The organism is Serratia sp. NPDC078593 (assembly GCF_050268245.1).
Lineage (GTDB): Bacteria > Pseudomonadota > Gammaproteobacteria > Enterobacterales > Enterobacteriaceae > JBNNGK01.
This window is the reverse complement of record NZ_JBNNGK010000007.1, coordinates 57,672-114,683: the sequence shown is the minus strand read 5'-3', so window position 1 is coordinate 114,683 and position 57,012 is coordinate 57,672. Positions and strand designations below refer to the sequence as shown.

The 57,012-nt window shown below is 53.3% G+C and carries 56 protein-coding genes (2 of these 56 running past the window's edge); 42 read left to right on the top strand and 14 right to left on the bottom strand.

Annotated features, from left to right (window positions below; all coding sequences use genetic code 11):
- Together fabB and ACQKDS_RS10125 are read left to right on the top strand one after the other, a co-directional pair.
- Positions 1-823, top strand: partial view of a beta-ketoacyl-ACP synthase I gene (fabB, locus tag ACQKDS_RS10130; protein ID WP_399669502.1) — the 3' portion only. It extends 392 nt beyond the left edge of the window; only the last 823 of its 1,215 coding nucleotides appear in the window; its start codon lies off the left edge, out of view; it ends in the stop codon at positions 821-823.
- Between the two features lie 211 nt (positions 824-1,034).
- Positions 1,035-1,256, top strand: coding sequence for a hypothetical protein (locus ACQKDS_RS10125; protein WP_399669505.1), 222 nt, complete (start codon positions 1,035-1,037; stop codon positions 1,254-1,256).
- A 999-nt stretch (positions 1,257-2,255) separates the two neighbouring features.
- Here the strand turns inward: ACQKDS_RS10125 and apbE are convergent.
- Complete coding sequence (apbE, locus tag ACQKDS_RS10120; protein ID WP_399669508.1) at positions 2,256-3,287, bottom strand: FAD:protein FMN transferase ApbE; 1,032 nt, start codon at positions 3,285-3,287, stop codon at positions 2,256-2,258.
- A 112-nt stretch (positions 3,288-3,399) separates the two neighbouring features.
- Here apbE and ACQKDS_RS10115 point away from each other — a divergent pair, with 112 nt between their 5' ends.
- Positions 3,400-3,558 (top strand): hypothetical protein, encoded by a 159-nt coding sequence (locus ACQKDS_RS10115; RefSeq protein WP_399669511.1) that lies wholly within the window; start codon positions 3,400-3,402, stop codon positions 3,556-3,558.
- 2 nt (positions 3,559-3,560) lie between these two features.
- Here the strand turns inward: ACQKDS_RS10115 and flk are convergent, their stop codons facing one another.
- Positions 3,561-4,598, bottom strand: a complete 1,038-nt coding sequence (gene flk, locus ACQKDS_RS10110; RefSeq protein WP_399669514.1) for a flagella biosynthesis regulator Flk — start codon at positions 4,596-4,598, stop codon at positions 3,561-3,563.
- A gap of 192 nt (positions 4,599-4,790) precedes the next feature.
- Between flk and ACQKDS_RS10105 the strand changes: the two genes are divergently transcribed.
- From ACQKDS_RS10105 to ACQKDS_RS10085, 5 genes are all read left to right on the top strand, one after another.
- A complete protein-coding gene (locus tag ACQKDS_RS10105) occupies positions 4,791-5,156 on the top strand; it encodes a copper resistance protein (RefSeq protein WP_399669517.1) in 366 nt (121 codons plus the stop codon).
- Between the two features lie 48 nt (positions 5,157-5,204).
- A complete protein-coding gene (locus ACQKDS_RS10100) occupies positions 5,205-7,238 on the top strand; it encodes a protein-disulfide reductase DsbD family protein (RefSeq protein WP_399669520.1) in 2,034 nt (677 codons plus the stop codon).
- Positions 7,238-7,954, top strand: a complete 717-nt coding sequence (locus tag ACQKDS_RS10095; RefSeq protein WP_399669523.1) for a DsbA family protein — start codon at positions 7,238-7,240, stop codon at positions 7,952-7,954. The genes ACQKDS_RS10100 and ACQKDS_RS10095 overlap by 1 nt, the downstream gene beginning before the upstream one ends.
- Complete coding sequence (locus ACQKDS_RS10090) at positions 7,947-8,456, top strand: protein disulfide oxidoreductase (protein WP_399669526.1); 510 nt, start codon at positions 7,947-7,949, stop codon at positions 8,454-8,456. Before ACQKDS_RS10095 ends, ACQKDS_RS10090 begins: the two co-directional genes overlap by 8 nt.
- Before the next feature lie 267 nt (positions 8,457-8,723).
- Entirely contained in the window at positions 8,724-9,356 is a 633-nt protein-coding gene (locus ACQKDS_RS10085; RefSeq protein ID WP_399669528.1) for a CatB-related O-acetyltransferase, read from the top strand.
- An 894-nt stretch (positions 9,357-10,250) separates the two neighbouring features.
- Here ACQKDS_RS10085 and ACQKDS_RS10080 read toward each other — a convergent pair.
- From ACQKDS_RS10080 to ACQKDS_RS10070, 3 genes are read right to left on the bottom strand one after another with little or no spacing between them, the layout of a single operon-like run.
- A complete protein-coding gene (locus ACQKDS_RS10080; protein ID WP_399669768.1) occupies positions 10,251-11,774 on the bottom strand; it encodes a tripartite tricarboxylate transporter permease in 1,524 nt (507 codons plus the stop codon).
- Between the two features lie 11 nt (positions 11,775-11,785).
- Positions 11,786-12,217, bottom strand: a complete 432-nt coding sequence (locus ACQKDS_RS10075; RefSeq protein WP_399669531.1) for a tripartite tricarboxylate transporter TctB family protein — start codon at positions 12,215-12,217, stop codon at positions 11,786-11,788.
- A 15-nt stretch (positions 12,218-12,232) separates the two neighbouring features.
- Positions 12,233-13,213, bottom strand: coding sequence for a Bug family tripartite tricarboxylate transporter substrate binding protein (locus tag ACQKDS_RS10070; RefSeq protein WP_399669534.1), 981 nt, complete (start codon positions 13,211-13,213; stop codon positions 12,233-12,235).
- Positions 13,214-13,336: 123 nt separating this feature from the next.
- Here ACQKDS_RS10070 and tctD point away from each other — a divergent pair, with 123 nt between their 5' ends.
- Both tctD and ACQKDS_RS10060 read left to right on the top strand, forming a co-directional pair.
- Positions 13,337-14,011 carry a transcriptional regulator TctD gene (gene tctD, locus ACQKDS_RS10065; protein ID WP_399669537.1) on the top strand — a complete coding sequence of 225 codons (675 nt, stop codon included), beginning with the start codon at positions 13,337-13,339 and terminating at the stop codon, positions 14,009-14,011.
- A complete protein-coding gene (locus ACQKDS_RS10060; RefSeq protein WP_399669540.1) occupies positions 13,998-15,416 on the top strand; it encodes a sensor histidine kinase in 1,419 nt (472 codons plus the stop codon). Before tctD ends, ACQKDS_RS10060 begins: the two co-directional genes overlap by 14 nt.
- A gap of 67 nt (positions 15,417-15,483) precedes the next feature.
- On the opposite strand, the gene ACQKDS_RS10055 is transcribed toward ACQKDS_RS10060, so the two are convergent.
- A complete protein-coding gene (locus ACQKDS_RS10055) occupies positions 15,484-16,401 on the bottom strand; it encodes a DMT family transporter (RefSeq protein ID WP_399669542.1) in 918 nt (305 codons plus the stop codon).
- A 109-nt stretch (positions 16,402-16,510) separates the two neighbouring features.
- Between ACQKDS_RS10055 and ACQKDS_RS10050 the strand changes: the two genes are divergently transcribed.
- From ACQKDS_RS10050 to hisP, 15 genes are all read left to right on the top strand, one after another.
- Positions 16,511-17,284, top strand: a complete 774-nt coding sequence (locus ACQKDS_RS10050; protein WP_399669545.1) for an AraC family transcriptional regulator — start codon at positions 16,511-16,513, stop codon at positions 17,282-17,284.
- Between the two features lie 89 nt (positions 17,285-17,373).
- Positions 17,374-18,495 carry a 4-phosphoerythronate dehydrogenase PdxB gene (gene pdxB, locus ACQKDS_RS10045; protein ID WP_399669548.1) on the top strand — a complete coding sequence of 374 codons (1,122 nt, stop codon included), beginning with the start codon at positions 17,374-17,376 and terminating at the stop codon, positions 18,493-18,495.
- 151 nt (positions 18,496-18,646) lie between these two features.
- Positions 18,647-19,657: an aspartate-semialdehyde dehydrogenase gene (locus tag ACQKDS_RS10040; RefSeq protein WP_399669551.1), complete on the top strand. Its 1,011-nt coding sequence runs from the start codon at positions 18,647-18,649 to the stop codon at positions 19,655-19,657.
- Positions 19,657-20,469: a tRNA pseudouridine(38-40) synthase TruA gene (gene truA / locus ACQKDS_RS10035; protein WP_399669554.1), complete on the top strand. Its 813-nt coding sequence runs from the start codon at positions 19,657-19,659 to the stop codon at positions 20,467-20,469. The genes ACQKDS_RS10040 and truA overlap by 1 nt, the downstream gene beginning before the upstream one ends.
- A 63-nt stretch (positions 20,470-20,532) precedes the next feature.
- On the top strand, positions 20,533-21,195 hold the full coding sequence (locus ACQKDS_RS10030; RefSeq protein WP_399669557.1) for a DedA family protein: 663 nt from the start codon (positions 20,533-20,535) through the stop codon (positions 21,193-21,195).
- 235 nt (positions 21,196-21,430) lie between these two features.
- A complete protein-coding gene (gene accD, locus ACQKDS_RS10025) occupies positions 21,431-22,339 on the top strand; it encodes an acetyl-CoA carboxylase, carboxyltransferase subunit beta (protein ID WP_399669560.1) in 909 nt (302 codons plus the stop codon).
- 154 nt (positions 22,340-22,493) lie between these two features.
- Positions 22,494-23,759 (top strand): bifunctional tetrahydrofolate synthase/dihydrofolate synthase, encoded by a 1,266-nt coding sequence (gene folC / locus ACQKDS_RS10020; protein ID WP_399669563.1) that lies wholly within the window; start codon positions 22,494-22,496, stop codon positions 23,757-23,759.
- Positions 23,760-24,434, top strand: coding sequence for a cell division protein DedD (gene dedD, locus ACQKDS_RS10015; protein ID WP_399669566.1), 675 nt, complete (start codon positions 23,760-23,762; stop codon positions 24,432-24,434).
- Positions 24,435-24,635: 201 nt separating this feature from the next.
- Positions 24,636-25,136, top strand: coding sequence for a colicin V production protein (gene cvpA / locus ACQKDS_RS10010; protein ID WP_399669568.1), 501 nt, complete (start codon positions 24,636-24,638; stop codon positions 25,134-25,136).
- A 21-nt stretch (positions 25,137-25,157) separates the two neighbouring features.
- A complete protein-coding gene (purF, locus tag ACQKDS_RS10005) occupies positions 25,158-26,675 on the top strand; it encodes an amidophosphoribosyltransferase (RefSeq protein WP_399669570.1) in 1,518 nt (505 codons plus the stop codon).
- Between the two features lie 123 nt (positions 26,676-26,798).
- A complete protein-coding gene (locus ACQKDS_RS10000; protein ID WP_399669573.1) occupies positions 26,799-27,371 on the top strand; it encodes a UbiX family flavin prenyltransferase in 573 nt (190 codons plus the stop codon).
- Between the two features lie 302 nt (positions 27,372-27,673).
- Complete coding sequence (gene hisJ, locus ACQKDS_RS09995) at positions 27,674-28,456, top strand: histidine ABC transporter substrate-binding protein HisJ (protein WP_399669576.1); 783 nt, start codon at positions 27,674-27,676, stop codon at positions 28,454-28,456.
- 72 nt (positions 28,457-28,528) lie between these two features.
- Positions 28,529-29,215 (top strand): histidine ABC transporter permease HisQ, encoded by a 687-nt coding sequence (locus ACQKDS_RS09990; protein WP_399669579.1) that lies wholly within the window; start codon positions 28,529-28,531, stop codon positions 29,213-29,215.
- Positions 29,212-29,919, top strand: a complete 708-nt coding sequence (locus ACQKDS_RS09985) for an ABC transporter permease (RefSeq protein WP_399669581.1) — start codon at positions 29,212-29,214, stop codon at positions 29,917-29,919. The genes ACQKDS_RS09990 and ACQKDS_RS09985 overlap by 4 nt, the downstream gene beginning before the upstream one ends.
- A 17-nt stretch (positions 29,920-29,936) precedes the next feature.
- Positions 29,937-30,710: a histidine ABC transporter ATP-binding protein HisP gene (gene hisP / locus ACQKDS_RS09980; protein WP_399669584.1), complete on the top strand. Its 774-nt coding sequence runs from the start codon at positions 29,937-29,939 to the stop codon at positions 30,708-30,710.
- 34 nt (positions 30,711-30,744) lie between these two features.
- On the opposite strand, the gene ACQKDS_RS09975 is transcribed toward hisP, so the two are convergent.
- The 3 genes from ACQKDS_RS09975 to yfcG form a co-directional block, all read right to left on the bottom strand.
- Positions 30,745-31,653, bottom strand: coding sequence for a TIGR01777 family oxidoreductase (locus ACQKDS_RS09975; protein ID WP_399669586.1), 909 nt, complete (start codon positions 31,651-31,653; stop codon positions 30,745-30,747).
- Positions 31,654-31,689: 36 nt separating this feature from the next.
- Entirely contained in the window at positions 31,690-32,061 is a 372-nt protein-coding gene (gene folX / locus ACQKDS_RS09970) for a dihydroneopterin triphosphate 2'-epimerase (RefSeq protein ID WP_399669589.1), read from the bottom strand.
- 116 nt (positions 32,062-32,177) lie between these two features.
- On the bottom strand, positions 32,178-32,807 hold the full coding sequence (gene yfcG / locus ACQKDS_RS09965) for a GSH-dependent disulfide bond oxidoreductase (RefSeq protein ID WP_399669592.1): 630 nt from the start codon (positions 32,805-32,807) through the stop codon (positions 32,178-32,180).
- Positions 32,808-33,050: 243 nt separating this feature from the next.
- Here yfcG and yfcE point away from each other — a divergent pair, with 243 nt between their 5' ends.
- Positions 33,051-33,602 (top strand): phosphodiesterase, encoded by a 552-nt coding sequence (gene yfcE / locus ACQKDS_RS09960; protein ID WP_399669594.1) that lies wholly within the window; start codon positions 33,051-33,053, stop codon positions 33,600-33,602.
- 87 nt (positions 33,603-33,689) lie between these two features.
- Positions 33,690-34,265 carry an NUDIX hydrolase YfcD gene (yfcD, locus tag ACQKDS_RS09955; protein ID WP_399669597.1) on the top strand — a complete coding sequence of 192 codons (576 nt, stop codon included), beginning with the start codon at positions 33,690-33,692 and terminating at the stop codon, positions 34,263-34,265.
- Between the two features lie 54 nt (positions 34,266-34,319).
- Here the strand turns inward: yfcD and ACQKDS_RS09950 are convergent, their stop codons facing one another.
- Complete coding sequence (locus ACQKDS_RS09950) at positions 34,320-35,339, bottom strand: LacI family DNA-binding transcriptional regulator (protein WP_399669600.1); 1,020 nt, start codon at positions 35,337-35,339, stop codon at positions 34,320-34,322.
- Positions 35,340-35,821: 482 nt separating this feature from the next.
- On the opposite strand from ACQKDS_RS09950, the gene ACQKDS_RS09945 reads away from it, so the two are divergent.
- The 5 genes from ACQKDS_RS09945 (at position 35,822) to ACQKDS_RS09925 (ending at position 39,847) form a co-directional block, all read left to right on the top strand.
- Positions 35,822-36,265, top strand: coding sequence for a PTS sugar transporter subunit IIA (locus ACQKDS_RS09945; RefSeq protein WP_399669603.1), 444 nt, complete (start codon positions 35,822-35,824; stop codon positions 36,263-36,265).
- 94 nt (positions 36,266-36,359) lie between these two features.
- The gene (locus ACQKDS_RS09940; protein WP_399669606.1) at positions 36,360-36,641 is read left to right on the top strand and encodes a PTS sugar transporter subunit IIB; all 282 of its coding nucleotides are present in this window, start codon (positions 36,360-36,362) and stop codon (positions 36,639-36,641) included.
- Positions 36,642-36,664: 23 nt separating this feature from the next.
- Positions 36,665-38,044, top strand: a complete 1,380-nt coding sequence (locus ACQKDS_RS09935) for a PTS ascorbate transporter subunit IIC (RefSeq protein WP_399669771.1) — start codon at positions 36,665-36,667, stop codon at positions 38,042-38,044.
- Positions 38,045-38,058: 14 nt separating this feature from the next.
- Entirely contained in the window at positions 38,059-38,898 is an 840-nt protein-coding gene (locus tag ACQKDS_RS09930) for a transketolase (RefSeq protein ID WP_399669609.1), read from the top strand.
- Positions 38,891-39,847, top strand: coding sequence for a transketolase family protein (locus ACQKDS_RS09925; RefSeq protein ID WP_399669611.1), 957 nt, complete (start codon positions 38,891-38,893; stop codon positions 39,845-39,847). Before ACQKDS_RS09930 ends, ACQKDS_RS09925 begins: the two co-directional genes overlap by 8 nt.
- A 214-nt stretch (positions 39,848-40,061) precedes the next feature.
- On the opposite strand, the gene pta is transcribed toward ACQKDS_RS09925, so the two are convergent.
- Complete coding sequence (gene pta / locus ACQKDS_RS09920) at positions 40,062-42,203, bottom strand: phosphate acetyltransferase (protein WP_399669773.1); 2,142 nt, start codon at positions 42,201-42,203, stop codon at positions 40,062-40,064.
- A gap of 213 nt (positions 42,204-42,416) precedes the next feature.
- Positions 42,417-43,619 (bottom strand): acetate kinase, encoded by a 1,203-nt coding sequence (ackA, locus tag ACQKDS_RS09915; protein ID WP_399669614.1) that lies wholly within the window; start codon positions 43,617-43,619, stop codon positions 42,417-42,419.
- A gap of 349 nt (positions 43,620-43,968) precedes the next feature.
- Here ackA and yfbV point away from each other — a divergent pair, with 349 nt between their 5' ends.
- The 4 genes from yfbV (at position 43,969) to ACQKDS_RS09895 (ending at position 47,669) form a co-directional block, all read left to right on the top strand.
- Positions 43,969-44,424, top strand: a complete 456-nt coding sequence (yfbV, locus tag ACQKDS_RS09910) for a terminus macrodomain insulation protein YfbV (RefSeq protein ID WP_399669616.1) — start codon at positions 43,969-43,971, stop codon at positions 44,422-44,424.
- A 145-nt stretch (positions 44,425-44,569) separates the two neighbouring features.
- On the top strand, positions 44,570-45,064 hold the full coding sequence (locus ACQKDS_RS09905) for a YfbU family protein (protein WP_399669619.1): 495 nt from the start codon (positions 44,570-44,572) through the stop codon (positions 45,062-45,064).
- A gap of 17 nt (positions 45,065-45,081) precedes the next feature.
- Complete coding sequence (locus ACQKDS_RS09900; RefSeq protein WP_399669622.1) at positions 45,082-45,738, top strand: sugar phosphatase; 657 nt, start codon at positions 45,082-45,084, stop codon at positions 45,736-45,738.
- 98 nt (positions 45,739-45,836) lie between these two features.
- Positions 45,837-47,669: an SLC13 family permease gene (locus ACQKDS_RS09895; RefSeq protein WP_399669776.1), complete on the top strand. Its 1,833-nt coding sequence runs from the start codon at positions 45,837-45,839 to the stop codon at positions 47,667-47,669.
- Positions 47,670-47,702: 33 nt separating this feature from the next.
- Here the strand turns inward: ACQKDS_RS09895 and yfbR are convergent, their stop codons facing one another.
- The gene (gene yfbR / locus ACQKDS_RS09890; protein WP_399669625.1) at positions 47,703-48,302 is read right to left on the bottom strand and encodes a 5'-deoxynucleotidase; all 600 of its coding nucleotides are present in this window, start codon (positions 48,300-48,302) and stop codon (positions 47,703-47,705) included.
- Between the two features lie 278 nt (positions 48,303-48,580).
- Positions 48,581-49,795 (bottom strand): pyridoxal phosphate-dependent aminotransferase, encoded by a 1,215-nt coding sequence (locus tag ACQKDS_RS09885; protein ID WP_399669628.1) that lies wholly within the window; start codon positions 49,793-49,795, stop codon positions 48,581-48,583.
- Positions 49,796-50,628: 833 nt separating this feature from the next.
- Between ACQKDS_RS09885 and lrhA the strand changes: the two genes are divergently transcribed.
- The 6 genes from lrhA to nuoF all read left to right on the top strand — a co-directional run.
- Positions 50,629-51,564 (top strand): transcriptional regulator LrhA, encoded by a 936-nt coding sequence (gene lrhA / locus ACQKDS_RS09880; RefSeq protein ID WP_399669630.1) that lies wholly within the window; start codon positions 50,629-50,631, stop codon positions 51,562-51,564.
- 1,671 nt (positions 51,565-53,235) lie between these two features.
- Positions 53,236-53,676 carry an NADH-quinone oxidoreductase subunit A gene (locus ACQKDS_RS09875; protein WP_399669633.1) on the top strand — a complete coding sequence of 147 codons (441 nt, stop codon included), beginning with the start codon at positions 53,236-53,238 and terminating at the stop codon, positions 53,674-53,676.
- Between the two features lie 30 nt (positions 53,677-53,706).
- Positions 53,707-54,381 (top strand): NuoB/complex I 20 kDa subunit family protein, encoded by a 675-nt coding sequence (locus ACQKDS_RS09870; RefSeq protein WP_399669636.1) that lies wholly within the window; start codon positions 53,707-53,709, stop codon positions 54,379-54,381.
- A gap of 95 nt (positions 54,382-54,476) precedes the next feature.
- A complete protein-coding gene (gene nuoC, locus ACQKDS_RS09865; protein WP_399669639.1) occupies positions 54,477-56,273 on the top strand; it encodes an NADH-quinone oxidoreductase subunit C/D in 1,797 nt (598 codons plus the stop codon).
- Between the two features lie 2 nt (positions 56,274-56,275).
- Positions 56,276-56,827, top strand: coding sequence for an NADH-quinone oxidoreductase subunit NuoE (gene nuoE / locus ACQKDS_RS09860; RefSeq protein ID WP_399669642.1), 552 nt, complete (start codon positions 56,276-56,278; stop codon positions 56,825-56,827).
- A protein-coding gene (nuoF, locus tag ACQKDS_RS09855; RefSeq protein ID WP_399669645.1) for an NADH-quinone oxidoreductase subunit NuoF crosses the window boundary here: on the top strand, positions 56,824-57,012 show its 5' portion. The gene runs 1,164 nt beyond the window's last position; 189 of the gene's 1,353 nt are visible here — the first part of the coding sequence; its start codon is at positions 56,824-56,826; the stop codon falls past the right edge of the window. Before nuoE ends, nuoF begins: the two co-directional genes overlap by 4 nt.

The window sequence follows — 57,012 nt, the reverse complement described above, 5'->3', positions numbered from 1 at the left end:
GGTCACCAAAGCCATGGCATCTGGCGTTTCCGCCTGTCTGGCAACCCCGTTTAAAATCCGCGGTGTTAACTACTCGATCAGCTCTGCCTGTGCGACTTCCGCACACTGCATTGGTCATGCGGTTGAACTGATTCAACTGGGCAAACAGGATGTGGTATTTGCTGGCGGCGGTGAAGAACTGTGCTGGGAAATGGCCTGTGAATTCGATGCCATGGGCGCACTGTCAACCAGCTACAATGACACACCAGAAAAAGCATCCCGTACTTATGATCAAGCGCGCGACGGCTTTGTTATCGCTGGCGGCGGTGGCATGGTGGTAGTCGAGGAGTTGGAACACGCGTTGGCGCGCGGCGCGCACATTTATGCTGAGATCATTGGCTACGGTGCAACTTCTGACGGAGCTGACATGGTGGCGCCATCGGGCGAAGGCGCGGTGCGCTGCATGAAGATGGCGATGCAGGATCTGGATACCCCAATCGATTACATCAACGTGCACGGCACCTCTACGCCGGTGGGCGATGTGAAAGAGCTGGGCGCAATCCGTGAAGTGTTCGGTGACACGACGCCGGCTATTTCGTCGACTAAGGCGATGACCGGGCACTCGTTGGGCGCGGCCGGTGTGCAAGAAGCTATTTATAGCCTGCTGATGGTTGAACACGGTTTTATCGCCCCGAGCATCAATATCGACAATCTCGATGAGAAAGCGGCGGGTATGGATATCGTGACCGAACCGACCCAGCGCGAACTGACCACGGTGATGTCGAATAGTTTCGGCTTCGGCGGCACTAACGCCACGCTGGTTATGCGTAAATTGCAGAAATAATTTGTTTTAACGCCTAACGAGATCAAGCCCGCGATTATGCGGGCTTTTTACTGCCCGTTATCCGCCTAATGCCCGTTCAGAGTTATCCCAAATGATCGCCGTCGGGAGATCATTGACTGTTCATTCAGATGATTGTGCATACAATAGCCGCGAAACGGTGATCACCGCTCAACGTTGCGTTGAAGCGTGATCGAACATTGAGGCAATAAATATGAAAAAAATAATTGTGGTTGGATTACTTGCAGCCGTATTGGCTGGCTGTGCGACCAATTCTCCTTGCGTACCGGTTTATGATGACCAGGGGCGATTGGTACATACCAACACCTGTATGAAAGGCACCACACAGGATAACTGGGAAACAGCAGGCGCAATCGCCGGTGGCGCCGCGGCGGTTGCTGGTTTGACGCTGGGGATTATTGCGCTGACTAAGTAACAGCAATCGGTTGTGCCGTGTGCATTACAGCAGGCCGGGCATGCCCGGCCACTACGGTGAACATTGTATGGTGCGGGTTGTACGAGCACGGTATGGATGTAGCGTAGGGGCGTGGCACGCCGCGCCCGTGTTACGGATGTTGAATACGCATGACAGGCCGGGCATGCCCGGCCCCTACGTTGAACATTGTATGATGCGGGCGGTGTGAGCATGGCTTAGATGTAGCGTAGGCGTGGCATGCCGCGCCCGTGTTACGGATGTGGGATGCGCATGACAGGCCGGCATACCAGGCCACTACGCTGAACATTGTATCGTGCGGGCGGTGTCAGCACGGTGTTGATGTAGCGTAGGGGCGTGGCACGCCGCGCCCGTGTTACGTATGTGGGATGCGCATTACAGGCCGGGCATGCCCGGCCACTACGGTGAACATTGTATCGTGCAGGTTGTACGAGCACGGTATGGATGTAGCGTAGGGGCGTGGCATGCCGCGCCCGTGTTACGGATGTTGAATACGCATGACAGGCCGGGCTTGCCCGGCCACTACGGTGAACATTGTATCGTGCGGGTTGTAAGAGCACGGTATGGATGTAGCGTAGGGGCGTGGCACGCCGCGCCCGTGTTACGGATGTTGAATACGCATTACAGGCCGGGCATACCCGGCCACTACGCTGAACATTGTATCGTGCGGGCGGTGTCAGCACGGTGTTGATGTAGCGTAGGGGCGTGGCATGCCGCGCCCGTGTTACGGATGTTGAATACGCATGACAGGCCGGGCTTGCCCGGCCACTACGCTGAACATTGTATCGTGCGGGTTGTAAGAGCACGGTATGGATGTAGCGTAGGGGCGTGGCACGCCGCGCCCGTGTTACGGATGTTGAATACGCATGACAGGCCGGGCATGCCCGGCCACTACGGTGAACATTGTATCGTGCGGGCGGTGTCAGCACGGTGTTGATGTAGCGTAGGGGCGTGGCACGCCGCGCCCGTTTTATCCCTTATTTATTGCACTAAAAAAGCTTTGAATTGTGGTGTCATCACCGCGCTAAAACCTGTATCGGTTTTACTGATTAAATACACCGCCAAACCTTTTTCCTCGGCTAGCTTTAGCGCTTTTTCCGTTCCTAACACCATCAGCCCGGTATCCCAGCCGTCAGCTTCCAGCGTTGTGGGTGCAATCACCGTGGCGGAAACCAGCTTATGGGTAATCGGCCGGCCCGTTGTGGGATCGATTACGTGCGAATAACGTTGTCCGTCTTGCTCGATGTAGTTACGGTAACTGCCAGCGGTGCTGATCCCGTACCCTTGCAAATCCACCAGCGCTTGCACCGCATTTTCACGATCGGTTGGTTTTTGAATCGCGACGCGCCACGGTTTTCCCTGGCCATTTACTCCGCGCGATGACACCGCGCCACCGACCGATACCAGATAATTGGTGATGCCTTTACGTGCCATCAGTTTTACCAACTGATCGACGCCGTAACCTTCACCGAGCGTTGAAAGGTCAACATACAGACTCGGCAAATCCTTTTGCAGCCTCTCGCCGTGTTGGTCGCTGATTAATTTCAGATGTTGCAAACCAACGTTGCTTTTAGCTGCATCAATTTGCTGCGGATTAGGTATCTTTACCGGGTGTTTATCCGGGCCAAACCCCCACAGATTAACTAACGGGCCGACGGTAATATCCATGGCGCCATGGGTGTCGCGGCCAATACGTAGCGCGGTCAGGATAATGTCGGCCATCCCGCGCGGGACAGGCTGCGGTTCAGCGCTGCGCGACTGGTTAAAACGCGACAGTACCGAGTGGGGGCGATAGGTCGAAATATCGTCGTTTGCCTGTTCGAGTAGTGCGTCGATGTCTTGTTGTAATTGCTGACGGCTTTCGGCCACTGCGCCACTGATTTTTACGCTGTAAAACGTACCCATTGTTTTACCTTCAATATCGATCTGTGGGCGTGTTTCGGTGTCATTACAGGCGGTCAGCAGGCTAACTATCATGCTTAACAACAGCCCGTTGGCGAAAATTCTGGCCATGGGGAAAATCCTTTAAAACGAAGAAGGGCGTTACAAATAGAGCAAACTGAACGAAATGAAAAGAGGCGGGGGCGAAAAAGCACATTTTGGGCGGGTAGGGAGCGCCTGAGAGTTGACTAAAGTCGCCTTCAAATTAGCACTGCAAGGTTTCAAGGTGAAAGAGCCGAACGGTGGATTGGACTTTTGGTTACGCGACGGCCATCCGTTGGCTATCGGGGAATCTCGCGGCTCGCTGGTCGGGCAAACGCTAGCGGATTGCGGCTGTAGCTAGGGTTAAAACACCAGCGCTAACACTATGACTAGCACCATCACCAGGACGATAAATGCCACGGCGGGTTTGCTGAGTGCTTTTTGCACCGGCAGTGGCAGTGCGGCGATCAGCGGGTTGAGCAATGGTTGTGGCGGTGCGTCGTGGTGAATCAACGGCGTAACACCGACCTTTTCCAAACGCTGAGCGAACAACTGGTTGATGACATCATTGAGTTGAGCATGGGTCAGTGGCGCGTTGGCAGCACAGTGAAAGCGTGTCTGGCAGTAATCATTCAATTGTTGCTGCTCTTGCCGATCGGCCGGTTGCTTCAATACCGCCAGCAAATTGTTCAAGGTTGGCGCACTTTGCGGGCTGAGCGCTATTTTGGCCTGCAAATACTGGCTTAACAGTTGGAAATGACGTGCTGGCAGCGGATCGTTAGTTTTCACTCCGACCAAATCAAACAGCCTTTGCCAGATTTTGGTCGGAGATTCACCGGTAGCGGCGCTGAGCTTGGTGACCTGTTGTTGCAGGTTTTGATGCTCGGCGGGTAACAACGGACGATCGCTGGTCGCGGTCTGCTGCGGTTGGGGAATCGCTAGGCTGCCGGTTTGTAGCAGATTGAAGACTTGCTGCAACTGTTCGTGGCTAAGTTGGCTCAGCACGGTATGGCCGAATTGCTGACGAATAAAATCGCTAACGGCCTGACGGTTATTTCCCTGCGGTAGTAGCTCGGTTAACTGTTGCAGCAACTGGCGGTTGGCGTGGCTTTGCTGTGCCTGGCTCAACCGGCTTTGCAACAGCTGTTCGGCGGGTTCAAAATGGCGCGCCAGCAACTCACTGTGCTGTTCGCCCAGTTGATTGACGCCAAGGTCATGCCGCAGCGTAACCCATATCTCGGCTGATTTCGTCGGGCTAAGCGCCATAATTTTGACAATCAGTTTCTCTAGCCGCGTACGCTGTGCTGGCGAGAGAGGCTGATCGTCAGAGACGGTGGATTTCCCCCCGGCCGGAGAGCGTTCGGAAACGTTGTGGGTACCGGGGCCACTCAAAGGTTGCATATCACCAGTCCTTCGCTGTGCAGAAAAAAGTCATACCCGGCGAAAAGCACAGGTTTAAGGAAACATAAGCGGTCTATGATACCTGTTAATTGATGCTATCAATACTGCCAGGCAGACATTTCTTTACAGGCAAAATGTTGCCAATTACTTTGGTGCCGCTAAGATAAGCGCAGAATCAGAACAGAGGATGTCATGGTTAAACGGCAGCGAAGTGCAAAATGGTTTTTATGTCTGGCTTGTCTGGTGGTGCTGACCTGCATCACGCAGCGCATGGCGGGCTTGCATGCGTTGCAAATGGTCGTCGGCATCCCAGTAATCAGTAGCGCAATAACGGCCGGTGATGATAGCACTGACGCTCCTGTCACGCCGTGTGAACTCAGTGCAAAATCCTTATTAGCCGCGCCTCCGCTGATGTTTGAAGGCATGTTGCTTGGATTGGCACTATTGCTAGAGCTGTTGGCACCGACCATGGCTGCGCGTCTGCGCATTCCCCCTCTGCGAGCCATTTCCCCGCCGACCCTCAGGGTACATCTACGATTATGCGTCTTCCGTGAATGAGTTAATCGTCTGATTTGGACGATGACACATTCATTTACGGAGAAAACTATGTTGAAGATTTTTAGGTTGGCACTTGCCAGCCTGCTATTGCTCTGGCTGCCGATGGTGCAGGCGGCGGATAGCGGCTGGCTGCAAAGCCCAACTAACGAACACGCGCAAGTTCGGCTGCGCGCCGATACTTCCCAGGCTGGCGAAACCCGCCTGTTATTGTCAGTCGAGCTACAAGACGGCTGGAAAACTTACTGGCGCTCCCCAGGCGAAGGGGGCATTGCGCCAGAAATTACCTGGCAGGGCAGTCCGCCACCGGCGCGTTGGTACTGGCCTACGCCGCAGCGCTTTGAGGTCGCGGGTATTTCTACCCAGGGTTATCACCATCGGGTCACGCTGCCTATTGTGATGAAAGGACAACCGCCGAGCACGTTGGCGGGAACCTTAACGCTGTCTACCTGTAGCAATGTCTGCGTGTTGACCGACTATCCCTTTAGCCTCGATCTGAGTTCGCCTGATGATGCGCAGTTTAACCACGACTTTGCTCAGGCAATGGGGCAAGTGCCGATAGAGCGGGGCGTGGCGGAAAACCTTCGCGCAGGTTATCAGCATGGAGAGCTTCAAATCAGCGCCGAACGCCGTGGTGGTTGGCAGCAGCCGGCGCTATTTTTCGATAACCTCGACGGTGTGGATATCGGTACACCGCATATCAGCAGCGACGGCCAGCAATTACTGGCGCGGATACCGGTGAGCGATGGTTGGGGCGACAGCGCCCCCGATCTGCGAGGCAAAACCTTGACGCTGGTGATCGGCGATGGCGATGTGGCGCAGGAGACAACGCTAACCATCGGTGAGCCTATTGCAGGGCAGAGCCACGCCGCGTTTCCGCTGTGGCAAGCGGTGCTGATGGCGTTAGCCGGTGGATTGATCCTCAATCTGATGCCGTGCGTGCTACCGGTATTGGGCATGAAGTTAGGTTCAATTTTACAAGTGGAACAGCGCGATCGGCGCAGCGTACGCATGCAGTTTCTGGCTTCCAGCGCGGGAATCGTCGCGTCATTCATGGCCTTAGCCTTGCTGATGACGTTACTGCGATTGGGCAATCACGCACTCGGTTGGGGTATCCAGTTCCAGAATCCGTGGTTTATCGGTTTTATGGTGCTGATCACCTTACTGTTTAGCGCCAACCTGTTTGGTTTGTTCCACCTGCAACTCTCTTCCGATCTTAATACGCGTTTGGCGACCCAAGGGGGGCACGGGCTTAGCGGGCACTTTTGGCAGGGGGCATTTGCCACGCTACTGGCGACGCCATGTTCTGCACCTTTCCTCGGTACGGCAGTGGCGTTTGCCTTGGCTGCACCATTACCCGTGCTGTGGGGCATGTTTGTAGCGCTGGGGATCGGTATGAGCCTGCCGTGGCTGTTAATTGCTGCGTGGCCTGCATTGGCCCTGAAGCTACCGCGGCCGGGGCGTTGGATGAATAGGCTACGGCTGGTGCTGGGCCTGCTGATGCTCGCGTCTTCACTGTGGTTGCTTAGCTTAATGGTTAACCACATTGGCGCTACGCTAACCGTGGTCGTTGCGGTGCTGCTGCTGTTAGGCCTGTTGCTGGCCGTTTGGCGTCAGCACGGCGCGCGCTTAGCAGGGATGGTTGCTGCCAGTGCGCTACTGTTGGTGGGTGTGATGGTACTCGGCGGGGCATTGAGCGCCAAACTGTGGCATCAACCACTGGAGGATCGCATTAATTGGCAGCCTTTATCTGAACAGGCGATTACCCAGGCATTAGCGCAGCACAAACGGGTGTTTGTTGATGTGACCGCTGACTGGTGTGTGACCTGTAAAGCCAACAAATTCAACGTACTGCTACGGGATGATGTGCAACAAGCGCTGATGGCGAAGGATGTGGTCGCGTTGCGTGGCGACTGGAGCCGTCCTTCGGCCGAGATTACTGCTTTTCTGCAACGCCGTGGCAGTGTCGCCGTCCCCTTTAACCAAATTTATGGCCCTAACAGCCCAAACGGCGAGGTGTTATCACCGTTATTAACCCGTGATGCTGTCTTGCAAACGCTGTCTGCTGCCAAAGGAACCGAATAATGAGAATGTTACTGATTGTATTGATGATGATGGTTTCCCCCGCTTGGGCGTCGGCGCCGTTTACCCCGGAGCAAGAAACGCGCATCAAAGAAATTATGCGTGAAACCTTGGTTTCCAACCCGGATATTCTGGCGCAGGCGGTAGATGCCTGGCAGCAGCAAACGGCTGAACAGCAGGTCAGTCAGGCGATTGAGCAGAACGCCAAAAAACTGTATGACGATCCGGCCAGTCCACGTTTGGGGGTGAAAAATGCCAAACTGACGCTGGTGACCTTCACCGATTACAACTGCCCGTATTGCAAGCAGTTTGATCCCATGCTGGAAAAAATCGTCAAACAGTATCCTGAGGTCGCATTGGTTGTGAAACTGCTGCCATTTAAAGGTGAAACGTCGATCAGTTCGGCGCGTATTGCACTGACCACATGGCAGCAACATCCAGCGCAATTTTGGGCTTTGCATCAACGCCTGATGGCGAAAAAGGGTTTTCACGATAAGGCCAGTATTGCTGCCGCACAGCAAAAAACGGGGGTTAAAGCGGTTACGCCCAGTGAGCAAAGTATGAAAACACTACGCACTAATATGCAATTGGCGGAACAACTTGGCGTGCAGGGGACTCCGGCGACACTGATCGGCGATCGGATGCTGCCGGGCGCGGTGTCGTATGCCGATCTGGAAAGTCTGGTGAAGCAGCAGTTGGCGAAGGCCAGCAATGGGTAGGTTGAAGCGCTGGGCGCGTGAGATTTTTATCCTGTTATGCATCGTAACGGTCATCGTTTTCGTAATGGATGTGCTGCGTGCACCGCAGGCACCTAGCGCGTTTGAAACGCACCAGCTAGAAACCCTTGATGGCGAGCCGATTTCGCTGGCAGAACGTAGCCAACACAAGCCGCTGCTGCTCTATTTCTGGGCCAGTTGGTGTGGCGTGTGTCGTTACACTACCCCTAGCGTTGCTTCATTAAGCGCAGAGGGGGGCAATGTGCTGAGTGTGGCGTTGCGCTCCGGCGATGATGGGCGAGTGGCGGACTGGTTGGCGGCAAAACGGCTGACGATGCCGGTTATCAACGATCCGCGCGGCTCCTTAGCTGAACAGTGGCAGGTAGGCGTAACGCCAACATTTGTCGTTATTTCTCATGGCAAGGTGGTGCAGAGCACCACCGGTTGGACCAGCTATTGGGGCATGAAATTACGTCTGTGGTGGGCCGGCCTGCGCCATCAGTGACGGTAGACTCTACGTGGCATGCTGAGGTTCTTCGCGCTCGTCCGGTAGAAATGGGCGAGTGCGAACGTGGCGTTGAAGCGGCATCATAGGGCGGATAACCAGCCAACATGTTTCGTTATCCTTGCTAATAAGGTGGATTGAATGAATCCTGATATCAGATTAAAAAGAGCAATAATTACTCGACTCGGCTGTATTTTTTGAACGGAAAATACAGCCACCGATCTTACGTTCCGTGGCGCGGTTTTATTTTGATGAAGAGAAAACGCCATGTCAGAAAAGCACTGGTCTAAAACGGAATTATTGCACCAAACTGTCACCAACCCGAATATCATCATTAAGGGAACGCACAGTTATTACAGCGACTGTTGGGATGAAGGTTTTGAACGGTCGGTCGTGCGTTATTTACACGGCGATGCCGTTAGCCAGAGTTGGCAGCCGTTAGGGGTTATCGATCAATTAATCATTGGTGATTATGTCTGCATTGGTGCAGAAGCCGTCATTTTGATGGGGGGAAACCATACGCATCGTATCGACTGGTTTAGCCTTTACCCCTTTATGGAAACTATTGCGCAATCGTATTTACCCAAAGGGAATACCGTCTTAGGTGATGGTTGTTGGTTGGGAATGCGAGCGATGCTGATGCCAGGGGTAACGATTGGCGAAGGTGCGGTAGTGGCGGCCGGCAGTGTGGTGACCACGGATGTAGCGCCCTATACCATTGTGGGCGGTAATCCGGCAAAGGTCATTCGTACTCGCTTTGACGAAAAGACGATTGAAAGGCTGTTGGCGCTGCGGCTTTATACGCTGCCAGAGGCGCAATTTGCTACTCTTCAGCCGTTGTTGACAGGTAATGATATGACATCATTGACGTTAGCCGTTGAGTCTTTGCGCCAGCCGTAACACCCATTTTTCGCAGATGCTGAATACGCAATACAGGCCGGGCATGCCCGGCCACTACGATGATTGTTGTCTCGGCTGGGCTGTGCGAGCACGGTGTGGTTTTATGGTAGGGGCGTGGCACGCCGCGCCCGTTTTACGGCTGTTGAAGATGCAATACAGGCCGGGCATGCCCGGCCACTACGGTGAATGTTGTCTCGGCTGGGCTGTGCGAGCACGGTGTGGTTTTATGGTAGGGGCGTGGCACGCCGCGCCCGTTTTACGGCTGTTGAAGATGCATGACAGCCGGGCATGCCCGGCCACTACGGTGAATGTTGTATCGGGTAGGGTGTGCGAGCCCGGTGTGGATTTATGGTAGGGGCGTGGCACGCCGCGCCCGTTTTACGGCTGTTGAATATACATGACAGGCCGGGCATGCCCGGCCACTACGGTGAATGTTGTCTCGGCTGGGGTGGGCGAGCACGGTGCGGATTTATGGTAGGGGCGTGGCACGCTGCGTCCATTTTACGGATGTTGAAGATGTAATACAGGCCGGGCATGCCCGGCCACTACGGTGAATGTTGTATCGGGTAGGGTGTGCGAGCACGGGTGTGGATTTATGGTAGGGGCGTGGCACGCCGCGCCCTGTTTATGGATGTTGAAGATGCAATACAGGCCGGGCATGCCCGGCCACTACGGTGCATGTTGTCTCGGCTGGGCTGTGCGAGCCCGGTGTGGTTTTATGGTAGGGGCGTGGCACGCTGCGTCCATTTTACGGCTGTTGAAGATGTAATACAGGCCGGGCATGCCCGGCCACTACGGTGAATGTTGTATCGGGTAGGGTGTGCGAGCACGGTGCGGATTTATGGTAGGGGCGCGGCACGCCGCGCCCGTCAATTAACCACTGTTGCCCCAGAATTATGGCTTGGCTTTGGCCGCTTCTACCGTGCGGCTACGGTGTTTACGCAGCTTGCGCAGTATCGGCGGTAAAATCAGTATCGCGACTGCCAGCACCAATAAGCTTTGCGCAATACTGCTGCTCCACAGAATGCCAAAATTACCATTGCTGATTGACAAAGCGCGCCGCAGGTTTTGCTCCAATAACTCCCCCAAAACGAAGCCGAGAATCAGCGGCGACATCGGGAAGTGCATCTTGCGCAATATATAGCCGAATACCCCTAACCCGACCATCAACAGTAAGTCGAATGTGGTGCTGTGAACGGCATACACGCCCACCGCGGATACGGCGGCAATCGCCGGAACCAGGAACCAGAGTGGAATGGTCAGCATACGGGTGAACAACCCAATCAGCGGAATGTTCATGATCAACAGCATGACGTTAGCGATCAACAGTGCCGCAATCAGCCCCCAAACGATATCTGGCTGCTCGGTAAACATCGCAGGCCCTGGCGTGATGTTATAGAGCGTCAATGCCCCCATCATCACCGCTGTGGTGCCGGAACCCGGTACACCCAGCGTTAGCATGGGAATAAACGAACCACAGGCTGACGCATTGTTGGCCGCCTCGGGTGCGGCGACGCCACGGATGTCACCTTTACCGAAAGTCTCGCTGTTGCCGCTGATTTTCTTCTCGGTCATGTAGGTCAGTGCGCTGGCAATCGTTGCCCCGGCTCCGGGCAAAATACCGACGAAGAATCCTACCACCGATGAACGCAGCGTCGGGCCAACACACTCGGCGGCTTCTTTGCGATTGAACAGCAGACGGCCGGTTTTACGCACCAGTTTTTGACCGCCGCTAGTGCCTTCCAACATCAGCAATATTTCGCTGACCGAGAACAGGCCAATGACTACCACGATAAACTGAATGCCGTCGGAAAGGTGTACGCTGTCGAAGGTGAAACGGTAAACGCCGGTGTTAGCATCAACCCCCACCGTTGCCAGCCCAAGGCCGATCAGCGCGGCCAGCAGCGACTTCAGTGGGTTTTGGCTCATCATGCTGCCTAAACAGGCGATAGCAAAGACCATCAGCGCGAAGTATTCCGCCGGACCAAACGCCAGTGACCAGCGCGCCAGCAGGGGGGCAAACAGGATAATACCGCTGATGGCAATGATTGAACCAATAAATGAACTGACCGCCGACATCGACAAAGCGACACCTGCGCGGCCTTGCTGTGCCATTGGGTAACCGTCCATCGCGGTCATAATGGCGGCAGCATCTCCTGGCACATTGAGCAGTATTGAGGAAATTCGTCCCCCATACTCGCAGCCGATATAGACCGTTGCCAGTAAAATTAATGCGGACTCTGCCGGCAATTTCAGCGCAAATGCCAGCGGGAGCAAAATCGCCACGCCGTTAATCGGCCCTAAACCCGGCAGTAAGCCGACGATGGTGCCAATAAAACAGCCGATGAGGGCAATCATCAGGTTCTGTGGAATTAACGCCACCTCAAACCCTTGAGATAAATACATCCAGGTTTCCATCATCGTCCCCGTTAGCTCAGCCAAATGCCGAGCGGCAGTGTGACATCAAGTAAGCGGTCAAAGGCGAAATACAGCGCAACGCCCAACACCGCACCAGAAATACCGGCAGCCAACCCGCTTGCGTTAAACAGCAACGCGATACTGAAAGTCAGCAGGGCGGTCGCCAGAGGAAACCCCAGCCATTCGAACCCCCAGGCATACAACACCAGCGTAATTACCAGCACTAACAGCCGCCGCAACACGGTGTGATGTGGCCATGTAATCCGCTGCGGACGGCGAAATAGCAACAGCACGGCACACACGATCATCAAGCTGAGAATAACCAATGGGAAAGGGCGTGGCCCCAACGGTTCATAGCTGTATTCGCTTTGGATCCCCCAACCGATAAACAGGCCGCCGATGCACAGCAGCAGCCACAGTACGGCAAAAATACGATCGCTCATGGTATGCCCCCGAGATTATTTGGCCAGGCCGAAGGCTTTCGCCTGTTCGCGATATTGATTGACCTGATTCTTCACGTAGGCATCCAGTTCTTTACCGGTTAGGTTGAATTCGAACAAACCGCGCATATCACGCTGCTTTTTAAATTCCTCGGTTTGGGCCAGTTTGGTGAAGGTGTCGCTCCACCATTGATACTCCTCATCACTGACTTTGGGCCCAAGGTAGAAGCCGCGAATCACCGGCCACACCAGATTGTACCCCTGCTCTTTGGCGGTAGGGACGCCAGACAGTTGACCCGGCAGACGCTGCTCGGCATATACCGCTAACACACGGATTTTATCGCCTTGCAGGTAGGGCACCATTTCGCTCAGATCGCCGGAGACGGCTTGGATATGATTGCCCAGCAGCGCCGTGACGGGTTCGCCGCCGCCTTCAAACGCCACATAACGCATTTTGTGGGGATCGATGCCCACCTCGCGTGCCAACAGCGCTGTTTTCATCCAATCTTGGCTACCGATTGACGCACCGGCACCGAATACCACGCTGTTCGGATCTTTTTTAAACGCCTCCATCAGATCCTTAAGGGAGTGATACGGTGAGTCGGCGCGAACTGCAATCATGCCGTAGTCGGTGCCTACGGCCGCCAGCCATTTCACATCATCCACGCCGTAGCGGCCAAATTTACCTTGTGACAGGTTTAACAATGAGCCGCCAGAGAACGCGACCACCGTGCCAAACTCAGCCGGGCGCTGTGCCACGATGGCATTATAGGCGACGGCGCCGACGCCACCGGGCATGTAAGTTACGCGCATTGGCTTGTCGATGGCTTTGGTTTCCTGTAGTGAAACCTGAATCAATTTACAGGTCAGATCGAAACCGCCGCCGGGTTTAGCTGGTGCGATACATTCGGTACGATTGGGTGCATCGAGGGCAAATGCCTGGTTAGCTGCCAGCAGCAGCGCGGTGGCGGTCAGAGTACGGGTAATTATTTTTTTCATTGCCTTCCCCTAGGTATTTTCTTTCAGACTGTGAGAATCCCCGCTGACACGGGGTTGCTAAATTGTTAAAACATCAACCTTTCATTTACCTTTCAGCACGCGGAAAAGTTTACAGGATGTGATATGCGTCTCTTGTTAGTCGAGGATCACCCCGAGTTATCGCATTGGTTGCAAAAGGCGCTGACCGGCGCCGGGTTTGCCGTCGATGTCGCGGCCGATGGGCTGGCCGCTGACCATCTGCTATTAAACGAGCGTTACGCGCTGGTGGTGTTGGATGTCGCACTGCCGCGTTTGAATGGGCTGGATTTGCTGGCGCGGCTGCGTAAACGCGGGCAAGGGTTGCCGGTTTTGCTGTTGACGGCCAGAACGGACGTCGCCGATCGGGTCAAAGGATTAAATCTGGGGGCTGACGATTATCTCACCAAACCGTTCGAACTGGACGAACTGGAGGCACGCATCCGTGCGTTGTTACGTCGCAGCGTGGGGGTAACCCAACAAGCGTTGCAATTTGGTGCATTGACCTATCATGATGAAGGCTACTTTTTGCTGGATGATAAACCGCTGGCGTTGACGCCGCGTGAGCTCGCGGTGCTCACCACCTTGATCCATCGACGTGGCCGGCCGGTCGCCAAGCAGCAACTGTTTGAGCAGGTGTTCACCCTCTCCGATGAGGCAAATCCTGAGAGTATCGAGCTGTATGTCCATCGGGTGCGCAAAAAATTACACGGTAGCAACGTGGCAATTGTGACGCTGCGCGGCTTGGGTTACAGCCTGGAGCTGATGAATGAAGTGGTTTAACCCGCCGCGTTCGCTATTTTACCAATTGCTACTGTTCTTTGGTCTGCCGCTGACGGTATTGGGCGGCATCTCGATTTATACCCATTATTTCAGCGCCATGAGCGCCGCCACGCTGGCCTACGATCGCACACTGCTTGCATCGGCGCGCACCGTCGCCGAGCGGCTGGTGGTAAGAGAGGGGCGGCTGGTGGTGGACGTGCCCTATGTGGTGCTCGACAGCTTCGAGCGCAACATGAATGATCGGCTGTATTACGAGGTGATCTCGCCCGAGGGAAAAACCCTCTCGGGATATAACGATCTCCCCTTACCACCGAAAAATATTCCGCGTTCCACGCTGTATCCTGCATTAGTGCATTTTTACGATGCCGATTATTTGGGGCAGCCTCTTCGCGTTGCGGCGTTTTATCAGCCGATTAACGAATCGGGTGTCATGGGAATGGCGATGATTCTGGTGGCGGAAACGTTGGAGTCGCGTAAATACCTGGCGCGTCAAATGATGCTGGCCGCATTGATAAGCCAGGGAGCGGTGGTGGTATTAACGCTGCTATTAGCTTTCGTATTGTTGAAAAAGCTGCTGAAACCGTTGCGTAAATTATCAGGCATTATGCTGCGCCGCGATCCCGGAGAGTTGACGCCGCTACCCAATGTGTTGCCGTGGTCAGAGATGCAACCCCTGTTATTAGCCTTCAACCGATATATCGAACGGCTGCGGCTGATGGTGGCGCGTCAGGAGCGCTTTAGCGCAGATGCTTCGCATCAGTTGCGTACACCGCTGGCAGTATTGAAAACGCAGGTCGGTGTGGCGTTGGCCAGTGAACGGCCAGAGCAGTGGCGCGAAAGTCTGTTGGCGATGCGCCAAACGCTGGATAACACCGTGGCGCTGACCGATCGCCTGTTACATCTGTCACGGCTGAAAGCGCATGAACACCAGACCGAACGCCGATTCCCGCCGGTGGATTTAGCGCAATTGCTACGTGATGCCTGCTTCTCGCGTTTACCGCAGGCACGCAGCAAACAGATTGATTTGGGCTACGAAGGCGAGGCGATATGTCGCATCGGCGGTGAGGCGGTGTTGCTGACGGAAATGTGCGCGAATCTGCTGGACAACGCGTTGAAATATACGCCGGACAATGGCGTCGTCACTGCGCGATTGCGGATGAGTCAACTACAGGGCACATGCGTGTTGGAAATCGAAGATAGCGGCCCGGGTATTGCCAAGGAAGATAGGTTACAGGCGTTGCAACCGTTCTATCGATTGGATAACGCGGGCGCGCAGCCGGGGGCCGGGTTGGGGTTGGCGTTGGTTAAAGATATTTCGTCTTATCATGGTACCCGCCCGGAACTGTTGGTTTCGGAGGCGTTAGGCGGTTTACTGGTGCGGATACGCTTTGCTTTATTATCTTGAACGCTCACACAGGCCAAACTGACTTGGCCTGTGTGAGCTGACTGGCGCTGATAAAAGGCGCTGAGTTCTAGCGCTCGTTTACGCGCTCTACGGAGGGCGATGTCAGCGGTTTTTTCCCCCCAAGCGGGGTGCGCAAGCGTTGCGACAGAATCACTCCGAGCAACGTAATACCGCCACCGATCAGGTGATAACTGTGCAAATGCTCATGCAGGAACAGTACGGCAATAATCGCGGTAAATACCGGAGCCAGATTCATAAATATTGACGCAGTATTGGCACCCAGACGCATCACGCCTTGGATCCACAAAAATGGCGCGATGATGGAAGCGGGAATACCGGCAAACAACACCAGCGGTATGTTTTGTCCGTTGAGTTCAACATTGGGTGCCAGTAGGAAGTTAGGCAGCAATAACAGTACGCCGAACAGAATTTGCACATACAAAGATTGCCAGTTCGGCAGGGCGATAGCCCAACGTTTGGTCAATACGCCATAGAGCGCATAGGATGCCGACGCGGCGAACATCATCAATTCACCTTTCCCGATGCCGTGTTGCAGCAGTTGCCCCGGCTGCCCACTACTGACTAACCAGATAAGCCCGACCAGCGACAGTATACCGCCGATGGCAATGCCCACCGTTGGCACCACGCGTAATAGCCAGATGCTGATCAGCACTGTGAGCAACGGAATCAATGAGTTGAGGATGCCCATAAACAGCGCACTGACGCTGTGGGCGGCGTAATAGGCCAGGCTTTGATACAGCACCATACCGAGCAGGCCGAGGATCAATAGTTTCCCGCAATTGGCACGAATCGCTTGCCAGTTGCGGATGACACCCGGTAAGACAAACGGCGTTAGGGTGATTAACGCCAGTAACCAACGGTAGAAGGAAATAGCGGCCGGATCGATGGCGGACGCAGAGGCTTTGCTAACCACGGCGTTGATCGACCAGATCAACACCGCCATTAACGGAAAAAGTACGTTCATGATAATCATTCTCAACAACAAGCAAGATATTGGCTAGTTTACGCGTGTCTGGTTTGTTATATATAGTGATAATCAGACATTATTTACCGAAATTAAGACAACTTTTGCCATGGCCGAAACACGTAATTATCCGACTTCCGGCGTGGATGCGCCGCGCACTCTGTTTTTCCGCTGTGAAGAAACCAACGCCGATACCGAATACGCGCCGCATAGCCACGCGTGGGGGCAGGTGATTTGCGTGAAAAATGGCGTGATCGCGTTAAACATTACCGGGCAACGTTTTTTGGCACCGCCCGAGTTTGCCGTTTGGCTGCCGCCGGGGGTAGAACACTCCAGCTATAATCGTAAACCGGTGCTATTTCGTACCGTCAATATTGCTCAACGCTTGTGCGGCACGCTGCCTTCGCAGGCGTGCTTGCTGCACGTGTCGCCAGTGTTCAGCGCGATTGTTGACGACTGTTTGCTGCGTAAGATGCTGGTGCCACAAACCAAAGCCGATTTGCGGCTGTGCCGGGTGTTGATCGATCAACTGCATCAGTCACCGGTGCAACAAACTTATTTGCCTACCTCGCAGGATAAGTTCCTAGGCCCGGTGCTACAGGCGCTAGAGCGCTGCCCGTCGGACAACGCTTCGCTCGCGGCTTGGGCGCGCCGGGTCTATACCACCGAGCGCACGTTATCGCGCCGTTGTCAGCAAGAATTGGGCATGTCATTCAGCGAATGGCGGCAGCGGCTGCGATTTTTGCATGCCATCTCGCTGCTGGAAAAAGGCCATACCGTGCAAGAAGTGGCGTTGGAGGTGGGTTACAGTTCGGCTTCGGCGTTTATTGTCATGTTCCAGCAAATTGCCGGAACCACGCCTGAACGTTTTCGCCGCGCCTAGCATCGTTGTGGCGAACAACGTTGGGTTTCTGGGTTATTCGATGGCAAACTGTGCCGTAGTGAAATCGCCGTATTCTGTCGGAGAAACAAGTGAAAATACTGGTTGATGAAAATATGCCGTATGCGGTTGATCTGTTCAGCCGTTTGGGGCAAGTGCAAGCGGTACCTGGCCGCCCAATCCCCAAGGCCGCGTTAGCTGACGCCGACGCGCTGATGGTGCGTTCGGTCACTCAGGTTAATGCTGAGCTGCTTAACGGCACGCCTGTCGGTTTTGTCGGCACCGCGACGGCGGGCACCGATCACGTTGACGAAGCGTGGTTGCAGCAGGCAGGCATCGGTTTCTCTGCGGCACCGGGCTGTAATGCCATTGCGGTCGTGGAGTATGTTTTCTCTGCGCTGATGCTGTTGGCTGAGCGGGAAGGGTTCCAGTTACGTGATAAAACCGTTGGGATTATTGGCGTGGGGAATGTGGGTTCCCGTCTCGACGCTCGCTTAACCGCCTTGGGGGTACGCACCTTGCTGTGCGATCCGCCGCGTGCCGATCGTGGCGACGCGGGTGAGTTCCACTCTTTGGAAAAATTGGTCGCGGAAGCGGACGTGCTGACCTTCCATACCCCACTTAACAAGAGCGGTCCTTATGCTTCGTGGCATATGGCCGATGCGCAACTGTTGGCTGCGTTGCCGGATAACCGCATTCTGATTAATGCCTGCCGTGGTGCCGTGGTGGATAATGCCGCACTATTACAAGCGCTGGAAAAGGGCAAAAAAATCAGCACGGTGCTGGACGTTTGGGAACCGGAACCGGCGCTGTCATTGCCGCTGCTCGAACGCGTCGATATTGGCACTGCGCACATTGCCGGTTATACGCTCGAGGGCAAGGCGCGTGGCACCACCCAGGTGTTTGAGGCATATAGCCAACATTTGGGTGCGCCGCAATCTATTGAATTGGCGTCGCTGCTGCCGACGCCTGAGTTCAGTGAGGTTCGCCTTAACGGCGCGCTGGATGAAGGCAAATTAAAACGATTGATGCACTTAGTGTATGATGTGCGCCGCGATGATGCGCCGTTGCGTCAGGTGGCGGGGCAGCCGGGCGAGTTTGATCGTCTGCGTAAGCATTATCAGGAACGCCGTGAATGGTCGTCGTTGCGCGTGTTGTGTGATGACAGCGCCAGTGCGGCGTTACTCCATAAACTGGGGTTTAACGTGCGATAAGCGGTGATGCACCGTTTAGTGTTTCGAACGGTGGCGCTTTGCATACCGGCGCTGGCCTTAAACCCTCGTCGCGCCAATGCGCGGCAAAAGATTATCGGGCGGTGGTGACACTGCCCGTCTGCTTTTAAATGAAATACTCGGGAGAAACCCAATGTCAGACGGCTGGAATATTGCTCTGCTCGGCGCTACAGGCGCGGTAGGGGAAGCGTTGCTGGAGCTTTTGCAGGAACGCCAGTTCCCAGTGGGCGAACTCTATCCTTTAGCCAGTGAACGCGGCGCTGGCGAATCGGTCCGCTTCAATGGTAAGTCCCTGTTGGTGGAGAATGCCGAAGAGTTTGACTGGTCGCAGGCACAGTTGGCATTTTTTGTCGCTGGCAGCGACGCCGCTGCCCGCTATGCCGAAGAGGCGGGTAACATGGGGTGCTTGGTGATCGACACCAGTGGGCTGTTTGCGCTGGAGCCGGATGTCCCACTGGTGGTGCCGGGCGTTAACCCGCAGGTGCTGGCCGATTATCGCAATCGTAATATTGTCGCGGTCGCCGACAGTATGGTGAGCCAACTGCTGACCGCCATCAAACCGTTGACCGAACAGGCGGGATTGTCTCGTATACACGTGACTACGCTGATGTCTGTTTCTTCCCGTGGCAAAGCGGCGGTAGACGATTTGGCCGGCCAAAGTGCCCGCTTGCTTAACGGTATCCCGGCCGAGGCTGGCGTGTTTGCCAAACAGTTGGCATTCAACCTGTTACCGCTGATGGCTGATGAGCAAGGCAGCGTGCGCGAAGAGCGTTTGATCGTCGATCAGGTGCGTAAAGTGCTGCAAGATGAAGGTCTGCCGATTTCCGTGAGCTGTGTCCAATCTCCGGTATTTTACGGCCATGCACAGGTGGTGCATTTGGAAGCGCTGCGTCCGATCGCGGCCGAAGAGGCGCGGGCCGAACTGGAGCAGACCGACGATATCCAGTTAAGCGAAGAAGATGATTACCCGACTCAGGTGACTGATGCATCCGGCAGTGATGCCTTGAGCATTGGCTGCCTGCGTAATGATTATGGTATTCCCGAGATTTTACAGTTCTGGTCAGTGGCGGATAACGTGCGCTTCGGTGGTGCATTGATGGCGATTGAAACCGCAGAACGTTTGTTGCAGGAGCAACTGAACTGATGTCCGACGCTGTAGCACCGGTGCTGAAAATAGCGCTGGGGATTGAATACGACGGCAGTCGTTATTATGGCTGGCAACGCCAGCAGGAAGTGGCTAGCGTACAGGCTTGCCTAGAGCAGGCGTTGAGCAAAGTGGCCGATGCACCGATCGTGGTGTTCTGCGCTGGGCGTACCGATGCCGGGGTGCATGCGACAGGGCAGGTGGTGCATTTTGAAACCACCGCCCGCCGCAAGGATGCCGCGTGGACGATGGGAGTAAATACCCATTTACCGCCGGATATTGCCGTGCGTTGGGTGAGCGAAGTGAGTGACGATTTCCACGCGCGTTTTAGCGCTACCGCACGCCGCTATCGCTATGTCATCTTCAACCATCGCTATCGCCCGGCGGTATTACAGCAAGGGATGACCCACTTTTATCACCCGCTGGATGCCGATCGTATGCAGCGGGCGGCGCAGGCATTATTGGGTGAAAACGATTTCACCTCTTTCCGTGCTGTGCAGTGTCAGTCGCGTACGCCGTGGCGTAATGTAAAACACGTTAAGGTTACGCGCCACGGGCAATATATCGTGGTAGACATTAAGGCGAATGCGTTTGTACATCATATGGTTCGCAACATTGTTGGCAGTTTGATGGAAATTGGCTGTGGCAATCAGGATGAAAACTGGATGGCTGAACTGCTGGCGCTAAAAGATCGCAATCTGGCCGCCGCGACGGCAAAAGCAGAAGGGCTGTATCTGGTGGCGGTGGATTACCCCGAGCGTTTCGGCTTGCCGCGGCCATCGATGGGGCCGCTGTTTTTGGCTGATGACTAAATGTTTGACTGAACTCCCTGAATAATCTGCTGGGCAGAGATACCCGGCGTCAAGAGAACACCTATGGACATCATTACGTTTATTATTGATTTTATTCTGCATATCGACGTGCATCTGGCGGAGCTGGTGGCGCAATACGGCATGTGGGTTTACGCTATTTTGTTCCTGATTCTGTTTTGCGAAACTGGGTTGGTCGTTACACCGTTCCTGCCAGGGGACTCTCTGCTGTTTGTTGCAGGTGCGTTGGCGTCGCTGCCGACCAACGACTTGAACGTACACACGATGGTGGCGTTGATGGTCACTGCGGCGATATTGGGCGATGCGGTCAATTACACCATTGGTCGGTTGTTCGGTGAAAAGTTATTCAGCAATCCTAACTCAAAAATTTTCCGCCGCAGCTATTTGGATAAAACCCATCAGTTCTATGAAAAGCACGGTGGTAAAACCATTATTTTAGCGCGATTTGTGCCGATCGTACGCACTTTTGCCCCATTCGTTGCCGGTATGGGGCACATGTCCTATCGCCACTTTGCAGCTTATAACGTGATCGGCGCGTTTGTTTGGGTGTTGTTGTTCACCTATGCGGGTTATCTGTTTGGTAACGTCCCGGTGGTGCAGGAAAACCTGAAACTGCTGATTGTTGCTATTATCGTGGTGTCAATTTTGCCGGGCATCATTGAAATATGGCGTCATAAACGCGCGGCGGCCCGTCAGCAAAAACAGTAAAAACATCGCTCAACCTATCGGTTCGACCAGTTTTTTGTCCACAGCGTCGAGCCAATATGGTTTAATGAGCGGCATTTATGGTCTGTTCCTGCGAACGCCCTAAAAGCTAATGGCTCAACCGTGCGTCTGTCGCACTGGGCTCAGCGGCTTTTGTATTGGCGGTTATTGCAGGAGGATTGTTAAAGCATGAACTGCGAACTGGCGTCTCTGCCAGGTTCAAACAGAAAGGTCATCGATGAGCTGGATTGAACGAATTCTAAACAAGAGCAATATCACCCAAACCCGTAAGGCGAGCATTCCTGAAGGGGTTTGGACTAAGTGTGACAGTTGCGGTCAGGTTCTCTACCGCGCCGAGCTGGAACGTAACCTGGAAGTCTGCCCGAAATGCGACCACCACATGCGCATGTCTGCGCGTATGCGTTTGCATACGCTGCTGGATGAAGGCAGTGAAGTGGAACTGGGCAGTGAACTGGAGCCGAAAGACGCGCTGAAGTTTAAAGACTCCAAAAAATATAAAGACCGTTTGGTGGCCGCTCAGAAAGCGACGGGCGAGAAAGATGCGCTGGTCGTGATGAAAGGGACGCTTTACGGTATGCCGGTGGTAGCGGCATCCTTTGAATTCGCCTTTATCGGCGGTTCAATGTCTTCGGTCGTTGGTGCGCGCTTTGTGCGAGCGGTCGAGCAGGCGTTGGAAGATAACTGCCCACTGGTTTGCTTCTCTGCCAGCGGCGGCGCACGTATGCAAGAAGCGCTGATGTCGCTGATGCAGATGGCGAAAACCAGCGCAGCGTTGGCGAAGATGCAAGAGCGCGGTCTGCCGTATATCTCGGTGCTGACGGATCCGACCATGGGCGGCGTTTCTGCTAGCCTGGCAATGCTGGGGGATATCAATATCGCGGAACCGAAAGCCTTGATAGGCTTTGCGGGTCCACGCGTGATTGAACAGACGGTGCGTGAGAAATTACCGGCTGGCTTCCAACGCAGTGAATTCCTGATCGAAAAAGGCGCGATTGACATGATTGTTCGTCGCCCTGAGATGCGTCAGACATTGGCCAGTATCCTGTCTAAGCTGACCAACCAGCCGCAGCCGGTATTTGATGATGCGCAACCGACTCTCGCACCGGAGAATCCGGCTGAGGGATAAGTGGTTGCACCCGCCGCAGCGGGCATGGGTTTTCGCTGCGGCGCGCAACGGTTGCTTTGTGGCTAAGCGGCGGCTGTAACGTAGTGCATCGCCTTTACCGCGGTGAGGGTGGTGCCCTGATGGATTAATGAACCCAAGTTCAGTGATGGGACTCATGCAAAACCACCAAATTCCCCAAGCCACGTCGCCTTTGAGCTCGTGGCTTCATTATCTGGAACGTCTGCATAGCCAGGCGATCGAACTCGGCCTGGAACGCGTACAGCGTGTTGCGGCGCATCTTGATTTACTTACCCCGGCTCCGACGGTATTCACCGTTGCTGGCACCAATGGTAAAGGAACCACCTGTCGTACGCTGGAGGCGATTCTGCTGGCGGCCGGGTTGCGAGTTGGCGTCTACAGTTCGCCGCATCTGGTGCGTTATACCGAGCGCGTGCGTATTCAAGGGGAAGAACTGAGTGAAGCAGAGCACTGCCGCTCTTTTGCCGCGATTGAGGCTGGGCGTGGCGAAACCTCGCTGACCTATTTCGAATTTGGCACGCTTTCGGCGTTGCAACTCTTCCGTCAGGCCAAGTTGGATGTAGTTATTTTGGAAGTCGGTCTGGGTGGGCGGCTGGATGCCACCAATATCGTTAACCCGGATGTTGCGGTTATCACCAGTATCGCGCTGGATCACACCGATTGGTTAGGTGACGATCGTGAAAGCATCGGCCGCGAGAAAGCCGGCATATTCCGCGCAGGTAAACCGGCGGTGGTCGGCGAGGGCGATATGCCAGCCTCTATCCAACAGGTTGCCGATGCGTTGGGCGCTTTGCTGTATCGTCGCGACGATGTCTGGCACTTCAGCCCGCAGGGCGATCGTTGGCAGTGGCAGGGCGGTGAGACGTTGTTGACCGATTTACCTACGCCAAATGTACCGTTGCCCAATGCGGCTACCGCGTTGGCGGCTTTGCACTATTCGGCGCTGGAGATCGATGAACGGGCGATTTTCACCGGCTTGCAACAGGCCACGTTACAGGGGCGTTTTCAGATTGTTCAGCATGAGCCACTTTTGATCCTTGATGTCGCACATAACCCGCATGCTGCCGGTTATTTGGCCAGCCGGTTAGCGCAATTACCCCGTAACGGCGGTAAAGTGCGTGCGGTCGTCGGCATGTTGTCGGACAAAGATATTGCCGGTACGCTGGCTTGCCTACGGGATCAGGTTGATGCGTGGTATTGCGCGCCACTGGAGGGCCCGCGCGGTGCCAGTGCGGAACAGCTAGCACAATATGTGGTGGAACCGCAGCAGTTTGCCGATGTGGAAAGTGCCTGGCGTCAAGCGATGCGGGATGCGGATAATCAAGATATTGTGATCGTCTGTGGATCGTTCCACACCGTTGCGCAGGTGATGGCGGCGTTAGACGAAATGCGGGGAGTGTGAGTGGCAAGCAAATTTCAGAATCGACTGGTCGGAACCGTGATTTTGGTCGCACTGGGGGTGATTATCCTGCCAGGGCTGCTGGATGGCAAAAAAAAGCATTATGAAGATGACTTTGCTGCGATTCCGCTGGTGCCAAAACCGGGCGATCCACAGGAAAATGACGTCTTGCCGCCGGTGAGCCAACCTTTGCCCTCCCAGCCACCGGAAGGGGCAGGAACGCTGATCCAGCAACAGGCGGCTAACCAAGCGGCATCGCATCAGGCGGCACAGCAATCGAGCAAGATAACCGCACCACCGGTTGAAACCAAACCGGCACAGCCAGCGAAACCAAAACCGGAAGAGGTCAAGCCAAAGCCAGTACCGCAGCCGAAACCTGAGGTGAAGCCGCAGCCGAAACCAGAACCCAAACCGGTGCAAGAGAAAGCGCCAGCAGGACAGGCTTATGTGGTGCAGTTGGGAGCACTGAAGAATGCTGCCAAGGTTAATGAGATTGTTGCTTCGTTGCGGTTGTCGGGTTATCGCGCCTTCAGCGTACCTGCAACACCGATACAGGGGGAGATCACCCGTATTTATGTTGGGCCTGACGCCTCGAAGCAGAAACTGCAATCATCACTGCCATCGTTGAAATCGATCAGCGGCTTAAATGGGCAAGTGAAGCCATACAGCGTACGCTGAGCGGTTTTTCTCAGCTCCACAGGTTGTTTGCCGAACGGCGTGTAGGTTGGCACAACAGCTATGTAGGCGCGGCGATTGAGAATTTTTCATCGCCGCTTTTTATTTGTAACGTAGTAGGGAAATCCCCTACGCAAACGTTTTCTTTTTCTGTTAGAATTCGCCGCGAAATAGATGTGGGGCGATTCGTTATTGGAATAGTTCATGGTCTGGATTGATTACGTCATTTTAGCGGTGATTGGATTTTCGGCTCTGGTGAGCCTGATCCGTGGGTTTGTTCGCGAAGCATTGTCACTTGTGACATGGGGATGTGCGTTCTTTGTCGCCAGCCATTTCTACTCTTACCTTGCCGTCTACTTCACTCGTTTTGAAGATGAACTGGTGCGGAACGGGATCGCGATTGCCATTTTGTTCATCGCGACCCTGATCGTAGGGGCTATTGTTAACTATGTGATTAGCTCATTGGTTGAAAAAACCGGGCTGTCAGGAACCGATAGGGTGTTGGGGATCTGTTTCGGCGCATTGCGCGGGGTGTTGATCGTCGCGGCAATCCTGTTCTTCCTGGACACGTTTACCGGTTTTTCACAGAGCGCAGATTGGAAACAATCGCAGCTGATCCCCCAGTTCAGTTATATCATCAGGTGGTTCTTTGACTACCTGCAGAGCACGTCGAGTTTCTTACCGACCCATTTACCGGGGCGGTAGCGCTGATGAGGAAAAGACAACATGTGCGGTATTGTTGGTATCGCCGGTTTTATGCCGGTAAACCAGTCGATTTATGATGCGTTGACGGTGCTGCAGCACCGTGGACAGGATGCCGCAGGCATCGTCACCATTGATGCCCATAACGGGTTCCGCCTGCGTAAGGCAAACGGCTTGGTGAAGGATGTATTTGAAGCGCGGCATATGCTGCGCTTGCAGGGCAATATGGGTATCGGCCATGTTCGTTATCCAACGGCAGGGAGCTCCAGCGTTTCAGAGGCTCAACCCTTCTATGTCAACTCACCTTTTGGCATTACGCTGGCCCATAACGGTAACCTGACCAACGCCCATGAACTGCGCCAGTCGCTGTTCGAAAGTGGCCGCCGTCACATCAACACCACCTCCGATTCCGAAATCCTGCTGAACGTGCTGGCCGCTGAGCTGGATCGTTTCCCGCATTATCCGCTGGAGTCTGACAACATCTTCACCGCCGTTACGGCGATGCATCAGCAACTGCGGGGCGCTTATGCCTGCGTGGCGATGATTATCGGCCACGGTCTGGTGGCGTTTCGCGATCCCAATGGCATTCGCCCGCTGGTGATCGGTAAGCGCACCCTGGAAGACGGCCGTAATGAGTATATGGTGGCCTCCGAAAGCGTGGCGCTGGATACGCTAGGTTTTGAATTCTTACGCGATGTCGCGCCCGGCGAAGCGGTGTATATCACCGATAAAGGCCAACTGTTTACGCGGCAGTGTGCAGAAAACCCGAAAAATAACCCGTGCCTGTTTGAGTACGTCTATTTTGCCCGTCCGGACTCGTTCATGGACAAAATCTCGGTCTACAGCGCCCGTGTACGCATGGGCCAAAAGTTGGGTGAAAAGATTGCGCGCGAGTGGGAAGATCTGGATATTGACGTGGTGATCCCCATCCCGGAAACCTCGTGCGATATCGCGCTGGAAATCGCCCGTATTCTGGATAAGCCGTATCGGCAGGGGTTCGTGAAGAATCGCTATGTCGGCCGTACCTTCATTATGCCTGGCCAACAGGCTCGTCGTCAGTCAGTTCGCCGTAAACTGAATGCTAACCGTGCGGAATTCCGCGATAAAAACGTGTTACTGGTCGACGATTCGATCGTGCGGGGGACGACGTCTGAGCAAATTGTTGAGATGGCGCGTGATGCCGGTGCAAAACGGGTTTATCTGGCGTCTGCGGCACCAGAAATCCGCTTCCCGAACGTCTATGGTATTGATATGCCGAGCGCCAATGAGCTGATTGCCCATGGTCGTGAAGTAGATGAAATCCGTCAGATCATCGGTGCCGATGGGTTGATTTTCCAAAATCTCGACGATTTGATCGAGGCCGTACGCGAAGAGAATCCCGACGTTACCCAGTTCGAGTGCTCGGTATTCAATGGGATTTACGTCACCAAAGATGTCGACCAAAGCTATTTGGAATATTTGGAATCTCTGCGCAACGACGATGCGAAAGTGTTGCGTGGTCAGACCGAAGCGGAAAACCTGGAAATGCATAACGAGGGTTAAGCCGCGTTAAATCAATGCACTGTGGCGTCCGCCGCGGTGCATTCACCTTCCCTGACTTGCTTATCCCACGCCATTACGGCAAAGTTTGCCAGATCCTTACAATTTTTTGGCAGAGACACCCTCATGAAACGACTCATCATCGGCATTTCCGGTGCCAGCGGCGCTATCTATGGCGTTCGGTTGTTACAGGTTTTACGCGGTGTCGCCGATGTAGAAACCCATTTGGTGATGAGCAATGCCGCAAGGCAGACCTTAGCGCTGGAAACGCCCTTTAGCCTACGTGAAGTTCAGGCGTTGGCTGACGTGGTGCATGATGCGCGTGATATTGCCGCCAGTATTTCCTCCGGTTCATTCAAAACGCTGGGCATGGTGATCTTACCTTGTTCTATCAAAACGTTATCGGGCATCGTCAACAGTTACAGTGACGGTCTGCTAACCCGCGCCGCCGATGTGGTATTGAAGGAACGCCGCCGTTTAGTACTGTGCGTGCGGGAAACTCCGCTGCATCTGGGGCATTTACGTTTGATGACTCAGGCCGCCGAGATGGGCGCATTGATCATGCCGCCGGTACCCGCTTTTTATCATCAGCCCACGTGCGTTGACGACATTATCAATCAAACGGTAAATCGCGTTATCGATCAGTTCGATATCGAATTACCGCAAGATTTGTTCACCCGTTGGCAAGGCGCTAATTAACAAAAAAATCCCCAAATTGGCACATTTGTGCAACAACGCACTGTATTAGCACAATGAATGCACCATAATGATCCCTCGTCACCACGCACACTGTTTCATGGCGCTGGCATAGCGTTGTAGCCCGTAGCGCGACCCTAAATGGTCGGTTTAATTTTGCGGTTATCGTCCCCGGAAACAGTTTTGTGGCGCTCGGAGCCGTTCCCTCCGACTGTCGCAAGCAATGTGGCACGATTACTGCAAATTGATTTGGTGGGGAAATAATGTCCGTAGTGACATCGATAAAATCAATTTGAGGGAAATGTATGAACAAGCGTTTTTTAGCTCTTCCTTTGGCGATAGCGCTGGCTGCGGCCAGCAGCGCTTATGCCGCTATTCCAGCTACGCTCAAGATCGGCACCGATCCCACCTACGCACCCTTTGAATCCAAGAATGCCAAAGGTGAATTGGTTGGGTTCGACATCGATCTGGCCAAAGAGCTGTGCAAACGTATCAATACGCAGTGCACCTTTGTCGAGAGTGATTTCGATGCCCTGATCCCATCACTGAAAGCCAAAAAAATTGACGCTATTATCTCCTCGCTGTCGATTACCGAGAAACGTCAGCAGGAAATTGCCTTTACCGACAAATTGTATGCTGCTAACTCGCGCCTGATTGCGCAAAAAGGATCGACCATCCTGCCGACGGTAGAGTCGCTGAAAGGAAAAAGCGTCGGTGTGCTGCAGGGCACGACGCAAGAATCTTATGCTAATGCGTACTGGCAGCCTAAGGGAGTAACCGTCGTACCTTACCAGAATCAGGATCTGGTTTACGCCGATCTGGCTTCGGGGCGGATTGATGCCGCTTTCCAGGATGAAGTGGCTGGCAGTGACGGTTTCCTCAAACAACCGCCGGGTAAAAATTACGCTTTCGCCGGTGAAGCGGTGAAAGACGATAAATTCTTTGGCGTCGGCACCGGTATGGGCTTGCGTAAAACCGATACCGAGCTGAAAGCAGCGCTCGATAAAGCCTTTGCCGAGATGCGTGAAGACGGCACTTACGACAACTTTGCGAAAAAATACTTCGATTTTGACGTCTACGGCGGCTAACCCCGCGCACGACTGCATCCATCCTGGGGGCATTGCCCCCAGGTTATGCCCAATGACGACAGGATGAAGTAAATGCTGCAAGGCTACTCCCAACTGATATTCGAGGGCGCTCTGGTCACGTTGGAGCTGGCGCTCAGTTCTGTACTACTGGCGGTGGTGATTGGTCTGATCGGCGCTGGCGGTAAACTCTCTCAAAACCCCCTGATTGCTACCGTGTTTGGCATGTATACCACCCTGATTCGCGGCGTCCCCGATCTGGTGTTGATGTTGCTGATCTTCTACGGGGTGCAAATCGCCTTGAACAGCGTGACGGAGGCGATAGGCTTGTCGCAGATCGATATCGATCCTCTTAGCGCCGGTATTATCACCTTGGGCTTTATTTATGGGGCATATTTCACCGAAACTTTTCGTGGCGCCTATATGGCGGTGCCGCGCGGGCAAATCGAAGCGGCAACCGCCTACGGTTTTAGCAACGGGCAGATTTTTCGCCGTATCTTGTTTCCGGCAATGATGCGTTTTGCCTTGCCCGGTATCGGCAATAACTGGCAAGTGATGCTGAAAGCCACCGCATTGGTGTCGATTTTGGGGCTCAATGATGTGGTGAAAGCGACGCAACTGGCGGGTAAAGGCACTTATCAGCCCTTCTTTTACGCCATTGTGGCTGGAGTGGTTTATCTGATTTTTACCACTGTTTCCAATGGCGTGTTGTGGTGGCTTGAACGGCGTTATTCACTGGGCGTCAAGAGGGCCGAACTATGATTGAGATCGTGCAACAGTATTGGCAAGCGCTGTTGTGGAGCGACGGTTATCGTTTCACCGGCGTGGCAGTCACCTTGTGGTTGTTGATTGCCTCCGTGATCATGGGGGGGCTGCTGTCGATTCCGATGGCGGTGGCGCGAGTCTCGCCGTTACGCTGGGTGCGTTTCCCGGTGTGGTTGTATACCTATATTTTTCGCGGCACGCCATTGTATGTTCAGTTGCTGGTGTTTTACTCCGGCATGTATAGCCTGGAGGTGGTACGTGGCACCGAATTGCTTAACGCTTTTTTCCGCAGCGGGCTGAATTGCACCATTTTGGCACTGACGCTTAATACCTGCGCCTATACCACCGAGATTTTCGCCGGGGCAATCCGTGCGGTGCCGCACGGTGAGATTGAGGCCGCCAATGCTTATGGTTTTTCGCGTTTTAAAATGTATCGCTGCATTATTTTGCCTTCCGCACTACGCAGTGCGTTGCCGGCTTACAGCAATGAGGTGATTTTGATGCTGCACTCCACCGCGCTGGCATTTACCGCAACGGTTCCCGACTTGTTAAAAGTGGCGCGTGACATTAATGCGGCAACCTATCAGCCCTTTTACGCGTTTGGCATCGCGGCGGTGTTATATCTGGTGATTTCTTATGTGCTAATCAGTCTGTTCCGCAAGGCGGAAAAACGCTGGATGGTGCATGTGACTCAACGTTGAATGACGGGAATAAAATCATGTCGGAAACTAAATTAGCCGTCACAGAACTGCATAAACGTTATGGTGAGCATGAAGTGTTGAAGGGCGTCTCGCTGGCAGCGCATGCTGGCGACGTGATCAGTATTATTGGCTCTTCAGGCTCGGGTAAAAGCACTTTTTTGCGTTGTATTAACTTTCTGGAAAAGCCTAGCGAAGGCACCATTAGCCTGAATAACGAAAATATTCGCATGGTGCGCGACAAAGATGGCCAGCTAAACGTCTTCGACAAAAAACAGTTACAACTGTTACGTACGCGTCTGACCATGGTGTTCCAGCATTTCAACCTGTGGAGCCACATGACGGTGTTAGAAAATGTGATGGAAGCGCCGATTCAGGTTCTGGGGTTGAGCAAAGCGGAAGCACGCGATCGCGCGGTACGCTATCTGGATAAAGTGGGCATTGATGCGCGGGCGCGAGGCAAATACCCGGTGCATCTGTCCGGTGGTCAGCAACAGCGCGTATCGATCGCCCGTGCGTTGGCGATGGAACCCGAAGTGTTGCTTTTCGATGAACCGACCTCAGCGCTCGATCCTGAATTGGTCGGGGAAGTGCTGCGTATTATGCAAAAGCTGGCGGAAGAGGGGAAAACCATGGTGGTGGTGACGCATGAGATGGAGTTCGCGCGCCATGTTTCCAACCACGTGATTTTCCTGCATCAAGGGGTGATAGAAGAACAAGGCGCCCCTGCGGAGGTTTTTACCCAACCGAAAAGCCCCCGTTTGCAGCAATTTTTGTCCGGCGCATTGAAGTAACTGGCCTAGCGGGCGCATTGTTGCGCCCGCTAGGTTACGTCTGTGGGTTAATCACCGCCTCTAACGCCTGTTCCAACTCAATATAGTGGAAACTGAACCCCGCTTCCTCCAACCGTTTCGGCACGGCGCGTTGACCGCCTAACACCAAGACCGCCGATTCACCCATCATCAGCTTGAGTATCAATGCTGGAACGCGCAGAAATGCTGGGCGATCGAGCACGTTCGCCAAGGTTGCGGCAAATTGTTCATTGTGTACCGGATAAGGGGCGACCATATTGAACGGGCCATGCAGCGTCGGGTGGTCGAGCAGAAAGAGAATGCCGTTGACCATGTCGTCCAGATGGATCCAAGGCAGATACTGACGCCCATCGCCGATCGGGCCGCCTAGCCCCAGTTTGAAAGGGGGCAGCATTTTAGCCAAGGCACCGCCGTTAGCGGCCAAGACAACACCGGTACGCAGCAGACAGACCCGCGTCGCGGCACTTTGCGCGCGTAATGCCAGTGATTCCCAGCGTTGGCACAAATGATGGGTGAATTCTTCGTGCGGTGCTTCGTCTTCGGTGACCACCGCCTGGCCCTGATCGCCGTAGTAACCCACGGCCGAACCGGAGATGAATACAGAGGGCGGGGCTTCGCTGGCGTTAATCAATGAGGTTAAACGTTCGGTTAAATCCCAGCGGCTGTGGCACAGCCGTTGTTTCTGCGTGTTGCTCCACCGTTTGTCGGCAATCGGTTCGCCCGCCAGATTAATGACGGCATCAAACCCATCGAGCGTGTTTTTATCCTGCAAGGTAGACCAATAATGAAGGTCGCCGTCCCCCAATTTATTGCGTGCGTGCGCCACATTGCGCGTCAGTACGGTGACGTGATGGGAAAGGGCAAGCAGTCGTTGCGTCAGGCTGCTGCCGATTAACCCGGTCGCACCGGTGATCAAGATACGCATATCTGCTCCCTAAACCTGGTTAGCAGGCTCAATCGTTCAGTCCCGGCGATAGCTCATGGTCATGGAAACCGAATCGGCGTAACGCAGGGCCAGAAGTTTATCTATCTCTACTTCAGCATAGGTTACCCACGGATGTTGTTTCACGATATCGAGCACATCTTGGGTTAATTTTTCCAGCAGAGCGAAGCGATGGTCTTCAACATGACGAATAATGGCTTTGGTAATGGTGCGATAGTTGAGCGCGTCGCTGATGTCTTCACTGTCGCGTGCCTTATCCGCCGGATAATGAATTATCACGTTGATCAGGACATCTTGACGGTTATTGATCTCTTCTTCCTTAATGCCGATAAACGTACGTAACCGCAGGTTTTTTATACGGATAATGGCATCGAGTTGGTTGAATGACATCTGAGATACTCCATGGGCTGATGATTTGCGCACAGAATACACGGAAAGTAAGGAAATGATAACGTAGAAGGGGAAACGGAGCCGGCAGACGGGGGATGTGCCACCGGCGGAGAGCGTTATGCGCTTGCTGCCAGCGAGTAAGCTCGCTGAGTTGCAGGGCGGTTGCCGATACGCTCAAACCAGTTGCGTACCGCGGGATAATCGGCCAAATCCACCCGTTGACGAGGATGAGAAACCACCCAAGGATAGGTCGCGATGTCTGCGATGCTGTAGTTATCACCGCCCAGGTACGGATGTTTTTGCAACTCGGCTTCCAACACGCCGTACAGGCGTTTCGTTTCGAGATGATAACGCTCGATGGCGTAAGGCACCGGCTGCGGAGCATAATGGTTGAAGTGATGATTTTGCCCGAGCATCGGCCCAAACCCCGCCGCCTGCCAGAACAGCCACTGTAGCGTAGCAGCGCGTTCGCGCAGGCCGTTGCTCAATAGCTTGCCGGTTTTTTCCGCCAGATACAGTAGGATCTCGCCAGACTCAAACAGGGCAATGGGGGCGCCGCCGTCTACCGGTTGTTGATCGACAATCGCTGGGATTTTATTGTTGGGTGAAACCGCCAAAAATTCAGGCTTAAACTGCTCGCCAGCGCTGATATTAACTGGGTGGATACGGTAGGGTAAGCCCACTTCCTCCAAAAAAAGCGTGATTTTGTGACCATTAGGCGTCGGCGCGTAATACAGGTCAATCATATTGCCTCCTGCGGTAAGTGATCTGTAAGTCATTACACGTTTTAGCGGTGTGTGCCGCATACGGTTTAGCTAAAAGCGTATCAACAATAGCAGCTAAGAATAGCAGGCAATGCCAGATTCGTCTGATGCTATTGCGTTAAAATAGGACATCTATCAGCACAAACACGCGCTTTATGCTTGGCGGCTTGTCGCAACAGGATTCTGCGATAAAATAGTGGCTATTCTCTCGTTAGAGGAGCATGTATGAAGCTGCTATTCGCTTCGGACCTGCACGGTTCGCTATCCGCGGCCGAGGCGGTGTTAAATCGTTTCGAACAAAGCGGTGCCGATTGGCTGATCTTGTTGGGTGATTTACTGAATCATGGGCCGCGTAATGCCTTACCGGAACACTATCAGCCGGCGCAGGTTGCCGAACAATTAAATCGCTATGCCGACAAGATCATTGCCGTTCGCGGAAATTGCGACAGCGAAGTTGATCAGATGTTGCTGTCATTCCCCATTACCGCACCGTGGCAACAGGTACTATGGCAAAAAAGGCGATTGTTTTTAACCCATGGACACCTTTATCATCCTTCCGCACGGCCACCGTTATCGGCGGGCGATGTTTTGGTCTACGGCCATACGCATCTACCCCAAGCGGAGCAGCAGGGTGAAATTTACTGTTTTAATCCGGGTTCGGTCAGTATTCCGAAAGGGGGCTTCCCGGCCAGTTTTGGTTTGTTGAGCGACGGCATGTTACGTGTAATCACTTTGCAAGGCGGCAAGGCTATTGCAGAGGTCGCATTAACACACTAATTTGTACACACAATAAGAATCATTGAAAAAACTCAATTGGTCAACCAGTGCGCGACGACTCTCGCGCCAAAAGAGAAGGTTCAGAGGATGGCGGAACAGGATCAGGCTGCAGATACCGAGTGGGTTGATATCGTCGACGAGCAAAATGAAGTGGTTGCTCAAGCCAGTCGTCAACAGATGCGTGCCGAGCGGCTACGTCATCGTGCGACCTATATTGTGGTGCATGATGGGATGGGAGGAATTTTGGTGCAGCGCCGCACTGATACCAAAGATTTCTATCCAGGCAGCCTGGATGCTACCGCCGGTGGGGTGGTGCAGAGCGGTGAAAACGTATTGGATTCCGCGCGCCGTGAGGCGGAAGAAGAATTAGGCATTGCCGGTGTGCCATTTGCGGAGCATGGGGTGTTCTACTTTGAAGAACAACAGTGCCGCGTGTGGGGCGCGCTGTTTAGTTGTGTCTCGCACGGCCCGTTTGCTTTGCAAGAGGAAGAAGTGGTTGAGGTGAATTGGCTGACGCCGGAAGAAATTACCGCGCGCTGCGATGAATTTACGCCGGATTCGCTCAAAGCCTTGTCGCTGTGGCTGACGCGCAACAATGAGCAAGACTATGGCAAGCCGCTGGCGCGCGAAGGCAAAGCAGACGGCGATGCTGAACAGGTCTGATAGCTAAACGGTTCGCCATCAGCCAATGCCGGTTAACGATCGGCGTTGGCTATCTTAGCCGCTCGCCCGGCGACACAGCGTGGAAGGCAGCGATCCTTCTGGCAACCAATTCTCACCGTTCAGCCGCGCCAGTAGCGCTTTACCCGCCTGAATACCCATCTCTTTATGTGGAACCGTCATGGTCGTTAGCGTGGGCTGACAGACTCGGCTGACGTCGCTATTACCGAAGCCGACTACCGCCAATTGCTCAGGCACCTTGATATGGCGACGCTGGCATTCGTACAGCGCCCCGCAGGCTAACTCATCCGACGCGCAAACCAGTGCGTCCAGCTCCGGCCAGGCGAGCAGGAATTCCGGCAACTGCTGCGCGCCGGTGCTAAAACTGGCCGGTTCGGCGGCGTTAATCACCCGGTGCGGTGACATATGCTGGCGAAGTAGCGCCTTATGCCAACCTTGCAGGTGCTGCTGGAAAATCCATTGCTCCTGATTGGCGCACAACAGACCGATGTTTTGGTAGCCGCTGGCGATTAAGGTTTGCGTTAACTGATACATGGCCGCAACGTAATCAATGCCGATGTTCATATCGATCGGATCGGCGCGTATCGCGCCGATTTCCACCACCGGTATTTTTGCTGCCTGCAATGCGTGACGGGTGTTCGGTGAATGCTCGACACTGAGCAATACCGCTGCCGCCAAATTATACGATAGCAGCGTTTCCAGCAGTTGTTCTTCGCGCTCCAGATGATGCTGAGATTCGGCCAACATGATTTGGTAACCCGCCGGTTGAAGCACCCGCTGCAGACCCGCGAACATATCCGCACAGCCAGATTCCGAGAAACTCGGTACCACCATGGCAATGGTATACGAAGAGGCTGATGCCAGTGAACTGGCGGCCAGATTGGGTAAGTAGCCCAATTCACTGACCGCCGCGTCGATTTTCTCTCTTAGCTTGTCTGAAACCTGTTCCGGTGTGCGCAGCGCACGGGAAACGGTCATGGTGCCTACGCCCGCCAATTGCGCCACGTCGGCTAAAGTAACCCTGCCGGTGCTGCGTCGTTTTTTACCGATCGACATTCGTAATCCTGACTGCAATGCGCATCGTGCGCATAAAGTGATGAGGCATGAGAAGCCGCACTGACGGCCTAAACGATCCCAGTATGCTTAACATTCTAACGCGTCATACCTGAAGCTGCATCTGTGTTGATGATGTGAGCGACGTGCTGCATTTGCATCTCCCGCATGGCGAGGGCGTTTGTCGCGGCTATTGACTACCACGCCGTTTTTATCACCTTGATATGCCAGCTATTCTCGCGTTTGAACCTGCAACTTACCGCGACAAGAAAAAAGATCCGCCTGCGATAAACCGGCCATGACCATTTTGATAGCGCTATCACAGTTCTGCATGATATTGCTTTGGTAGCGCTATCTTTGTGATTAATGTCACAGTGAGAGGAGGTGGCGTTGATTAAAGTTTATTCCGTTACTCTGCACCCTGCGCTTGCTTGGCAGGGGAACCATCGGTAATCCATGACACGCAGCAAGACGAAGGGGGAAATGTGCTTAACGATTGGCTAAAGCCTGAACATATTCAACTCTGTGAACGGGTAGAGAACTGGCAGCACGCAGTGACGTTAAGTGCTCAGCCGTTGCTGCAACGCGGAATCATCGCTGCGGATTATCTGACGGCTATTTTTCGCCAGCATCAGGCATTAGGACCATATTTCGTGCTGGCTCCCGGTATTGCTATGCCGCATGCCCGGCCAGAAGAGGGGGCGAAAGCGTTGGGTTTATCATTGCTGAAAATTCATCAGGGCGTGCGTTTTCATTCGGCAGATAACGATCCGGTTTTTATTGTCGTGATGCTGTCGGCACCGGATAGCCAAAGTCATATTGAATTAATTTCACAGTTAGCGGAATTATTTTCCGACCAGGATGCGATGAATGCTTTATTCAACGCCAAGGACCTACAACAGATAGAGGATATTATTGCCCGCTATTAAGTCAAAATGATTTGTCACCGATGATCCTACGTAATAACGCCAGCATAAAACCTGGTGACGTTATCCTACATATAAAAATGCATAGGTAAAGCTAATGAAAATTATGGCAGTTTGTGGTTCTGGCCTCGGCAGCAGTTTTATGGTGGAAATGAATATCAAGAAGGTGCTGAAGAAAATGGCTATTGAGGCCGAGGTTGAACATTCGGATCTCTCTTCTGCTACGCCCGGCGCGGCAGATATTTTCGTGATGGCGAAGGACATCGCCGACAGCGCCAGCGTACCGGCGAACCAATTGGTGGTCATCAGCAACATTATTGATATTAATGAGCTGGAAACCAAACTTCGCGCCTACTTCGACGCGCACTCAATGATATAAACAAGATAATTGGCGAGGTGGATATGATTATCCAGGAAACGCTTAAGTTTGTGGTTGATATATTAAAGGTGCCATCGATATTGGTGGGGTTAATTGCACTCATTGGACTGCTGGCGCAAAAGAAATCCTTTTCTGATGTGGTGAAGGGAACGGTTAAAACCATTCTTGGGTTTATTGTTCTCGGCGGCGGTGCAACGGTATTAGTCAGTTCGCTGAATCCGTTAGGGGGAATGTTTGAACACGCTTTCAATATTCAGGGCATTATCCCGAATAATGAAGCGATCGTTTCTATTGCGTTGGAGAAATATGGCGCATCGACGGCGTTGATCATGGCCTTTGGCATGGTAGCCAATATCGTGGTGGCACGCTTTACCCGCTTGAAATACATCTTTCTCACCGGCCATCACACCTTTTATATGGCCTGCATGATTAGCATCATTCTTTCGGTCGCCGGTTTTGATGGTACAGCGCTGGTCTTTACCGGTGCCTTGACACTGGGCTTGGTGATGGCGTTCTTCCCGGCGATTGCCCAACGTTATATGCGGCGTATCACTGGCAACGACGATATCGCTTTCGGCCATTTTGGCACTTTGGGGTATGTGCTTTCCGGCTGGATCGGCACGTGCGTGGGGAAAAACTCGCGTTCTACCGAAGAAATGAACCTGCCGAAGAACCTGAGCTTTCTGCGTGACAGCTCCATCTCCATTTCGATGACCATGATCATTATCTATCTGATTTTGGCGATCAGTGCGGGGCAGGCCTATGTAGAAAGCGAACTAAGCGGCGGACAAAACTATCTGGTGTACTCGATTATTCAAGCGATTACCTTCGCGGCTGGGGTGTTCATCATTCTGCAAGGGGTGCGGCTGATTCTGGCAGAGATCGTGCCTGCGTTTACCGGGTTCTCTGAAAAGCTGGTGCCGAATGCCCGTCCGGCGCTGGATTGCCCGGTGGTGTATCCGTATGCGCCCAACGCGGTGCTGATTGGCTTTCTGTTCAGCTTCCTCGGCGGATTAGTGGGGTTGTTCCTGTTAGGGCAGATGAAGTGGGTGCTGATCTTGCCTGGGGTGGTACCGCACTTCTTTACCGGCGCTACCGCCGGGGTGTTTGGCAACGCAACCGGTGGGCGACGTGGCGCGATGCTGGGCGCTTTTGCCAATGGCCTGTTGATTACCTTCTTGCCGATGATGCTGTTACCGGTGTTGGGGGCGCTGGGCTTTGCTAATACCACCTTCTCGGATGCCGATTTTGGGGTGTTGGGCATCGTACTCGGTAATATGGCGCGTTTCCTCAATAAAGAAATGATCATGCTGGTGATTGTTGCCCTCTTTGCACTGCTGGTTGCGCATAACTTCCTGGGAAAACGCAAAGGTGCGCCTGCCCGCGATCGCGTTGAAAAATAAGTGAGGAGTCTTTGATGATGTGTGTAGATATCGGGGAAATACGCCGTTTGGCGCGTGATATTCGTGTGGAAACGCTGAAGGCGTTAACCGGGCTAGGTTTTGGCCACTATGGCGGCTGCATGTCGGTGGTGGAAACTTTGGCGGTCTTGTACGGTGGCGTGATGCGTATTGATCCCGCCGATCCCGATTGGCCGGAACGAGACTATTTCGTGCTGTCAAAAGGCCATGCGGGCCCGGCGCTATACAGTGCATTGGCCATTAAAGGCTACTTTCCGCAGGCAGAATTAAGCACGTTGAACCAAAATGGAACACGATTGCCAAGCCATCCCGATCGGTTGCGCACCCGTGGCGTCGATGCCACGACCGGGTCGCTTGGGCAGGGCGTGTCTATCGCTGCGGGCATGGCGTTGTCACATAAGCTGGCGGCAAGGCGTAACCGCGTGTTCAGTATCTTAGGTGATGGTGAATTGAATGAAGGCCAGTGCTGGGAAGCCTTTCAGTTTATCGCACACCATAATCTCAATAACCTGACGTTATTTATTGATTACAACAAACAGCAGTTGGACGGTTTGCTTGACGAGGTGATCAAACCGTTTGATCTGGCCGGTAAATTCCGTGCTTTCGGCTTTGAGGTGACCACCCTAAAAGGGGACGATATTAGCGCTCTTTATGCTGCGGTAGCCCCGGCGCGTAGCGGCGTACAACGGCCGCTGGTGGTGATCCTTGACAGCATTAAAGGGCAGGGCGTGGCTTATCTTGAACAATTAACCAATTCACATCACCTGCGGCTGACGCCGGAAGTTCAGTCGCAAATTGAACACGCTATCGCCGAATTGGAGGCCGCTCATGTTTAATGTGGAAGCGCCGCTGGAAAAAGACAGCGTAGAAATGCGCAAGGTTTACGCCGGTTTTATACGCAGCCAGATTGATGCCGGGCAGCCGATCATTGCGCTGGAAGCCGATTTGATGAGCTCGATGGCGATGGACGGTGTCCATCACGATCATCCCGAGTTCGTGATCAATTGCGGCATTATGGAGGCCAATGTGATTGGCGTTTCCGCCGGGCTAGCACTGACCGGACGTGTTCCGTTTGTGCACACCTTTACGGCTTTCGCCAGTCGCCGTTGTTTCGATCAGTTGTTTATGTCGCTGGATTACCAACGTAATAACGTCAAGGTCATTGCTTCTGACGCTGGCGTGACGGCCTGTCATAACGGCGGCACGCATATGTCTTTTGAGGATATGGGCATTGTGCGCGGTCTGGCACATTCAGTGGTGCTGGAGGTTACCGATGCCACGATGTTCGCCGATATTTTGCAACAGCTGACAACGTTGGAAGGCTTCTATTGGGTACGAACGATCCGTAAACAGGCGACGCGGATTTATCAGGACGGTGCACGCTTTACCATCGGGAAAGGCAACGTATTGCGCGATGGTGATGATATTACCCTGATCGCCAATGGCATCATGGTGGCGGAAGCACAAGAGGCGGCGCAGATGTTGGCGCGTGAGGGCATCAGTGCGGCAGTGATCGATATGTTTACCCTGAAACCGATCGATCGCGAACTGATCAAAACCTACGCAGCAAAAACCGGGCGCATTGTGACCTGTGAAAATCACAGTATCCATAATGGGCTGGGATCGGCCGTGGCGGAGGTGCTGGTGGAGGAATGCCCGGTACCGATGCGGCGCGTCGGTGTACATGAGCGATACGGCCAGGTGGGAACCCAAGCATTTTTACAACAAGAGTATGGCCTGACGGCCGAGCATATTCTGGAGGCCGTCAAACAGCTATTGGTTTAAGGCCCGAACGGTTCCGCAAGCAATAAAAAAGCCGGTCAATGACCGGCTTGGGATTGATAAAATATCATCTGATGGCCCGAGATACTCGGGCTTAGCATCGCGAGGGGCGTTCCGGTGGCTTACGCCACTACGACCCCATCGCCACGCTCTCCCTAATAACGGGCTTTATCGCTGCCCAGAAGCCGGTCAATGACCGGCTTTTTGCCGAGGGGGATTACGCGTTTGCTGTACCATCAGCCTGTGAAGACTGAATGGCGGTCAGCGCGACGGTGTAGACGATATCGTCAACCAATGCACCGCGTGACAGGTCGTTGACCGGCTTGCGCATACCTTGCAGCATCGGGCCAATGGAAACCAGATCGGCCGAGCGCTGTACCGCTTTGTAGGTGGTGTTACCGGTGTTCAGGTCTGGGAAGATGAACACCGTAGCCTGGCCTGCAACCGGTGAGTTCGGCGCTTTGGATTTGGCCACGTCAGCCATAATAGCGGCGTCGTATTGCAGTGGGCCGTCAATGATCAGATCAGGACGTTTTTCCTGCGCCAGACGGGTTGCTTCTCGCACTTTTTCTACGTCGCTACCTGCGCCGGAAGTCCCGGTCGAGTAGGAGATCATCGCCACACGCGGTTCGATACCGAATGCCGCTGCGGAGTCCGCAGACTGGATAGCGATTTCAGACAGCTGTTCTGCCGTTGGATCTGGGTTGATCGCACAGTCACCGTAAACCAGAACCTGGTCAGGCAGCAGCATGAAGAACACGGAAGACACCAGCGAACTGCCCGGTGCGGTTTTGATCAACTGCAACGGTGGGCGAATGGTATTCGCGGTGGTGTGAACCGCGCCGGAAACCAAACCGTCAACTTCGCCTTTTTCCAGCATCAAGGTGCCGAGCACCACGTTGTCTTCCAGCTGTTCACGGGCGACCACTTCGGTCATGCCTTTGTTTTTACGCAGTTCAACCAGACGTGGCACATAGTTTTCACGTACGGCGACAGGGTCGACGATTTCAATGCCTTTGCCTAACTCAACGCCTTGCGCTGCGGCAACGCGTTGGATTGCATCCGGGTTACCAAGTAGTACACATTCAGCGATACCGCGCTCGGCACAGATGGCTGCCGCTTTGACGGTACGTGGCTCGTCGCCTTCTGGCAGCACGATGCGCTTGCCTGCTTTACGTGCCAACTCGGTCAGCTCGTAGCGGAATGCTGGTGGAGACAGGCGACGTGAGCGCTCAGAGGTTGCCGTCAGGGATTCGATCCACTCTGCATTGATGTGGCTGGCGACGTAGTTCTGCACTTTTTCGATGCGCTGATGGTCGTCAGACGGCACTTCAAGGTTAAAGCTTTGCAGGCTCAGCGAGGTCTGCCAGGTGTTGGTATCGACTATGAAGACCGGCAGGCCGGTTTCAAATGCACGATCGCACAGTTTTCTGATCGGCGCATCGATTTCATAGCCGCCAGTTAACAGAATGGCACCGATCTCCACGCCATTCATGGCAGCCAGACAGGCTGAAACCAGCACGTCAGGACGGTCCGCAGAGGTTACCAGCAGTGAGCCTGGGCGGAAGTGTTCCAACATATGCGGAATGCTGCGTGCGCAGAACGTCACAGACTTCACGCGGCGAGTCATAATATCGCCTTCGTTAACCACGCGCGCTTTTAAATGGCGCGCCATATCGATGGCGCGAGTTGCGATCAGATCGAAGCTCCACGGTACGCAGCCCAGCACCGGCAGCGGGCTGTTGGCGAACAGCTGTGCAGGATCAATGTGGGTCACGCTGGCTTTGGTCGAGTCATCAAAAATCTCTGACAGATCGGGGCGAGTGCGGCCCTGATCGTCAACCGGTGCATTCAATTTGTTAATGATCACGCCGGTGATATTTTTGTTCTTGCTGCCGCCAAAGCTGGTGCGTGCCAGTTCGATACGTTCTTTCAACTGTGCTGGCGAATCATTACCCAACGCCAGTACGAAGACGATTTCGGCATTCAATGTTTTGGCAATTTCATAGTTCAGCGCGTTAGCGAACTGATGTTTACGCGTTGGCACCAAGCCTTCGATCAGGACCACTTCCGCATCTTTGGTGTTTTCGTGGTAACGGGCCACGATTTCTTCCATCAGCACGTCTTGCTGGTTAGAGCTCAACAAGCCCTCAACATAGCTCATGCGCAGCGGTTCGGCTGCTGGGATGGTGGAGTTGCTGCGGATGATGGTGGTGGTTTGGTCAAGCGTATCGCCGCCGGTACGTGGCTGGGCGATAGGTTTGAACACGCTCAGACGAACGCCTTTTTGCTCCATTGAGCGGATGACACCCAGGCTAACGCTGGTCAGGCCGACGCTGGTGCCTGTTGGGATCAACATGATTGTACGTGACACAGAATAGTCCTCTTCACGATTATTATGAGGCAGTAGCCAAATCAGTGAGATTGCAGCGGGTGGCGACACGTCGGGTGCCTCAGGAATTTAGCGGACTAAATGATGAGGGAGAATACGTGCGTGCCGGCAACGCGGCTGCAGCTTCAAATACTCTGGCTAAAATGACACCGCCAGCCGGAGCTGACGGTGTAACAAGCATTACGCGGTCAGACGGGCTGCGTCTTGCGCGATGACCAACTCTTCATTGGTCGGAATTACCAGTGCCAGACGGCTACCGTCTTTGGTGATGGCACCGGATTTGCCGAAGCGAGCGGCCATGTTGCGTTCGTGGTCAATTTCAAAGCCCAGCAGGCCCAGTTTGTCCAAGGTCAGTTCACGAACCATACCGGCGTTTTCACCGATACCGCCGGTGAAGATCACGGCGTCCAGACGGCCATCCATCAGGGCGCTGTATGCACCGATGTATTTAGCCAGACGGTGGCAGAACACGTCCATTGCGCGTTTGGCGTCAGCTTTGGTGTCGTAGTTGTCTTCCACGTAGCGGCAATCGCTGGTGACTTCGGTCAAGCCCAGCAGGCCGGATTCTTTGGTCAGCAGTTTGTTGATTTGATCAACGCTCATCCCCAGAGAATCGTGCAGGTGGAAGATAATGGCCGGATCGATGTCACCGCTGCGGGTGCCCATCACTAGCCCTTCCAGCGGGGTCAGACCCATTGAGGTGTCCACGCATTTGCCGTTGCGCACTGCGGTTACGGAGCCGCCGTTGCCCAGGTGGCAAGTGATAACGTTAACCTCTTCCACCGGCTTGTTCAGCAATTTGGCGGCTTCTTGTGTCACGAAGAAGTGGCTGGTGCCGTGCGCGCCATAGCGACGAACGCCGTGGTCGCGATACAGGCTGTACGGCAGGGCGTACAGATAAGATTCTTCCGGCATAGTCTGATGGAATGCGGTATCGAATACGGCAACGTTTTTATCCGCCAGGTTAGGGAAGGATTTCAGTGCTTCTGCGATGCCGATCAGGTGTGCAGGGTTATGCAGTGGTGCAAATGGCACCGAATCTTTGATACCCTGAAGCACTTCATCGTTGATCAGTGCAGATGCGGTGAACTTCTCGCCGCCGTGCACGATACGGTGGCCGATAGCGGTCAGTTGTGCGGAAAGCTCTGGTTTTTGTGCCAGAATAGTATTAACAATAAAGTTCAGCGCTTCGCTGTGGGCTGCACCGGCACCGAGTGCCGCTTCTTGTTTGCCGCCGTCCATTTTCCACTTGATACGGGCTTCAGGCAGATGGAAGCATTCGGCCAAACCAGAGAGATGTTCTTCACCGTTGGCTGCATCAATGATGGCGAATTTCAGAGAAGAACTGCCGCAGTTAAGGACCAGTACTAGCTTACTCGACATGGAAGTACCTACTTATAGTTCGTGTTGTTAAAGGAAGACCCAAACACGTGGTGAATTAATCGTCAATCAGACAACAAGCGTAGCGCATAATGCCGTTGACATTTATGATTAACATCATGTGAGACACATAAATTACATGATGATGAAAAAACCGATGATTTCTCACGGTTTAAGAAATCTTGATTTTATAGGGCTAAAAGTTGACAGATTCACCGTCTTCTTCTAACGGCCAAAAGGCCGGCTTAGGATACCGATAGCCCGCAGCAAACACAAAATAAATTTAAAGCTTCAAATTTTTTAGTAGTGTGTTTGGCTGAGACTCTCTTTTTTGTTGACGTAGAGGTACGCGATGACGAGCAAACCGTCCGGTTCCGTAAGTTGGTTTCAGATATTCCAACGCGGGCAACACTATATGAAAACCTGGCCGTCCGACAAACGTCTGGCGCCGGTGTTTCCAGAAAATCGCATTGCGCGCGCTACTCGTTTTTCCATCCGTTTTATGCCGCCGTTGGCGGTCTTCACGCTGACTTGGCAAATTGCTTTGGGTGGCCAGCTTGGCCCGGCGATTGCCACTGCGTTGTTTGCCTGTAGCCTGCCGATGCAAGGTTTGTGGTGGTTAGGCCGCCGTTCGGTAACGCCGTTGCCGCCGACGCTGCTAGGTTGGTTCCATGAAGTGCGAAACAAACTGGCACAAGCCGGACAGGCGCAAGCGCCGATTGAGGGCACGCCAACCTATCAAGCGTTGGCCGATCTGCTCAAGCGCGCGTTTAAGCAGTTGGATAAAACCTTCCTTGACGACTTATGAGACAAAAAACGGGCGCTGTTGCTGAGCGTCCGTTGATTGATCTGCTAATAACACCGGTTTAAATCAAAGAACGGTCGAGTAGTGATTTCCTGCGAAATTGCGCTGTGCGATGCTCTCGTCATCATACAGAAATCAGGAAATCACCATGGAAATGACCAACGCTCAACGTTTGATTTTGTCGAACCAGTACAAAATGATGACCATGCTCGATCCCGACAATGCCGATCGCTATCGTCGGCTGCAAACCATTATTGAGCGCGGTTTCGGCCTGCAAATGCGTGAGCTAGACCGAGATTTTGGAGAACTGAGTGAAGACGTGTGTCGCACCATCATCAATATCATGGAAATGCATCATGCCTTGCAAGTGTCGTGGGAAAATCTGAAAGAGAGGCAAGGGATTGAGGTTCGCCGTTTGGCATTCCTTGGGTTCGATGCGGCGACCGAAGCGCGTTACCTGAGCTATGTGCGTTTCTTGGTCAGTACCGAGGGGCGTTATACGCATTTCGATTCCGGCAGTCATGGCTTCAATGCGCAAACTAAAATGTGGGAAAAGTACCAGCGTATGCTGGCGATTTGGTTATCTTGCCCACGGCAATATCATCTGAGCGCCGTTGAGATCGCGCAAATTATTAATGCTTGATTAAAAAGAGGTTTCCCGTGGAGTGTAAAGGTTTTCTATTCGACCTGGATGGCACGTTAGTGGATTCTTTGCCTGTGGTGGAGCGCGCCTGGACGCATTGGGCCGAGCGCCGCGGCGTCAATCCGCAGGAGGTGCTGGACTTTATTCATGGTAAACAGGCCATTACCTCGTTACGTCATTTTATGCCGGGTGAAAGCGAAGCCGAAATTCAGCATGAACACGATTTGCTGGAACAGGTAGAAGCGCAGGATACCGACGGCGTGCGGGCGTTGCCGGGGGCGGTGGCCTTGCTGGCACGCCTCAACAGCTTGGGCATTCCTTGGGCCATTGTCACCTCCGGCTCGATTCCTGTCGCTACGGCACGCCGAGCCGCCGCGGGCTTGCCAGAACCGGAAGTGTTCATTACCGCTGAGCAGGTCGAACACGGGAAGCCGCAGCCAGATGCCTATCTGCTGGGGGCTGAGCGCCTTGGTTTAGCACCGCAGGCGTGTGTGGTGGTAGAGGATGCCGCGGCCGGGATTCTTTCTGGTTTGGCGGCGGGATGCCAGGTCATTGCGGTCAATGCGCCAAGTGATGCGCCCAAACTCGACCGCGTAAATATGATCCTGACGTCACTGGAGCAGTTCCAGGTTAACTCAACGCCACACGGTGCCCGTATCGAAAGAATCGCGTAACCGCCGTTTTCTGCTGCCAAATTGATTAGACCCCGCATAGGCGGGGTTTTTTTATGCTAATTTCTAAGCTTTTAGACCGTCGGGGGCGTGAGGGCGTTTTGAACAGCGAATTACTGTGGGTGTTGTGTCTGTTGCTGATTGCCATCGTATTGTTCACGACCAATAAGTTGCGAATGGACGTCGTGGCGCTGCTGGTGATTATCGCATTCGTGCTGAGCGGCACGTTAACGCTGTCAGAGGCGACCGTTGGGTTCAGCGACCCAAACGTGATTCTGATCGCGGCGTTGTTTGTGATTGGTGAAGGGTTGGTGCGCACCGGCGTGGCCTATCAGGTTGGCGATTGGCTGGTTAAGGTCGCGGGCAGCAGCGAAACCAAAATGTTGGCGTTGCTGATGATCACCGTTGCCGGATTGGGGGCCTTTATGAGCTCGACCGGCGTTGTGGCGATTTTTATCCCCGTCGTGTTGAGCGTGGCGGCGCGCATGAAAACCCCGCCAGGACGGCTGATGATGCCACTCAGTTTTGCCGGGTTGATCAGTGGCATGATGACCTTGGTTGCGACGCCGCCCAATATGGTGGTGAACAGCGAACTGGTGCGTGAAGGTATCCATGGTTTTGGTTTTTTCGGCGTCACGCCGATTGGCATGATTGTGTTGGCATTGGGCGTCGCTTATATGCTGGTGGCGCGCCGTTGGCTCGGTAAAGACGAAGTAGAGAGTAGTAAAGCGTCGTGGCAGCGGCGCACGTTTCGCGATTTGATTCGTGATTATAAACTGACGGGGCGCGCCAGGCGTCTGGCGATCCGCAGTGGTTCGCCATTGATTGGCCGCTCATTAGATGAGTTGCATCTGCGCGCCCGTTACGGCGCTAACGTGGTGGGTATCGAACGCTGGAAGCGTTTTCGGCGGATTATGGTGAGTGCGTCAGGCAGTACGGAACTGCGCGAGCGCGATGTTTTGCTGATTGATATGTCGGATAGCGACGTCGATCTGCGAGAATTTTGCAGTGAACAGCAATTAGAACCGATGGTACTGCGCGGCGATTATTTTTCTGAGCAATCGCGCAATGTCGGCATGGCAGAAGTATCGCTGATTCCTGATTCCGCCCTGCTGGGTAAAAGCCTGCGAGACGCAGCGTTTCGCAGCCGATACGATCTTAACGTGGTCGGTCTGCGGCGCAACGGTGATATTTTACCGGGTAAATTGGTGGATGAGCCGCTGGCGCTGGGTGATATTTTGCTGGTCATCGGTGATTGGAAGGCTATCCGACAACTTCAGCTTAAAACCCATGATTTCATCGTACTTAATCTGCCGGCAGAGGTGGATGAAGTCGCTCCGGCCATCACGCAGGCACCGCATGCGCTATTTTGTCTGGCGCTGATGGTCGCGATGATGTTGACCGATGAAGTCCCTAACCCGATTGCGGCACTGATCGCCTGTTTGTTGATGGGCAAATTCCGCTGTATTGATATGGAAAGTGCCTATAAATCTATTCACTGGCCGAGCATAATTTTAATTGTCGGCATGATGCCATTTGCTCAAGCGTTGCAAAAAACCGGCGGGGTGGATTTGATTGTGCGCGGGTTGATGGATGTCGCGGGGGGGATGGGCCCCAGAGTGATGCTGGTCTGTTTGTTTGTGCTGTGCGCCAGCATCGGGTTGTTTATCTCCAATACGGCGACCGCGGTGTTGATGGCACCGATTGCTATCGCCGCCGCGCGCGAAATGGGCGTGTCGCCGTATCCCTTTGCGATGATTATTGCGATTGCCGCTTCGGCGGCGTTTATGACGCCGGTTTCTTCACCGGTGAATACCTTGGTATTAGGGCCGGGGAATTATAAATTCGGCGATTTTGTGCGCATGGGCGTGCCATTTACCGTTTTGGTGATGGTGGTCAGTGTGATTGTGGTGCCGTGGTTGTATGCATTTTAATGGCGCAGCCTGCTGCGCCATGTTCATTGACTATTATAAGGTGCTATCCAGACTGATTTCATCTAACGACAGGCTGAAACTGGGAATAAATACCGCCATGAAATACGCCATTTCGGGGCTGTTGCGTAGCTGTAAGGTTTTCTCCAGACGCGCTTTCGCCAGTTTGAATTCATTATTGCCAGCGGATAACTCCTCAAGACACTTTAGGTAAGCGCACAGCGCATCGGCTTGTTTTACCACCAACTTCTCGTCCTCAGTGTAATAATGTTCGTCGAGGATTGAACGAAAGTCGTTGCGTAATTCTTCTGGGATCATTTCCAGCAGCTTCTGCTGGGCAATCTTTTCGATTTTCTTATATTCGTGGGCAATCTGCGGGTTGTAATATTTGATCGGGGTTGGCATATCGCCGGTAATCACTTCGCTGGCATCATGGTACATCGCCAGCAGCGCAACGCGATCGGCGCTCACGTTGCCATTGAATTTCCGGTTCTTGATCACCGCTAGCGCATGGGCGACGAACGCGACCTGTAGACTGTGCTCGGAAACGTTCTCGGTACGTACGTTACGCATCAGTGGCCAGCGATTGATTAATTTCAGACGGGACAGGTGGGCAAAGAAATGGCTCTGGCTCATGGTGCTCTCTCTACGGCGGCAAGTGAGACGTCTATTGTGAGCAGTGTGGGCGGGTTATGCAAATAACCTTCGTGCTGTATGCGGTCTGTTGTCGATAGCTGTGACCCCATAACCTATCCGTGTGTTATAGGGGCGGCGGGATAACCGCAACCTGCGTTCAAGCCCGTTCCCGACGGCGTGCCATCCCGGTCACATCGCTATGTCTGTTCCCGGGAGTGTGCGTAGTTGAGGTTGGCAGGCAACACAAATTCGTTCGGTTGGGTGAGCGCGTATTTATGCTACTGACGGTAGCCTTCCAAGAAGCGCCCCAACTTACCGACGGCCATTTCTAATTCGTCAACGCGCGGCAGGGTAACGATACGGACATGGTCTGGATACGGCCAGTTAAATGCACTGCCTTGCACCAACAGCACTTTTTCTTGCAACAACAGATCTAAAACCAGTTTCTGATCGTCGTGGATATTAAAGCGCTTGGCATCAATACGGGGGAACATGTACAGCGCACCCTGTGGTTTTACGCAGGAAACGCCCGGAATATCGTTGAGTAATTCCCAGGTACGGTTGCGTTGTTCATACAAACGGCCGCCCGGCAGAATAAATTCGCTAATGCTTTGATAACCACCGAGCGCGGTTTGAATCGCGTGTTGCATCGGCACGTTGGCGCACAACCGCATCGAGGCCAGCATTTCTAACCCTTCGATATAGCCTTTAGCGTGTTTCTTCGGCCCATTAAGCACCATCCAACCCTGACGGAAACCGGCGACGCGGTAGGTTTTGGACAGGCCATTGAACGTCACGGTCAGCAGATCCGGTGCCAAGGTGGCAATGGAAATGTGTTGTGCTTCGTCGTAAAGAATTTTGTCGTAGATCTCATCGGCAAAGATGATCAGATTATGTTGGCGGGCAATCTCGACGATTTGTTCCAGCAGTTCTTTACTGTAGACCGCCCCAGTTGGGTTGTTTGGGTTGATGATCACGATGCCCCGCGTACGCGGTGTGATCTTACTACGGATATCATCGAGATCGGGGAACCAGCCGGACTCTTCATCACACAGATAATGCACCGCTTTGCCGCTAGACAGCGATACTGCTGCGGTCCAAAGTGGGTAATCCGGCGCTGGCACCAGCATTTCGTCACCGCTGTTCAGCAGCGCTTGCATGGATTGCACAATCAGTTCGGAAACACCATTACCAATGTAGATATCCTCAACGGAAACGTCGCGCATGCCACGTGCCTGATAGTGCTGCATGATCGCTTTACGTGCCGAGTAGAGCCCTTTGGAATCACAATAGCCTTGCGCCGTCGGCAGATTGCGAATCACATCGACCAGAATCTCATCCGGGGCGTCAAAACCGAACGGTGCAGGGTTGCCAATGTTCAGTTTGAGGACTTTGTTGCCTTCTTCTTCAAGACGTTTAGCTTCTTTAAGCACCGGGCCGCGAATGTCGTAACAGACGTTGTCCAGTTTGCTGGATTTCTCAATGGGGGACATAAAAAGTTGAGCCTTTTACTGGGATAGGGCGCTCCTACCGTGGAACACCGCAATGTGCCCAATGTACTCTTGACGCCCTAGTTTTTGAAGTGTTGCGCATACCTTTGGTGCAATTGATTGCTCAGAAGCGCAAACGCCGTAATGAAATACCTGGATTAAGGTGATGATGGAATAAAACACCAGATATTCTTATTTTATCAGTATTTAAACTGGTTTGTGTTGGCCAAGGTAAACTTCCTTACCCGATAGCGCAAAAAACAACCTGGCGGTGCGTGACCTACTGCCACAAGACATCAAATTGGCGAGTAATACAGGACTAGTCCGATAGTCGTACACGCATTACAACATCACACTGTGATCAAGCAGAACCTAACATTAGAGATATTTCACTTATTAATATAAGTAAAATTTAACTTATACTGCGCCTGAGGCCGTATTTCATTGCATGAGTAATTGAATTTATTGAAGGTACTAAGGTTGGGTTAGTTGGAAAATAGATAATAGTTAACTTTTATTTCTGTATTGTGATTTTAGACATGATGTCAGCACAGTAATGAGGCGCATTTAGTGTGGTAAAACCAAGGGACGAACGAGTAAAATCTTATCCCCGCAGGTATTTAACGTTTTTAGGGTGATCTGGCGCTTTGTTAGATAAGCATTTGCGATAGATCGTATTTAAAAAAAGCGATAGAGGTAACGAAATATAAGTAATTTTTTTGCCCTCCACTTATGAGTGGGGTACTGTCATATCAGGCATCGTCCCTTTTAAACGATGCCTTAGAAATACACCAGGGTAGTTTCAAATATAGAATTTAAAAAGTGAAGAAAACACTATGACTAATGCAAATCGTCCGATACTTAATCTCGACCTCGATCTGCTAAGAACTTTTGTGGCTGTAGCTGATTTGAATACGTTTGCAGCGGCGGCCGTCGCCGTTTGCCGTACTCAATCGGCAGTCAGTCAGCAAATGCAGCGGTTAGAGCAATTGGTTGGTAAAGAGTTGTTCGCCCGTCACGGGCGCAATAAATTGTTAACCGAACATGGTATCCAACTTCTTGGCTACGCCAGGAAAATTTTACGCTTTAATGATGAAGCCTGTACTTCTCTGATGTACAACAATATTAAAGGTGTTCTGACTATTGGTGCTTCTGATGATACCGCCGATACCATCCTGCCTTTTTTGCTTAATCGTGTAACGTCGGTATACCCGAAGCTGGCTATTGATGTGCGGGTGAAACGCAGCCCATTCATGACTGACATGTTGAAGAACGGTGAAGTCGATCTGGCGATCACCACTGTTGATACTGAAGAACATTCGCATATTGTGCTGCGCACGTCACCAACGTTGTGGTATTGCGCTGCTGATTACCACTATCAACCCGGCGAGCCGATTCCCTTAGTGGTGCTGGACGAGCCGAGCGCATTCCGTACCATGGCGATAAAGCATCTGGATGAAGCCGGTATTCCGTGGCGCATTGCTTACGTTGCTTCTACGCTCTCGGCAGTCCGTGCGGCGTGTAAAGCGGGGCTGGGTATTACTGCCCAGCCAATTGAGATGATGAGCCCTGATTTACGGGTGCTGGGTGCGGCGGAAGGCCTGCCGGCATTGCCAGACACGCAGTATGCGCTGTGTAAAGATATCCAATGCGAGAACGAACTGGCGATGGCTATTTTTAGCGCGGTACAAAACGGCAATGAAGTCTACAGTTTCAGTGGCCCTGCACCTTCTGCGGAAAACGACATCTGTCCAGTCGATGAAGACGAATAACGGATAATTGCCCGGTAAAAACGTATACCCTAAATAATTCGCGTTGCAGGAAGGCGGCAAGGAAGTGAATCCCGATGAGCTTACACGGGTAAGTGATTCGGGTGAACGAGCGCAGCCAACACACATGTAACGTGAAGTATGATGGGTATGTTTGCCAATTAACGTTTTTTGTCAGATGAATGGGTATTTCCGGTTGTTACCAGCGTAACGCGGTATGAACGCGCTGTGAATGGCCGGGTCAGGGGGTAAATGCCCCCTGGCAATCTATCCCCTGACCACACTCAGGCGTTGCCTGTGCCAACGGTTGGTAGCGCTTCCCTGCATATTCGGATTGGCTGCAAAAGCGAGCCAGTTTGTCTCACCTATAAACGCCACTCAAGGCGCGTTCTTGGTAACGCCTTTCCAGCCGATTTTTGCCATCCGTAATGGTTCATTCCGTTTCATTGTTGCTGCATGTAAAACATGCAATGCAGGCCGGGCATGCCCGGCCACTACGGAGAACCGATGTTAAACAACCAGTTGGCAAATACCCTGTACATCCCCGTAGGGGCGTGGCATGCCGCGCCCGGAGGCTCACCGTGACTGCATGTAAAACATGTAATGCAGGCCGGGCATGCCCGGCCACTACGGTGAACTGATGTCAAACCAGCGGTTGGCAAATACTCTGCACATCCCCGTAGGGGCGTGGCCTGCCGCGCCCGGAGGCTCACCGTGGCTGCATGAAAACATGTAATGCAGGCCGGGCATGCCCGGCCACTACGGTGAGCTGATGTTAAACCAGCAGTTGGCAAACACCCCGCATATCCCCGTAGGGGCGTGGCATGCCGCGCCCGGAGGCTCACCGTGGCTGCATGAAAACATGCAATGCAGGCTGTGCATGCCCGGCCACTACGGAGAACCGATGTTAAGCAACCGGTGGGCAAATACCCAGTACATCCCCGTAGGGGCGTGGCCTGCCGCGCCCGTCAATTTCGTGCCGATTTAACGGAACACCATGGCGGATTCGCTACGGATTATTGATCCTATCGACACTAAATGAACATTTATTGCTATTTCGAAGGGTTTTGTTTACGAGCTCGCTATTTGTTTCGCTTTTCTTTGTGGTAACTGCCTAGACTCAGTCATAAAAAACTGTTTTGCTGTTTTTTTGAACTTATCGATGAAAGGCTAACTTCCCAATAAAGAGGGAGGTATTTTTAGTCTACTTTGTATGGTTGTTTTTTGAGCAAAAATTGACAAGGATTGTAAAGAGCCACACTTTTTTTGAGGTTTTTTGCTGAAAACGTGTCCTAGATCAAAAAAATACCCCTAGCTAGTGAGTGGAAGAACAGGTATTTCCTGCGAGAATGGTATAGTAAAACTGAAATGTGGATATTGGTTTATATCTGCCTGTTTCTACACGGCAAATGACTGACACGATTTAGCCCCAGTTTGGCGCATCAAATGTTAATAAAATGCTGTGTTTGTAAACTAGTGTGTAGATACTTTTGTCAAAGTTGACAAAAGGTTATGAAAAGGAGTAAAAAGCCCGCAGTAAAAACGCTGCTAAATGAATTGTAAAGCAGTTTGTTTTGTAAGGTTATTTATCCTTCCCTTAAATCGATGTGGTGCAGGAACTGCCGTCATAAGAGCAGAACGATCGACGCCACTTTTGATGAGTAAGCATAGAGTATGTCAACAACCACTGAAGTTATCGCTCATCACTGGGCGCTCGCCGTATTTCTTGTCATGGCCATCGGGCTGTGTGGCTTCATGCTGCTCGGGGCGTTCTTCCTGGGCGGAAGGGCTCGGGCGCGTGCCAAAAATACCCCATATGAATCAGGGATTGACTCGGTAGGCTCGGCGCGTATGCGTCTGTCCGCCAAGTTCTACCTGGTTGCCATGTTCTTCGTCATTTTCGATGTTGAAGCCTTATATCTTTACGCCTGGTCGGTCTCTATTCGTGAGAGCGGCTGGTTAGGCTTTATCGAAGCCGCCATTTTCATTTTGGTGCTATTGGCAGGTTTGGTTTATCTGGTGCGTGTCGGCGCATTGGACTGGACGCCAGCGCGTTCCCAGCGTCAGAGCAAGCCGGGCAAAATCACTAAAGCCACCAACAGTCATCCGCAGTAATTCATTTGTGGTTTAAAACGAGGCATTAAGATGGACTATACGCTCACCCGCATAGACCCGAACGGTGAGAACGACCGTTACCCCCTGCAAAAACAGGAGATCGTTGCCGATCCTCTGGAACAGCAGGTTCACCGCACGGTTTACATGGGTAAACTCGAACATGCATTGCATGACATGGTGAACTGGGGGCGTAAAAACTCTCTTTGGCCGTATAACTTCGGCCTTTCGTGCTGTTATGTGGAAATGGTGACCTCGTTTACCGCCGTTCATGACGTCGCACGTTTTGGTGCGGAAGTTCTGCGCGCCTCACCACGTCAGGCTGACTTTATGGTTGTTGCTGGCACCTGTTTTACCAAAATGGCACCGGTTATTCAGCGCCTGTATGAGCAAATGCTTGAGCCAAAATGGGTTATTTCCATGGGCGCATGCGCTAACTCCGGTGGTATGTACGATATTTATTCTGTGGTGCAGGGCGTGGATAAATTCCTGCCGGTTGACGTTTATATCCCAGGCTGCCCACCTCGCCCAGAAGCTTACATGCAAGCGCTGTTATTGTTGCAAGAATCCATCGGTAAAGAACGCCGTCCGTTGTCGTGGGTGGTGGGCGATCAAGGCGTTTACCGCGCCAACATGCAGTCGGAAAGAGAGCGTAAGCACGGTGAGCGTATCGCTGTGACTAACCTGCGGACGCCTGACGAGATTTAAGACGTTCATTTAACGTCCATCTTTGTGCGCTATTGGTTAACACAGCGAAAGTGAACTTGCAGCGATTTGACCCTTTAGTGTGGTGAAAAAATATTATGACAGATACAACGACGCACGACGCTTTGCCTGCGTGGCACACCCGCGATCATCTTGACGATCCGGTGATTGGCGAATTGCGCAACCGTTTTGGGCCGGAAGCCTTTACTGTTCAGCCCACCCGTACGGGAATGCCCGTGGTCTGGGTCAAGCCCGACCAGCTCTTGGAAGTAATGACGTTTTTGAGAAAACAACCGAAGCCGTATGTCATGCTGTACGATCTGCATGGCGTTGACGAGCGGCTTCGTACTCACCGCCAAGGGCTACCTGCGGCGGATTTTTCCGTTTTCTATCACCTGATTTCCATTGAACGTAACCGTGACATCATGCTGAAGGTCGCGCTGGCTGAAAAAGACCTGCACGTACCGACCGCTACCAAGGTATTCCCGAATGCCAACTGGTACGAGCGTGAAACCTGGGAAATGTTCGGTATCACCTTTGACGGTCACCCACATCTGACGCGCATCATGATGCCGCAGACTTGGGAAGGTCACCCGTTGCGTAAAGATTATCCGGCACGCGCCACCGAATTCGATCCGTTTGTGTTGACCAAACAGAAAGAAGATCTGGAAATGGAGTCGCTGACGTTCAAACCGGAACAGTGGGGCATGAAGCGCGGCACTGAGAACGAGGACTTTATGTTCCTCAACCTCGGCCCTAACCACCCGTCTTCGCACGGCGCGTTCCGCATTATTTTGCAATTGGACGGTGAAGAAATCGTCGATTGCGTGCCCGATGTGGGTTATCACCACCGTGGCGCAGAGAAGATGGGTGAGCGTCAGTCTTGGCACAGTTACATTCCGTACACCGACCGCATCGAGTATCTCGGGGGTTGTGTTAACGAAATGCCTTACGTGCTGGCGGTGGAAAAACTGGCTGGCATCAAAGTACCGGCGCGTGTTGATACCATCCGCGTCATGCTGTCTGAGCTGTTCCGTATTAACAGCCACCTACTGTATATCAGCACCTTTATTCAAGACGTTGGTGCCATGACGCCGGTGTTCTTCGCCTTTACCGATCGTCAGAAGATTTACGATCTGGTGGAAGCGATTACCGGTTTCCGTATGCACCCAGCCTGGTTCCGTATTGGCGGCGTGGCGCACGATCTACCACGTGGCTGGGATCGTCTGCTGCGTGAGTTCCTCGAATGGATGCCGAAGCGCCTGGATTCCTATGTCAAAGCCGCATTGCAAAACACCATCCTGAAGGGGCGCTCTGTGGGCGTTGCTTCTTATAATGCGAAAGAAGCATTGGAATGGGGGGTGACTGGGGCAGGTCTGCGCGCGACGGGCGTCGAGTTTGACGTGCGTAAATGGCGTCCGTATTCCGGCTATGAAAACTTCGATTTCGATGTGCCAATCGGCGATGGTAACAGTGACTGCTACACTCGCGTGATGCTGAAGGTAGAAGAGTTGCGCCAGAGTCTGCGCATCCTCGAACAGTGCCTGAACAACATGCCGGAAGGCCCATTCAAGGCCGACCACCCGCTGACCACACCGCCGCCGAAAGAGCGGACGTTGCAGCACATTGAAACGCTGATCACCCACTTCCTACAGGTTTCCTGGGGGCCGGTGATGCCAGCCAACGAATCATTCCAGATGGTTGAAGCCACCAAAGGGATCAACAGCTACTACCTGACCAGCGACGGCAGCACCATGAGCTATCGCACCCGGGTACGTACGCCAAGTTTTGCTCACCTGCAGCAAATCCCTGCGGTTATTCGTGGCAGCCTGGTCTCCGACCTGATCGTCTATCTGGGTAGTATCGATTTTGTAATGTCAGATGTGGACCGCTAATTATGCACTCTCAACAAGACAATCACGTGAGTGACGAGGCTCTTGAGCCGATCGATGCCGCCGCTTCTCAAGGTAGCGCTGAAGCTTTTGTGCTGAGCGCCGAAGAGCGTGAGGCGATCGAACACGAAAAGCACCATTACGAGGATCCCCGCGCGGCCTCCATCGAAGCGCTGAAAATTGTGCAAAAGCAGCGTGGTTGGGTGCCGGATGGGGCCATTTATGCGATCGCCGAGGTGCTGGACATTCCTGCCAGTGACGTAGAAGGCGTGGCCACGTTCTACAGCCAGATTTTCCGTCAGCCGGTAGGGCGTCACGTTATCCGTTATTGTGACAGCGTAGTGTGTCACATCACCGGTTATCAGGGCATTCAGGCCGCTATCGAGAAGAAACTGAACATCAAACCGGGCCAAACTACTTTTGATGGCCGTTTCACGTTGCTGCCAACCTGCTGCCTGGGTAACTGCGACAAAGGGCCAACCATGATGATTGATGAGGATACTCACAGTCAGTTGAAGCCTGAAGATATCGACAATCTACTGGAGCAGTATCAATGATTAAAGACATTGTACGCACTCCCGAGATGCACCCGCTGACCTGGCGTCTGCGTGACGACAAACAGCCGGTTTGGCTGGAGGAGTATCGCAGCAAGAACGGCTATGTCGGCGCAGAAAAAGCCATCAAAGGTATGGCATCAGACGACATCGTGAGTCTGGTGAAAGACGCCGGGCTGAAAGGCCGC

Bases quoted from the DNA above. Each gene is read 5' to 3' on its own strand.
- ACQKDS_RS10125 (WP_399669505.1), top strand. From the start codon at position 1,035: ATGAAAAAAATAATTGTGGTTGGATTACTTGCAGCCGTATTGGCTGGC.
- apbE (WP_399669508.1), bottom strand. From the start codon at position 3,287: ATGGCCAGAATTTTCGCCAACGGGCTGTTGTTAAGCATGATAGTTAGC.
- flk (WP_399669514.1), bottom strand. From the start codon at position 4,598: ATGCAACCTTTGAGTGGCCCCGGTACCCACAACGTTTCCGAACGCTCT.
- ACQKDS_RS10105 (WP_399669517.1), top strand. From the start codon at position 4,791: ATGGTTAAACGGCAGCGAAGTGCAAAATGGTTTTTATGTCTGGCTTGT.
- ACQKDS_RS10100 (WP_399669520.1), top strand. From the start codon at position 5,205: ATGTTGAAGATTTTTAGGTTGGCACTTGCCAGCCTGCTATTGCTCTGG.
- ACQKDS_RS10095 (WP_399669523.1), top strand. From the start codon at position 7,238: ATGAGAATGTTACTGATTGTATTGATGATGATGGTTTCCCCCGCTTGG.
- ACQKDS_RS10090 (WP_399669526.1), top strand. From the start codon at position 7,947: ATGGGTAGGTTGAAGCGCTGGGCGCGTGAGATTTTTATCCTGTTATGC.
- ACQKDS_RS10085 (WP_399669528.1), top strand. From the start codon at position 8,724: ATGTCAGAAAAGCACTGGTCTAAAACGGAATTATTGCACCAAACTGTC.
- ACQKDS_RS10080 (WP_399669768.1), bottom strand. From the start codon at position 11,774: ATGGAAACCTGGATGTATTTATCTCAAGGGTTTGAGGTGGCGTTAATT.
- ACQKDS_RS10075 (WP_399669531.1), bottom strand. From the start codon at position 12,217: ATGAGCGATCGTATTTTTGCCGTACTGTGGCTGCTGCTGTGCATCGGC.
- ACQKDS_RS10070 (WP_399669534.1), bottom strand. From the start codon at position 13,213: ATGAAAAAAATAATTACCCGTACTCTGACCGCCACCGCGCTGCTGCTG.
- tctD (WP_399669537.1), top strand. From the start codon at position 13,337: ATGCGTCTCTTGTTAGTCGAGGATCACCCCGAGTTATCGCATTGGTTG.
- ACQKDS_RS10060 (WP_399669540.1), top strand. From the start codon at position 13,998: ATGAAGTGGTTTAACCCGCCGCGTTCGCTATTTTACCAATTGCTACTG.
- ACQKDS_RS10055 (WP_399669542.1), bottom strand. From the start codon at position 16,401: ATGAACGTACTTTTTCCGTTAATGGCGGTGTTGATCTGGTCGATCAAC.
- ACQKDS_RS10050 (WP_399669545.1), top strand. From the start codon at position 16,511: ATGGCCGAAACACGTAATTATCCGACTTCCGGCGTGGATGCGCCGCGC.
- ACQKDS_RS10040 (WP_399669551.1), top strand. From the start codon at position 18,647: ATGTCAGACGGCTGGAATATTGCTCTGCTCGGCGCTACAGGCGCGGTA.
- truA (WP_399669554.1), top strand. From the start codon at position 19,657: ATGTCCGACGCTGTAGCACCGGTGCTGAAAATAGCGCTGGGGATTGAA.
- ACQKDS_RS10030 (WP_399669557.1), top strand. From the start codon at position 20,533: ATGGACATCATTACGTTTATTATTGATTTTATTCTGCATATCGACGTG.
- accD (WP_399669560.1), top strand. From the start codon at position 21,431: ATGAGCTGGATTGAACGAATTCTAAACAAGAGCAATATCACCCAAACC.
- folC (WP_399669563.1), top strand. From the start codon at position 22,494: ATGCAAAACCACCAAATTCCCCAAGCCACGTCGCCTTTGAGCTCGTGG.
- cvpA (WP_399669568.1), top strand. From the start codon at position 24,636: ATGGTCTGGATTGATTACGTCATTTTAGCGGTGATTGGATTTTCGGCT.
- purF (WP_399669570.1), top strand. From the start codon at position 25,158: ATGTGCGGTATTGTTGGTATCGCCGGTTTTATGCCGGTAAACCAGTCG.
- ACQKDS_RS10000 (WP_399669573.1), top strand. From the start codon at position 26,799: ATGAAACGACTCATCATCGGCATTTCCGGTGCCAGCGGCGCTATCTAT.
- hisJ (WP_399669576.1), top strand. From the start codon at position 27,674: ATGAACAAGCGTTTTTTAGCTCTTCCTTTGGCGATAGCGCTGGCTGCG.
- ACQKDS_RS09990 (WP_399669579.1), top strand. From the start codon at position 28,529: ATGCTGCAAGGCTACTCCCAACTGATATTCGAGGGCGCTCTGGTCACG.
- ACQKDS_RS09985 (WP_399669581.1), top strand. From the start codon at position 29,212: ATGATTGAGATCGTGCAACAGTATTGGCAAGCGCTGTTGTGGAGCGAC.
- hisP (WP_399669584.1), top strand. From the start codon at position 29,937: ATGTCGGAAACTAAATTAGCCGTCACAGAACTGCATAAACGTTATGGT.
- ACQKDS_RS09975 (WP_399669586.1), bottom strand. From the start codon at position 31,653: ATGCGTATCTTGATCACCGGTGCGACCGGGTTAATCGGCAGCAGCCTG.
- folX (WP_399669589.1), bottom strand. From the start codon at position 32,061: ATGTCATTCAACCAACTCGATGCCATTATCCGTATAAAAAACCTGCGG.
- yfcG (WP_399669592.1), bottom strand. From the start codon at position 32,807: ATGATTGACCTGTATTACGCGCCGACGCCTAATGGTCACAAAATCACG.
- yfcE (WP_399669594.1), top strand. From the start codon at position 33,051: ATGAAGCTGCTATTCGCTTCGGACCTGCACGGTTCGCTATCCGCGGCC.
- yfcD (WP_399669597.1), top strand. From the start codon at position 33,690: ATGGCGGAACAGGATCAGGCTGCAGATACCGAGTGGGTTGATATCGTC.
- ACQKDS_RS09950 (WP_399669600.1), bottom strand. From the start codon at position 35,339: ATGTCGATCGGTAAAAAACGACGCAGCACCGGCAGGGTTACTTTAGCC.
- ACQKDS_RS09940 (WP_399669606.1), top strand. From the start codon at position 36,360: ATGAAAATTATGGCAGTTTGTGGTTCTGGCCTCGGCAGCAGTTTTATG.
- ACQKDS_RS09935 (WP_399669771.1), top strand. From the start codon at position 36,665: ATGATTATCCAGGAAACGCTTAAGTTTGTGGTTGATATATTAAAGGTG.
- ACQKDS_RS09930 (WP_399669609.1), top strand. From the start codon at position 38,059: ATGATGTGTGTAGATATCGGGGAAATACGCCGTTTGGCGCGTGATATT.
- ACQKDS_RS09925 (WP_399669611.1), top strand. From the start codon at position 38,891: ATGTTTAATGTGGAAGCGCCGCTGGAAAAAGACAGCGTAGAAATGCGC.
- pta (WP_399669773.1), bottom strand. From the start codon at position 42,203: ATGTTGATCCCAACAGGCACCAGCGTCGGCCTGACCAGCGTTAGCCTG.
- ackA (WP_399669614.1), bottom strand. From the start codon at position 43,619: ATGTCGAGTAAGCTAGTACTGGTCCTTAACTGCGGCAGTTCTTCTCTG.
- yfbV (WP_399669616.1), top strand. From the start codon at position 43,969: ATGACGAGCAAACCGTCCGGTTCCGTAAGTTGGTTTCAGATATTCCAA.
- ACQKDS_RS09905 (WP_399669619.1), top strand. From the start codon at position 44,570: ATGGAAATGACCAACGCTCAACGTTTGATTTTGTCGAACCAGTACAAA.
- yfbR (WP_399669625.1), bottom strand. From the start codon at position 48,302: ATGAGCCAGAGCCATTTCTTTGCCCACCTGTCCCGTCTGAAATTAATC.
- ACQKDS_RS09885 (WP_399669628.1), bottom strand. From the start codon at position 49,795: ATGTCCCCCATTGAGAAATCCAGCAAACTGGACAACGTCTGTTACGAC.
- lrhA (WP_399669630.1), top strand. From the start codon at position 50,629: ATGACTAATGCAAATCGTCCGATACTTAATCTCGACCTCGATCTGCTA.
- ACQKDS_RS09875 (WP_399669633.1), top strand. From the start codon at position 53,236: ATGTCAACAACCACTGAAGTTATCGCTCATCACTGGGCGCTCGCCGTA.
- ACQKDS_RS09870 (WP_399669636.1), top strand. From the start codon at position 53,707: ATGGACTATACGCTCACCCGCATAGACCCGAACGGTGAGAACGACCGT.
- nuoC (WP_399669639.1), top strand. From the start codon at position 54,477: ATGACAGATACAACGACGCACGACGCTTTGCCTGCGTGGCACACCCGC.
- nuoE (WP_399669642.1), top strand. From the start codon at position 56,276: ATGCACTCTCAACAAGACAATCACGTGAGTGACGAGGCTCTTGAGCCG.